The sequence below is a fragment of the Bradyrhizobium sp. LB8.2 genome (assembly GCF_040548035.1).
GTDB lineage: Bacteria > Pseudomonadota > Alphaproteobacteria > Rhizobiales > Xanthobacteraceae > Bradyrhizobium.
Window position 1 is genome coordinate 1 of the sequence record NZ_JBEPQV010000036.1, and the last position, 57046, is coordinate 57046.

At 63.8% G+C, this 57046-nt stretch carries 53 protein-coding genes and 2 pseudogenes (1 of these 55 cut by a window edge); 25 read left to right on the forward strand and 30 right to left on the reverse strand.

All coding sequences use genetic code 11. The annotated features are described in order from the left end of the window. Window positions 1-170: 170 nt before the first annotated feature. Window positions 171-1589, forward strand: a complete 1419-nt coding sequence (locus ABIB06_RS32455) for an amidase (protein ID WP_247349748.1) — start codon at window positions 171-173, stop codon at window positions 1587-1589. 63 nt (window positions 1590-1652) lie between these two features. Here the strand turns inward: ABIB06_RS32455 and ABIB06_RS32460 are convergent, their stop codons facing one another. Beyond that, window positions 1653-2759 carry an amino acid ABC transporter permease gene (locus ABIB06_RS32460; RefSeq protein ID WP_354051787.1) on the reverse strand — a complete coding sequence of 369 codons (1107 nt, stop codon included), beginning with the start codon at window positions 2757-2759 and terminating at the stop codon, window positions 1653-1655. 2 nt (window positions 2760-2761) lie between these two features. Then, on the reverse strand, window positions 2762-3949 hold the full coding sequence (locus tag ABIB06_RS32465) for an amino acid ABC transporter permease (RefSeq protein ID WP_354051789.1): 1188 nt from the start codon (window positions 3947-3949) through the stop codon (window positions 2762-2764). Window positions 3950-4036: 87 nt separating this feature from the next. Between ABIB06_RS32465 and ABIB06_RS32470 the strand changes: the two genes are divergently transcribed. From ABIB06_RS32470 to ABIB06_RS32485, 4 genes are all read left to right on the forward strand, one after another. After that, the gene (locus ABIB06_RS32470) at window positions 4037-4909 is read left to right on the forward strand and encodes a MurR/RpiR family transcriptional regulator (protein ID WP_354051791.1); all 873 of its coding nucleotides are present in this window, start codon (window positions 4037-4039) and stop codon (window positions 4907-4909) included. A 3-nt stretch (window positions 4910-4912) separates the two neighbouring features. Then, window positions 4913-6262, forward strand: a complete 1350-nt coding sequence (locus tag ABIB06_RS32475) for an aspartate aminotransferase family protein (protein ID WP_354051793.1) — start codon at window positions 4913-4915, stop codon at window positions 6260-6262. 12 nt (window positions 6263-6274) lie between these two features. Beyond that, entirely contained in the window at window positions 6275-7288 is a 1014-nt protein-coding gene (locus ABIB06_RS32480; protein ID WP_247349742.1) for an amino acid ABC transporter substrate-binding protein, read from the forward strand. Between the two features lie 138 nt (window positions 7289-7426). Beyond that, on the forward strand, window positions 7427-8077 hold the full coding sequence (locus ABIB06_RS32485; protein ID WP_354051795.1) for an aspartate/glutamate racemase family protein: 651 nt from the start codon (window positions 7427-7429) through the stop codon (window positions 8075-8077). Here ABIB06_RS32485 and ABIB06_RS32490 read toward each other — a convergent pair. Then, entirely contained in the window at window positions 8074-8721 is a 648-nt protein-coding gene (locus ABIB06_RS32490; protein WP_354051797.1) for a TetR/AcrR family transcriptional regulator, read from the reverse strand. The genes ABIB06_RS32485 and ABIB06_RS32490 overlap by 4 nt on opposite strands. Window positions 8722-8874: 153 nt before the next feature. Here ABIB06_RS32490 and ABIB06_RS32495 point away from each other — a divergent pair, with 153 nt between their 5' ends. The 5 genes and pseudogenes from ABIB06_RS32495 (at window position 8875) to ABIB06_RS32515 (ending at window position 13639) form a co-directional block, all read left to right on the forward strand. Further along, complete coding sequence (locus tag ABIB06_RS32495) at window positions 8875-9084, forward strand: ferredoxin (protein WP_247349739.1); 210 nt, start codon at window positions 8875-8877, stop codon at window positions 9082-9084. Window positions 9085-9143: 59 nt separating this feature from the next. Next, window positions 9144-10358, forward strand: a pseudogene (locus ABIB06_RS32500) (cytochrome P450); the annotation flags it as partial. A 43-nt stretch (window positions 10359-10401) separates the two neighbouring features. Beyond that, window positions 10402-11724, forward strand: coding sequence for an MFS transporter (locus ABIB06_RS32505; RefSeq protein WP_354051799.1), 1323 nt, complete (start codon window positions 10402-10404; stop codon window positions 11722-11724). Window positions 11725-11727: 3 nt separating this feature from the next. Next, window positions 11728-12390 (forward strand): sulfite oxidase-like oxidoreductase, encoded by a 663-nt coding sequence (locus tag ABIB06_RS32510; RefSeq protein WP_354051800.1) that lies wholly within the window; start codon window positions 11728-11730, stop codon window positions 12388-12390. Window positions 12391-12415: 25 nt separating this feature from the next. Next, entirely contained in the window at window positions 12416-13639 is a 1224-nt protein-coding gene (locus tag ABIB06_RS32515) for a bifunctional alpha/beta hydrolase/OsmC family protein (protein ID WP_354051801.1), read from the forward strand. 4 nt (window positions 13640-13643) lie between these two features. On the opposite strand, the gene pdxR is transcribed toward ABIB06_RS32515, so the two are convergent. Beyond that, window positions 13644-15071, reverse strand: coding sequence for a MocR-like pyridoxine biosynthesis transcription factor PdxR (gene pdxR, locus ABIB06_RS32520; protein ID WP_354051894.1), 1428 nt, complete (start codon window positions 15069-15071; stop codon window positions 13644-13646). Window positions 15072-15170: 99 nt separating this feature from the next. On the opposite strand from pdxR, the gene ABIB06_RS32525 reads away from it, so the two are divergent. Then, on the forward strand, window positions 15171-16085 hold the full coding sequence (locus ABIB06_RS32525; RefSeq protein WP_354051803.1) for a DMT family transporter: 915 nt from the start codon (window positions 15171-15173) through the stop codon (window positions 16083-16085). On the opposite strand, the gene ABIB06_RS32530 is transcribed toward ABIB06_RS32525, so the two are convergent. From ABIB06_RS32530 to ABIB06_RS32605, 16 genes are all read right to left on the reverse strand, one after another. Next, complete coding sequence (locus ABIB06_RS32530) at window positions 16064-17122, reverse strand: YeeE/YedE family protein (protein WP_354051805.1); 1059 nt, start codon at window positions 17120-17122, stop codon at window positions 16064-16066. The two genes, ABIB06_RS32525 and ABIB06_RS32530, sit on opposite strands and share 22 nt — an antisense overlap. Before the next feature lie 2 nt (window positions 17123-17124). Next, window positions 17125-18129 carry a quinone oxidoreductase family protein gene (locus ABIB06_RS32535; protein ID WP_354051807.1) on the reverse strand — a complete coding sequence of 335 codons (1005 nt, stop codon included), beginning with the start codon at window positions 18127-18129 and terminating at the stop codon, window positions 17125-17127. Between the two features lie 53 nt (window positions 18130-18182). Then, window positions 18183-19514: a phenylacetate--CoA ligase PaaK gene (gene paaK, locus ABIB06_RS32540; protein ID WP_354051809.1), complete on the reverse strand. Its 1332-nt coding sequence runs from the start codon at window positions 19512-19514 to the stop codon at window positions 18183-18185. Between the two features lie 36 nt (window positions 19515-19550). Then, window positions 19551-20000 (reverse strand): hydroxyphenylacetyl-CoA thioesterase PaaI, encoded by a 450-nt coding sequence (gene paaI / locus ABIB06_RS32545; RefSeq protein ID WP_354051811.1) that lies wholly within the window; start codon window positions 19998-20000, stop codon window positions 19551-19553. A 55-nt stretch (window positions 20001-20055) separates the two neighbouring features. Continuing rightward, entirely contained in the window at window positions 20056-21138 is a 1083-nt protein-coding gene (gene paaE, locus ABIB06_RS32550; RefSeq protein ID WP_354051813.1) for a 1,2-phenylacetyl-CoA epoxidase subunit PaaE, read from the reverse strand. A 2-nt stretch (window positions 21139-21140) separates the two neighbouring features. Next, window positions 21141-21644, reverse strand: a complete 504-nt coding sequence (paaD, locus tag ABIB06_RS32555) for a 1,2-phenylacetyl-CoA epoxidase subunit PaaD (RefSeq protein WP_354051815.1) — start codon at window positions 21642-21644, stop codon at window positions 21141-21143. Beyond that, window positions 21638-22414, reverse strand: a complete 777-nt coding sequence (gene paaC, locus ABIB06_RS32560; RefSeq protein ID WP_354051817.1) for a 1,2-phenylacetyl-CoA epoxidase subunit PaaC — start codon at window positions 22412-22414, stop codon at window positions 21638-21640. The genes paaD and paaC overlap by 7 nt, the downstream gene beginning before the upstream one ends. Further along, a complete protein-coding gene (paaB, locus tag ABIB06_RS32565; RefSeq protein WP_247349725.1) occupies window positions 22414-22701 on the reverse strand; it encodes a 1,2-phenylacetyl-CoA epoxidase subunit PaaB in 288 nt (95 codons plus the stop codon). The genes paaC and paaB overlap by 1 nt, the downstream gene beginning before the upstream one ends. A gap of 10 nt (window positions 22702-22711) precedes the next feature. Further along, window positions 22712-23704, reverse strand: a complete 993-nt coding sequence (paaA, locus tag ABIB06_RS32570) for a 1,2-phenylacetyl-CoA epoxidase subunit PaaA (protein ID WP_354051820.1) — start codon at window positions 23702-23704, stop codon at window positions 22712-22714. A 75-nt stretch (window positions 23705-23779) separates the two neighbouring features. Continuing rightward, on the reverse strand, window positions 23780-24646 hold the full coding sequence (gene paaX / locus ABIB06_RS32575; protein ID WP_354069854.1) for a phenylacetic acid degradation operon negative regulatory protein PaaX: 867 nt from the start codon (window positions 24644-24646) through the stop codon (window positions 23780-23782). Between the two features lie 189 nt (window positions 24647-24835). Then, on the reverse strand, window positions 24836-25606 hold the full coding sequence (locus tag ABIB06_RS32580; protein WP_354051824.1) for an esterase/lipase family protein: 771 nt from the start codon (window positions 25604-25606) through the stop codon (window positions 24836-24838). Between the two features lie 201 nt (window positions 25607-25807). Continuing rightward, on the reverse strand, window positions 25808-27094 hold the full coding sequence (locus tag ABIB06_RS32585; protein WP_247349719.1) for a DUF445 domain-containing protein: 1287 nt from the start codon (window positions 27092-27094) through the stop codon (window positions 25808-25810). Between the two features lie 167 nt (window positions 27095-27261). Further along, window positions 27262-27717 carry a phasin gene (locus ABIB06_RS32590; protein WP_247349717.1) on the reverse strand — a complete coding sequence of 152 codons (456 nt, stop codon included), beginning with the start codon at window positions 27715-27717 and terminating at the stop codon, window positions 27262-27264. Window positions 27718-27921: 204 nt separating this feature from the next. Beyond that, window positions 27922-28515 carry a GNAT family N-acetyltransferase gene (locus ABIB06_RS32595; protein ID WP_354051827.1) on the reverse strand — a complete coding sequence of 198 codons (594 nt, stop codon included), beginning with the start codon at window positions 28513-28515 and terminating at the stop codon, window positions 27922-27924. Next, window positions 28512-29594: a PHA/PHB synthase family protein gene (locus ABIB06_RS32600; RefSeq protein WP_354051829.1), complete on the reverse strand. Its 1083-nt coding sequence runs from the start codon at window positions 29592-29594 to the stop codon at window positions 28512-28514. Before ABIB06_RS32600 ends, ABIB06_RS32595 begins: the two co-directional genes overlap by 4 nt. Then, window positions 29591-29974, reverse strand: a complete 384-nt coding sequence (locus ABIB06_RS32605) for a metal-sensitive transcriptional regulator (RefSeq protein WP_354051831.1) — start codon at window positions 29972-29974, stop codon at window positions 29591-29593. Before ABIB06_RS32605 ends, ABIB06_RS32600 begins: the two co-directional genes overlap by 4 nt. A gap of 171 nt (window positions 29975-30145) precedes the next feature. Between ABIB06_RS32605 and ABIB06_RS32610 the strand changes: the two genes are divergently transcribed. Both ABIB06_RS32610 and ABIB06_RS32615 read left to right on the forward strand, forming a co-directional pair. Next, the gene (locus tag ABIB06_RS32610) at window positions 30146-31060 is read left to right on the forward strand and encodes an alpha/beta fold hydrolase (RefSeq protein ID WP_247349713.1); all 915 of its coding nucleotides are present in this window, start codon (window positions 30146-30148) and stop codon (window positions 31058-31060) included. A 31-nt stretch (window positions 31061-31091) separates the two neighbouring features. Beyond that, window positions 31092-31328: pseudogene (locus ABIB06_RS32615) on the forward strand (nuclear transport factor 2 family protein); the annotation flags it as partial. 29 nt (window positions 31329-31357) lie between these two features. On the opposite strand, the gene ABIB06_RS32620 reads toward ABIB06_RS32615, so the two are convergent. From ABIB06_RS32620 to ABIB06_RS32645, 6 genes are read right to left on the reverse strand one after another with little or no spacing between them, the layout of a single operon-like run. Continuing rightward, on the reverse strand, window positions 31358-32032 hold the full coding sequence (locus ABIB06_RS32620) for a spermidine synthase (RefSeq protein WP_354051833.1): 675 nt from the start codon (window positions 32030-32032) through the stop codon (window positions 31358-31360). A gap of 30 nt (window positions 32033-32062) precedes the next feature. Beyond that, a complete protein-coding gene (locus tag ABIB06_RS32625; RefSeq protein WP_354051835.1) occupies window positions 32063-35299 on the reverse strand; it encodes a bifunctional cytochrome P450/NADPH--P450 reductase in 3237 nt (1078 codons plus the stop codon). Between the two features lie 45 nt (window positions 35300-35344). Beyond that, window positions 35345-36340, reverse strand: coding sequence for an alpha/beta fold hydrolase (locus tag ABIB06_RS32630; RefSeq protein ID WP_247441406.1), 996 nt, complete (start codon window positions 36338-36340; stop codon window positions 35345-35347). Window positions 36341-36350: 10 nt separating this feature from the next. Further along, window positions 36351-37901, reverse strand: a complete 1551-nt coding sequence (locus ABIB06_RS32635) for a WS/DGAT/MGAT family O-acyltransferase (RefSeq protein WP_247441404.1) — start codon at window positions 37899-37901, stop codon at window positions 36351-36353. A gap of 45 nt (window positions 37902-37946) precedes the next feature. Further along, window positions 37947-38747, reverse strand: coding sequence for an esterase/lipase family protein (locus ABIB06_RS32640; RefSeq protein ID WP_354069852.1), 801 nt, complete (start codon window positions 38745-38747; stop codon window positions 37947-37949). Next, window positions 38747-39004, reverse strand: coding sequence for a DUF6489 family protein (locus ABIB06_RS32645; RefSeq protein WP_247441401.1), 258 nt, complete (start codon window positions 39002-39004; stop codon window positions 38747-38749). The genes ABIB06_RS32640 and ABIB06_RS32645 overlap by 1 nt, the downstream gene beginning before the upstream one ends. A gap of 295 nt (window positions 39005-39299) precedes the next feature. Here ABIB06_RS32645 and ABIB06_RS32650 point away from each other — a divergent pair, with 295 nt between their 5' ends. The 12 genes from ABIB06_RS32650 (at window position 39300) to ABIB06_RS32705 (ending at window position 53101) form a co-directional block, all read left to right on the forward strand. Beyond that, the gene (locus ABIB06_RS32650) at window positions 39300-40895 is read left to right on the forward strand and encodes an ABC transporter substrate-binding protein (protein WP_354051840.1); all 1596 of its coding nucleotides are present in this window, start codon (window positions 39300-39302) and stop codon (window positions 40893-40895) included. 104 nt (window positions 40896-40999) lie between these two features. Then, on the forward strand, window positions 41000-41980 hold the full coding sequence (locus ABIB06_RS32655) for an ABC transporter permease (RefSeq protein WP_007607877.1): 981 nt from the start codon (window positions 41000-41002) through the stop codon (window positions 41978-41980). Window positions 41981-41990: 10 nt separating this feature from the next. Then, complete coding sequence (locus ABIB06_RS32660) at window positions 41991-42962, forward strand: ABC transporter permease (RefSeq protein ID WP_354051842.1); 972 nt, start codon at window positions 41991-41993, stop codon at window positions 42960-42962. 73 nt (window positions 42963-43035) lie between these two features. Continuing rightward, complete coding sequence (locus ABIB06_RS32665) at window positions 43036-44022, forward strand: ABC transporter ATP-binding protein (protein WP_354069850.1); 987 nt, start codon at window positions 43036-43038, stop codon at window positions 44020-44022. After that, window positions 44019-45008, forward strand: coding sequence for an ABC transporter ATP-binding protein (locus ABIB06_RS32670; protein ID WP_354069848.1), 990 nt, complete (start codon window positions 44019-44021; stop codon window positions 45006-45008). The genes ABIB06_RS32665 and ABIB06_RS32670 overlap by 4 nt, the downstream gene beginning before the upstream one ends. Before the next feature lie 81 nt (window positions 45009-45089). After that, window positions 45090-46895 (forward strand): gamma-glutamyltransferase family protein, encoded by a 1806-nt coding sequence (locus tag ABIB06_RS32675; protein WP_354051847.1) that lies wholly within the window; start codon window positions 45090-45092, stop codon window positions 46893-46895. Window positions 46896-46905: 10 nt separating this feature from the next. Continuing rightward, window positions 46906-47616 carry a DUF1028 domain-containing protein gene (locus ABIB06_RS32680; RefSeq protein WP_354051849.1) on the forward strand — a complete coding sequence of 237 codons (711 nt, stop codon included), beginning with the start codon at window positions 46906-46908 and terminating at the stop codon, window positions 47614-47616. Next, the gene (locus ABIB06_RS32685; protein WP_354051851.1) at window positions 47613-48602 is read left to right on the forward strand and encodes an ABC transporter ATP-binding protein; all 990 of its coding nucleotides are present in this window, start codon (window positions 47613-47615) and stop codon (window positions 48600-48602) included. Before ABIB06_RS32680 ends, ABIB06_RS32685 begins: the two co-directional genes overlap by 4 nt. Continuing rightward, complete coding sequence (locus ABIB06_RS32690; RefSeq protein ID WP_354051853.1) at window positions 48602-49702, forward strand: ABC transporter ATP-binding protein; 1101 nt, start codon at window positions 48602-48604, stop codon at window positions 49700-49702. The genes ABIB06_RS32685 and ABIB06_RS32690 overlap by 1 nt, the downstream gene beginning before the upstream one ends. Window positions 49703-49725: 23 nt before the next feature. Continuing rightward, on the forward strand, window positions 49726-51237 hold the full coding sequence (locus ABIB06_RS32695) for an ABC transporter substrate-binding protein (protein WP_354051854.1): 1512 nt from the start codon (window positions 49726-49728) through the stop codon (window positions 51235-51237). Between the two features lie 31 nt (window positions 51238-51268). Next, window positions 51269-52210: an ABC transporter permease gene (locus ABIB06_RS32700; protein WP_354051856.1), complete on the forward strand. Its 942-nt coding sequence runs from the start codon at window positions 51269-51271 to the stop codon at window positions 52208-52210. Window positions 52211-52213: 3 nt separating this feature from the next. Continuing rightward, the gene (locus ABIB06_RS32705) at window positions 52214-53101 is read left to right on the forward strand and encodes an ABC transporter permease (RefSeq protein WP_354051858.1); all 888 of its coding nucleotides are present in this window, start codon (window positions 52214-52216) and stop codon (window positions 53099-53101) included. Here ABIB06_RS32705 and cnbZ read toward each other — a convergent pair. The 4 genes in view from cnbZ to ABIB06_RS32725 are tightly spaced (at most 9 nt apart) and all read right to left on the reverse strand, a layout consistent with a single transcriptional unit that may run on beyond the window. Beyond that, entirely contained in the window at window positions 53098-53844 is a 747-nt protein-coding gene (gene cnbZ, locus ABIB06_RS32710; RefSeq protein ID WP_247441380.1) for a 2-amino-5-chloromuconate deaminase CnbZ, read from the reverse strand. The two genes, ABIB06_RS32705 and cnbZ, sit on opposite strands and share 4 nt — an antisense overlap. A 9-nt stretch (window positions 53845-53853) precedes the next feature. Then, window positions 53854-55104, reverse strand: coding sequence for an adenylate/guanylate cyclase domain-containing protein (locus tag ABIB06_RS32715; RefSeq protein ID WP_354051859.1), 1251 nt, complete (start codon window positions 55102-55104; stop codon window positions 53854-53856). Beyond that, window positions 55101-55490 (reverse strand): response regulator, encoded by a 390-nt coding sequence (locus ABIB06_RS32720; protein ID WP_354051860.1) that lies wholly within the window; start codon window positions 55488-55490, stop codon window positions 55101-55103. Before ABIB06_RS32720 ends, ABIB06_RS32715 begins: the two co-directional genes overlap by 4 nt. Further along, a protein-coding gene (locus ABIB06_RS32725; RefSeq protein WP_354051861.1) for an ATP-binding protein crosses the window boundary here: on the reverse strand, window positions 55487-57046 show its 3' portion. Its footprint extends 1038 nt past the window's final position; only the last 1560 of its 2598 coding nucleotides appear in the window; its start codon lies off the right edge, out of view — the gene reads right to left on this strand; the stop codon is at window positions 55487-55489. The genes ABIB06_RS32720 and ABIB06_RS32725 overlap by 4 nt, the downstream gene beginning before the upstream one ends.

The following is a 57046-nucleotide window of genomic DNA, read 5'->3' on the forward strand; positions in this document are numbered from 1 at the left end:
AAGACCCAGCGGTCGGGACGAAAAGCTGGCAGCAATCAAACAAAAAGCTGAACATCCGCCTTGACACACCAAATCCCCATGTGAGCAATCCAGAAATCTTTCCGCAGTGACAGACTGGATGGCTTCGCTGCGCTCGCAATGACGGTTCAATAAGCACAGGAGTAAAATAATTGTCTCAGGATCTGATCCGCGAAACCGCCTGCGTCGTCGTCGACAAGCTGCGGTCCGGCGAGGTCTCGCCGCTGGAGCTGCTGGATGCGCTGGAGAAGCGCATCGGTGAAGTCGACGGCAAGGTCAATGCGCTGCCGACGCTGTGCTTCGATCGCGCGCGGGATAGCGCCAAGGCGCTGATGCAGAAGCCGGCCGGCGCGCGCGGATTGCTCGCAGGCCTGCCGGTGCCGATCAAGGACCTGACCGATGTTGCAGGCGTGCTGAACACCCAGGGCTCGCCGATCTACAAAAACAATATCCCAGCGAAGTCCGACCTCATGGTCGAGAACCTCGAAGCCAATGGTGCGGTCGTCTACGCCAAGTCCAACACGCCGGAATTCGGCGCCGGCGCCAACACCTTCAACGAGGTATTCGGCGCGACCCTCAACCCCTGGGACATTTCGAAATCCGCCGCCGGCTCCTCCGGCGGCGCGGCGGTGGCGCTCGCGACCGGCATGGCCTGGCTCGCACAGGGCTCGGACATGGGCGGCAGCTTGCGCAGCCCCGCGAGCTTCTGCGGGATCGTCGGCATGCGACCGAGCATCGGCCGCGTCGCGCACACGCCGAAAGCGGGCATCGACCGCAATCTCGGCGTGCAGGGCCCGATGGCACGCAATGTCGAAGACCTCGCGCTGCTCCTGGATGCCATGAGCGGCGATTATGCCGCCGACCCGCTGTCGCTGCCGGCGCCCGCGACCTCGTTCCTGACGGCCGCGCGGTCGGGCAAAAAGCCGAAGCGCATCGCCTACTCCGCTGATCTCGGCATCACCCCGGTCGACCCCGAAGTCAAGGCGCTCACGCGCAAGGCGGCGGAACGCTTTGCCGAAGCCGGTGCCATCGTCGAGGAGGCGCATCCGGATTGGCGCGAGGCGCATGAGTGCTTCCACGTGCTCCGCGCGTTCGACTTCGCGATCAGCAAGGCGCAGCTGCTCCGCACCAAGCGCGACCTGCTCAAGCCCGAGGTGATCTGGAACATCGAGGAAGGTCTCAAGCTCACCGTCGAGCAGCTCGAGCGCGCCGAAGCGCAGCGCGTCGGCATGACCGCGCGTGCAGTCGAGTTCTTCCAGACCTACGATCTGCTGCTGGTACCGACGACGATCGTGCCGCCGTTCCCGATCGAGAACCGCTATGTCGCCGAATGCGCGGGCAAGAGGTTCGACAATTACGTCGAATGGCTCGGCATCGTCTACGCCATCACGCTCGCCTGCTGCCCGGCGTTGTCGCTGCCGTGCGGCTTCACGGCGTCGGGACTTCCGGTTGGTGTGCAGGTGGTCGGCGCGCCCCGGAGCGACGCTGACGTGCTCGCGGGCGCGAAGGTGCTGGAGGATATTCTGGGTCTGCGGGGCACGACGCCGATTGATCCAAAAGTGAAGAAGTAACTTCTCGAGCCCCGGACGAGCGGCAGCGCTGACGCGTTGCACCTCGTCCGGGGCACGAGATATCTAGCCCGCGCGCGTCGCCTCCAAACTCCGGCTATACCGCGACATCGCGAAGCAGAAGACGAAATAGATGGCGGCGACGAAGATGTAGACTTCGACGGAGAATTGCTGCCACGCGGGATCGATGATCGCGGTCTTCGCCGTCGTCAGCAGGTCGAAGATACCGATGATCAGGACGAGGCTGGTGTCCTTGAAGAAGGCGATGAAGGTGTTGACCAGCGGCGGGATGACGTGGCGGATCGCCTGCGGCAGGACGATCAGCCGGTTCTTGCGCCAATAGGACAACCCCAGCGCATCAGCGGCCTCATACTGTCCGCTCGGCACGGCCTGAAGGCCGCCGCGGACGACTTCGGCAAGATAGGCACCTGCGAACAGGATGATCGCGATCTGCGCGCGCAAGAGCTTGTCGATGTTGAATCCGGCAGGCATGAACAGCGGAAACATCACGCTCGCCATGAACAACAAACTGACCAGCGGCACGCCGCGGATCAGCTCGACATAGAGCACGCTGAGCGAGCGGATTGCCGGCAGCTTCGAACGACGGCCGAGGGCAACGAGGATGCCGAGCGGGAAGCCGAACGCGAGACCGAACGTCGCCAGGATCAGCGTCACCGGCAAGCCGCCCCAACGGTCCTGCGAGACGAACGACAAACCGAACACGCCGCCCCACATCAGCACGCTGATCAGCGCCAGCGCTCCAATCCAGAGATAGGCCAGTTCGCGCCGCCATAAGGCGCGGCGGGTGGAGAGATAGAACAGGGCGATGAAGAGCAGCACCGCCAGCGCCGGCCGCCACTGCTGGTCGAACGGATAGGTGCCAAACAGGATGAAGCGGTACTTTTCGGGTATGATCGCCCAGCACGCACCGACGCCGCGCACTGCGCGGCAGGCACTGGAATCGTTCGCCGGCGTCAACCAGACTGCGTTCGCGATTCCCCACAGCACTAAGCTGAAGACACCCTTGGCGAGCACCGCCAGCAGCACGACCGAGAGGATGCCGTTCGGAATCGACGAGAACAAATTGGTGCGCAGCCAGCGCAGCACCGGGTTGCCGATTTGCGGGCGACGGGCGGCGCGCGGTGCTTCCGGAATGTCGGCGATCGCCGTCATGATCAGCGCTCCACCAGCGCGATGCGCGAATTGTACCAGTTCATGAAAAAGCTGATGCCGAGGCTGATGGTGAGGAACACCGCCATGATCAAAGCAATCGCCTCGATCGCCTGGCCGGTCTGGTTCAGCGTGGTGTTGGCGATCGAGACCACGTCCTGATAACCGATCGCCACCGCGAGCGAAGAGTTCTTGGTCAGGTTGAGGTACTGGCTGGTCATCGGCGGCACGATCACCCGCAACGCCTGCGGCAGGATGATCTGCCGCAGCATGAAGCTGCGGCGGAGGCCAAGCGCATTGGCGGCATCCCACTGGCCGCGCGGCACCGACTGGATGCCGCTGCGCACGATCTCGGCGATGAAAGCCGAGGTATAGGTGACGAGCGCGATCACGAGCGCAAAATATTCCGGCGCGAGCGTCAGTCCACCGACGAAGTTGAAGCCGCGCAACTCGGGCCATTCGATGATCCAGGATACGCCGAGCAGTGCGGACACGAGCGCCGGCAGCACGACAATGAGGCCAAGCGCGAAAGGCCAGGCCGGCCGTGGCTTGCCATCGCGCATCTGCAGTGAGATCAGCCGTCGCTGGATGACATAGAACACGACAAGCCCGAGCACTGCTGTGCCGAGCACCCAAAGCTGCGACCTCCCGGTTGGAATCGCCGGCAGGATCAAGCCCCGATTGGAGAGGAACACGCCATCGATCGGCCGAAACGCCGCGCGTGCGGCCGGCAGTGCCTGCATCAGCACATACCAGAACAAAAGCTGGAGCAGCAGCGGGATATCGCGGAGCGTTTCCACATAGACAGCGGCAAGCCGCGACACCAACCAGTTCGCGGACAAGCGCGAGATACCGATCAGCGTACCCAAAATGGTTGCGAGCACGATGCCAATTACGGCAACACGCAAGGTGTTGGCGATGCCGACGACGAAGGCCCAGAGATATGAGTCTCTTGGATTGTAGGCGAGCAGGCTGTCGGCGATGGGCATGCCAGCCTCACGGCCGAGGAACGCAAATCCGGTCGTGATGCGGCGCGCGGAGAGATTGGTGACCGTGTTGGACCAGAGGAAGACGATGACCGCGACCGCGATCCCGACCACTAGGACCTGCCAGAACAGGCCTTTCAGCTCGCGTCGCCCGAAAGCGCCGAACAAGCGGCGGCGCGGCGGCGGTCTCGGAGCGTCTGACGTCACAGCACAAAAATCCTTCTCAAGACGGGCGATTTCCGGCGGCGCACGTCAACTGTTGCACCAAACTCTACTTCGTGCAACAAATGTTTCATGGCCGAGCCCGCGAAATCCTCGCCGTTGAGCGAACTGCGCATTGCATTGCCGTCGCTCCCGATGCGGTTGCAGGAGGTCGGGCGTTTCGTCGCCGCCAATGATTACGACGCCACCACGCGTTCGATGCGCGATCTCGCAGCGGTTGCCGGCGCCGATCCGGCCGCGTTCACGCGGCTTGCGAAAGCGATCGGCTATTCGGGCTGGGACGAATTGCGCGCGGCGCTGACCGAGGCGCGGCGGCCCTCGCAGATCGCGCCCTTCTCCGGCCGCGCCAAGAGCCGCCGTCACGGCCCGAACGCCGATGTCGCGCTCGTCACCGACAAGCTCGAGGCCGAGGCCGCTGGCCTTCCGCGCATTCGGGCCCAGCCGATCGCGGAAGCGGCCCGCGCACTTCACGACGCCAAGCGGATCTGGATCACAGGCTACCGGAGCTGCCGCAGCGTCGCGGAGCTGCTGAACTACGAGCTCCGGCTGTTTCGTCCCGAACAGGTGCAACTCGTCGGTGCGTCGGGCCCCGACGATCTCGACCTCGGCGCGTTCCGGCCCGGCGAAGCCGCCATCGTCATCGGCTTCATGCCCTACACACATGCGAGCGTCCGGGTCGCGCAGGCCGCCTATCGTGCCGGCGCGACCCTGATCGCGATCGCGGATAGCCCATCGGCGCCGATGGCCGAAGGCGCCGACCACGTGCTGCTGTTCGAGGCGGCCTCCTCTCCCGGCTTTTTCCCGAGCCTCACCGGTGCCATTGCGATCGCGCAATCGCTCGCTGCCGTGACATTTTCGCTCGGCGGCATGGCCGCAAAGAAGCGGCTGGAAAATACCGAGGCGCGACTGGCCGCGGCCTCCACTTACGTTCCAGAGAAAGGTTGACCCATGGCCGCTCGCACCAGCCGCGTGCTGCACCGTTCGTTGCGCGAAACGCCGCCCAAGGCGATCGGCGGCGAAGGCGTCTATCTCCTGGCCGAGGACGGACGCCGCGTGATCGACGCATCCGGCGGTGCGGCGGTGTCCTGCCTGGGCCATCAGCATCCGCGCGTGATCGCAGCGATAGCGAAGCAGGCCTCGACGCTGGCCTATGCGCACACCGCTTTCTTCTCCTCCGAGCCGGCCGAGGCGCTGGCCGAACTGCTGGTCGGCCACGAGCCCGGCGGGCTCGCCTATGCTTATTTCGTCAGTGGCGGATCGGAGGCGATCGAAGCCAGCATCAAGCTCGCGCGGCAATATTTCATCGAGCGTGGCGAGCCGCAGCGGCAGCATTTCATCGCGCGGCGCCAGAGCTATCACGGCAACACCCTGGGCGCGCTGGCCGCCGGCGGCAATGCGTGGCGGCGTGCGCCCTATGCGCCGCTGCTCTCCGACGCTTTCAGCCATGTGACCCCGGCCTTCGCCTATCACGAGAAACACGATGGTGAATCAGATGCGCAGTTTGTGGCGCGCCTCGCCGCCGAACTTGAAGCCGAGTTTCAGCGGCTCGGCCCTGAGACCGTCGCGGCGTTCCTCGCCGAGCCCGTCGTCGGCGCGACCGCCGGTGCGGTGACGGCGCCGGACGGATACTTCAAAGCGGTCCGCGAGATCTGCAATCGACATGGCGCGCTGCTCATCCTTGATGAGGTCATGTCCGGCATGGGCCGCACCGGCACCACGCATGCATGGGAACAGGAAGGCGTCGCGCCCGACATCCAGGCGATCGCGAAGGGCCTCGGCGGCGGCTACCAGCCGATCGGCGCGATGCTTGCCAGCGGAAAGATCATCGACACGATCCGTGCGGGCTCCGGTGCGTTTCAGCACGGCCATACTTATCTCGCGCATCCCCTCGCCTGCGCCGCCGCACTCGAGGTGCAAAACGTGATCCGCGAGGACGGCCTGCTCGAACGCGTCAAGGAGCGCGGCAAGCAGCTCGAGCAGCGGCTGACCGAGCGCTTCGGCAACCACCGCCATGTCGGCGACATCAGGGGTCGCGGGCTGTTCTGGGCGATCGAGCTCGTCGCCGATCGCGCCGGCCGCAGCTCGTTCGATCCGGCATTGAAGCTGAACCAGAAGATCAAGGCGGAGGCCTTTGCCAACATGCTCGGCTGCTATCCCGGCGGCGGCACCGTGGACGGGGTCCGCGGCGACCACGTGCTGCTGGCACCGCCCTATATAACTTCGGCTGACGAGATCGACCTGATCGTCGACAAGCTCGGCACCGCCGTCGACCACGTGTTGCGTAGTGTCAATCATTGAGGGGAGAGTAACATGATGAGGAAAGTGGTTATCGCAGCGAGCGTGCTCGCGGCATCGACGGTGGTCGCATCGGCCGCGACGCTCGACACGGTGAAGAGTCGCGGCACGCTGATATGCGGTGTCAGCGCCGGCTTTGCCGGCTTCTCCGCGCCGGACTCGCAAGGCAATTACAAGGGTCTCGACGTCGATTATTGCCGCGCGCTCGCCGCCGGCGTGCTCGGCGACGCCAGCAAGGTGCGTTACGTCTCGCTGACCGCGCAGAACCGCTTCACCGCGCTCCAGTCCGGCGAGATCGACGTGCTCTACCGCAATTCCACGCAGACCTATCTGCGCGGCGTGACGCTGGGCCTGCGGCAGGGCCCAATCAACTTCTACGACGGCCAGGGCTTTGTCGTGAAGAAGGACCTCGGCGTGAAGGAGATCAAGGATCTCAAGGGCGCCACCGTCTGCGTCGCCCAGGGCACCACGCATGAGGTCACGCTCGGCGATTACGGCCGCGCCAACGGCATCGACTGGAAACCGCTGGTGTTCGACCGCGTCGACACGATGTACCAGACCTTCTTCGGCGGCCGTTGCGATGCCATGACCCAGGACGCTTCCGCGCTCGCAGGTGCCGTGACGACCGCGGCGCCGAATCCGGCCGACTACGTCGTGCTACCGCAGACCATCAGCAAGGAGCCGCTCGGCCCCTTCACCCGCAACGGCGATGAGGTCTGGAGCGACATCATCACCTGGCTGCATTACGGGCTGATCGAGGCCGAAGAGCTTGGCGTCACGCAAGCCAATGTCGACGAGATGGCGAAGTCGCAGACACCGGCGATCCAGCGCCTTCTGGGCGCCTCCGGCGATCTCGGCTCGCGGCTCGGGCTCGACAATAAATGGCTGGTCACGGCAATCAAGGCCACCGGCAATTACGGCGAGATCTACGAGCGCAATGTCGGCAAGGCGAGCCCGCTCAAGCTCGAGCGCGGCCTCAACGGCCTCTGGAGCAAGGGCGGCTTGATGTACGCGGTGCCGTTCAAGTAAAGGCCTCGCGTGTCCCGGACGCGCCGCAGCGTGCAACGCTGCTGCGCTGAGCCGGGACCTCGCCGCGACAATGGGCCCCGGCTCTGCAGCGCCATGCGCTGCGTCCGGGGCACGAAACCTTCCATCGGGTAACGTTCAATGACGACGTCTCCTCGCATCGCCCTGATCCACGCCCTCAAGCATTCTATCGCCCCGATCGAGGCGGCATTCGCGAAGGCGTGGCCAGAGGCGAGGCTGATGAACCTGCTCGACGACAGCCTGTCGGCTGATCTCGCGCGTGACGGCAAGCTCAACAATGCCATGACCGAGCGCTTCCTTGCGCTCGGCGACTACGCCGCGGCGACCAGCGCGGATGCGATCCTGTTCACCTGCTCGGCCTTCGGTCCCTGCATCGAGGCGGTTGCGCGCGCGCATGCGCCGATGCCGGTGCTCAAGCCGAACGAAGCCATGATCGAACGGGCGGTGACGATGGGCCAGCGGATCGGCCTGCTCTCGACCTTCCCGCCCACGCTGGCCTCGATGCCGCCGGAATTTCCGGCCTCCGTCAAGATCGTGCCGAAACTTGCCGAAGGCGCGCTGGACGCGCTCGACCGCGGCGACCGCGCGACACATGACCGGCTGATCGTGGAAGCCTCACGTGACTTACGCGATTGCGACGTCGTCGCGCTCGCGCAGTTCAGTATCGCGGCGACGGCGCCTCTCGTGGCGGAGGCTACCGGCCGCCCTGTCGTGACCACGCCTGACAGCGCCGTCGAGAAGCTGATGAAGCTGTTGGTGGTGAAGGCTTAAGTGCCAGCCTTTTTCCGGCGCCGCGCGGCCTTGATCGCCGCCGCAAGCGCTGCCTTCGTTTCGCTGACAAAATCCTCCACCAGCTCCTCGCGCGTGGCATGCGCCGCCTCACCGGTGAACAGGCCCTGCTCTGCCAGCATCACCACGCCGTGCAGCGCCGCCCAGATCTTGAGCGCGTGCCGCTCTCGCAAATAGCCGACCGCGGGCGCTTCAAGAGCTTCCACCACGAGCGCAAATGTCTCGTGCGTGGCCTCGCGCAACTCGCTGCCCTTGGGCGCGCAGGACACAGTGCGCGAAGCGAACATCAACCGGTAGATGCCACTGCGGTGCAGACCGAAATCGAGCGTCGCCTGCGCCAGCCGCGATAATTTCGATTGCTTCGACGGCTTTGCCATCGCGACCCGCAAAATCGCGCTGAGCTGCCGGAACGCCTGCGCCGTCACCGCCTCAAGCAGCGCCTCGCGATCGGCAAAATGCCGGTAGGGCGCCGGCTGGGAGACGCCGAGCTGTTTTGCAAGCGCCTTGATGCTGATCGCCTCCGTTCCGCCCTGCTCCGCCTCGCGCAGCGCAGCCTTGATCAGGGCGTCCCGGAGATCGCCATGGTGGTAGGTGTTCTCGGGTTTTCGGGCAAGTTGTGAACGCATGTTGCGCAGAGCCTATAAGTTTGTGCTTGACAGGGGAAGCCTGCCACGAATGTAATAGGCTATAACTTAGAAGAAGCGGCAATGCCGCGACAAAATTGACAAGAGGAACGCGCACCCTTCGGGTTCACGCGCGCACGACCGAGGAAAGCCGCCATGACAGAGCGACTGAGGATTCACGTCGATCCCGACAAATGCCAGGGGCACGCGCGCTGCAAGGCGCTGGCGCCGGAGCTGTTCGAGCTCGACGAATACGGCAACGCCCACGAGGCCGGCGACGGCACGGTCCCCCCCGGCCTCGAAGACAAGGCCTGGCTTGCCAAATCCAATTGTCCGGAAATCGCAATCGACGTGATCGAGGAGTAGCGCACCGCCTGCCGCCCCGCGTGCCTTTCTTGAACACGAGCCCCTAGGGATTCACTGATATGTCCGACGTCAGCCAACCCGCCGCCCATCCGCCCGTGACCGATTGGGTCCATGATTTCGACCACACCGATCCGCAATGGACGGAAGATCCCTTCCCGATCTGGGACGAGCTGCGCGCCGCAGGCCCGGTCGTGCACACCGAACGTTTTCTCGGCTGTTACATGCCGACGACCTATGAGGCCGTACGCGAGATCGCCAACGACAGCGAGCATTTCTCCTCGCGCCGGATCATCGTCCGCGACGTGCGGCCGGAAATCACCAGCAGGAACTCCGCCCCGCCGATCACCTCCGATCCGCCGGTGCACAAGCCCGCCAAGCAATTGCTTCTGCCGCCGTTCACGCCGGACGCGATGAAGAAGCTGGAGCCGCGGATGCGCGCGATCTGCAACGAGTTGATCGACGGATTCATCGCCGAACGTCGGCTAGACGCGGCGGAGCGCTACACCAAGCACATTCCGGTGCGGGCAATCGCGCACATGCTCGGCATTCCTGAGTCCGACAGCGATCTCTTCATCAAATGGATCCACATGATCCTGGAGCTCGGCATCAAGGACGAGACCATGCTGCTTGAGGCCGTGCACGAGATGAGCGCTTACTTCGGCGCCCACATCGAGGCCCGCAAGAACAAGCCGACCGACGATCTGATCTCCTACCTGATGAACGCCAGGGACAAGGAAGGCAATCCGCTCGAGGATTCGCACGTGCTGGGCTCGCTGCGACTGCTCCTGATCGCCGGCATCGACACCACCTGGAGCGCGATCGGCTCCTCGCTCTGGCACCTCGCCCGGACGCCCGCCGATCGCGAGCGACTGATTGCCGAGCCCGGGCTGATCCCGAACGCGGTGGAGGAGCTGCTGCGCGCCTATTCGCCGGTGACGATGGCGCGCGAAGTGGTCAAGGAGACCACGATCTCGGGCTGCCCGGTCAAGCCAGGCAACATGGTGCTGCTGTCCTTCCCGGCCGCGAACCGCGACCCAAAGATTTTTCCGGATGCTGACAAGGTCGTGATTGACCGCCGCGAGAACCGCCATGCCGCCTTCGGCCTCGGCATCCACCGCTGCGTCGGCTCGAACCTTGCGCGCATGGAGATGCAGGTTGCGCTGGAGGAATGGCTGAAGCGAATTCCGGACTTCGCCCTCGATCCGGCAGGCACGGTGACCTGGTCACAGGGAACCGTCAGAGGCCCCCGCCAGTTGCCATTTTTGCTTGGAAAAGGCGATGTAGACCTTTCCAAACAGCGATACGGAGAGGCCGGACGTGACCGAGCAAGCAATCAAACCGGCCTCCGACCACATTGACATCTCCGACGCCAAGCGCCGGATCAAGGCGATCTTCATCGGTTCGATCGGCAATCTCGTCGAGTGGTACGACTTCTACGCCTATACCGCGTTCGCGCTCTATTTCGCTCCCGCCTTCTTTCCCGGCAGCGATCCCGTCGTGCAGCAATTGAATGTCGCCGTGGTATTCGCGGCGACGTTCCTGATGCGCCCGCTGGGCGGCTGGTTGTTCGGCTATATCGCCGATCATTACGGGCGACGCATCTCGCTGACGCTGTCGGTCGTCTTCATGTGCTTCGGCTCGCTGATCATCGCGTTGACGCCGACCTATGCCTCGATCGGCTTTGCCGCACCGGTGATCCTGGCGCTGGCCCGCATCATCGAGGGCCTGAGCCTCGGCGGCGAGTACGGTGCCAGCGCGACCTATCTCAGCGAGGTCGCTGATCCCAAACATCGCGGGTTCTATTCGAGCTTTCAGTACGTCACACTGATCGGCGGCCAGCTCACGGCGATCATCGTGCTGCTGCTCCTGCAAAAAATCTTCCTCACGCCGGAGGAGCTGAGGACCTGGGGCTGGCGCATCCCGTTCGCGATCGGCGCCATGCTGGCGATCTTCGCCGCCGTGATGCGGCGCGGCCTGCATGAGACCGAAGCGTTCGAGGAAGCCAGGAAGGTTGTGAAGCCGACCGGCTCACTTACCAACCTGCTGCGCTATCCCCGCGAACTGCTGCTGGTGGTCGGCCTGACCGCAGGCGGCACCGCGGCGTTCTACACCTTCACCACCTACATGCAGACGTTCGTGAAGCTTTCGGTCGGGCTGACCGAGGACCAGACCACCTTCGTGATCTTCGGCACGCTGATTTTCGCGACCATCCTGCAGCCGATCTATGGCGCGATCTCCGACAAGATCGGCCGCAAGCCGTTGCTGATCTTCTTCGGTGTCGCCGGCACGCTCGCGACCGTGCCGCTGCTGATGACGCTGAAGGAGACCAAGTCGCCGTTCATCGCGTTCATCCTGATCTCCGCGGCCTGGCTGTTCGTCGCCGGTTACACCTCGATCAACGCGGTGGTAAAGGCCGAGTTGTTCCCGACCAATGTCCGCGCCCTCGGCGTCGGCCTGCCCTATGCGATCACGGTCTCGATCTTCGGCGGCACGGCGCCGGCGGTCGCACTCTATTTCAAGAGCATCGGGCATGAGGAGTGGTTCTACTACTATCTCGCCAGCGTCATCTGCCTGTCGCTGATCATCTATTCCACCATGCGCGACACCAAGCACGCCTCCGCGATGCATCGCCACGAGTAGCTCATGGCCGAGGACAACGAGCCGCCCGACAGCAAGCTGACGCGCACCAAGGAAAAATGGGCGCGCGAAGGCCGCTTTTTGACCGGCAAGATCACGCGCCCCGAAGAGCAGCGCCTGCCGCCCGGCCAGCATCTGACAAAGGACTGGCCGGTGCTCGATCTCGGGGTCGTGCCGCCGGTTTCGCGCGAGCGTTGGCGGCTCGACGTCTACGGCGCAATCGAGAACCCGGTGTTCTGGACCTTCGCCGATTTCGTCGCCCAGAAGCAGGCGCAGTTCACTTCCGACATCCACTGCGTGACGACATGGTCGCGCTACGACAATGAATGGGAAGGGCTCGCGACCCGCGAGCTGCTCGCTGCCTGCCAGCCGCGCGACGACGCGCGCTTCGTGGTGCTGCATTCTTCTGACGGCTACACCACCAATCTTGCGCTGGACGACTTCGCCGCCGAGGATGCGCTCCTCGCTCATAGCTGGTCCGGCCAGCCATTGTCGGACGAGCATGGCGGCCCGGTGCGGCTGGTCGTGCCGCATCTGTATTTCTGGAAGAGCGCCAAATGGCTCCAGGCCATCGAATTCCTGACCGAGGATGCGCCGGGCTTTTGGGAAGTCCGCGGCTATCATAACCGCGGCGATCCCTGGGCCGAACAGCGCTATTCAGGCGATTAGGTTCAAGCAAGAACGAGGAAAGCCCATGCCGACAGAGCGCTTTCAATTCACCGGCGAAGGCGGCCATCAACTTTCGGCCGCGCTGGAGCTACCCGACGGCGAGCCCGCGGCCTTCGCACTGTTCGCGCATTGCTTCACCTGCGGCAAGGACACGCTAGCCGCCAAGCGTATCTCGGTCGCGCTCGCCGCCAAAGGCATCGCCGTGCTGCGCTTCGACTTCACCGGGCTCGGCTCCAGTGAGGGGGATTTCGCCAATTCGACGTTCTCCTCCAACGTCGCCGATCTCGTGCGCGCGGCCGATCATCTGCGTAGCGTCCGCAAGGCACCATCCATCCTGATCGGTCACAGCCTCGGCGGCGCCGCGATCCTCGCGGCAGCCGGACACATCCCGGAAGCCAAGGCGGTTGCGACCATCGCGGCACCATCCGATCCCGCCCACGTCACCGGTCTGTTCAAAGAGCATATCGACACCATCCGTGCGCAGGGTGAGGTCGAAGTCTCGCTGGCGGGACGCCCGTTCCGGATCAAGCGCGAATTCCTCGACGACATCGCCGAGCACGAGCTGATGAAGGACGTCACCGGCCTGCACAAGGCCCTGCTGATCATGCATTCTCCGGTCGACGATACCGTCGGCATCGACAATGCGACGAGGCTCTTTGTCTCGGCTAGGCATCCCAAGAGCTTCGTCTCGCTCGACCATGCCGATCATCTCCTGACCAAGCCATCCGACGCCCTCTACGCGGCCGACCTGATCGCGGCTTGGGCGAGCCGGTACATCGACACAGCCAAACCCGCGAAGGCGATGGACCTCCCTGAGGCACCGCGCCAGGTCGTGGTGCAGGAGACCCGCAAGAGCAAATTCAACCAGACCATCTCCGTCGGTCCGCATCGCCTGATCGCGGACGAGCCGGTCGCCGCCGGCGGCGAGGATGCCGGTCCTGGTCCCTATGATTTCCTGCTTGCCGGTCTCGGCGCCTGCACCTCCATGACCATGCGCCTTTATGCCGACCGCAAGTCGCTGCCGCTCGATCGTGTCACCGTCACGTTGAAACATTCCAAGATCTACGCAAAAGACTGTGCGGAGTGCGAGACACGCGATGGCATGCTCGACCAGATCGAGCGCGACATCGCGATGGACGGCACACTCGATCCCGAGCAGCGCAAGAAGTTGATGGAAATCGCCGACAAGTGCCCGGTGCACCGGACCCTGACCTCGGAAATCCGCATCGTGACGAAGGCTGTGGACTAGCGCGCTAGAAGCACGACGCCATCGTCCGCAACGCCGCGGTGATCTCGCTTTCGCGCCAGGCCGCGAAGCCCAGCAGCAGGCCGTGATCGCAGGGACGGCCGAGCGCAAGGCTGGACAAAGCCCGCGTTTCAACCCCTGCCGCGACGAGCCGCTTTACCGCCGCCTGATCGGCCCGACCGCGCTTGAGGCGCGCGACGAGCTGGATGCCGCCCGGGGGCACTTCGACCGAGAGAACCTCGCCGAGATGACGCTCCAGTCCCTCGACGAGGTGATCGCGGCGGACGTGATAGAGCCGGCGCATCCGGCGCAGATGCGCCAGGAAATGCCCGTCGGCAACGAATTCGGCCAGCGCTTCCTGGATGTGGCTCGCGGCGATCAGCCCGATGTGCCGCTGTGCGATTTCCAGGGTGTTGACCAATGCCGGGGGAACGACGAGATAGCCGAGCCGGATATCCGAGGTCATCGCCTTCGAGAACGTGCCGACATAGAACACGCGGCCATGGGCATCGAGCCCCTGCAAGGCCGGCACCGGCCGGCTGTCATAGTGGAATTCGCCGTCGTAATCGTCCTCCACAATCCAGGTCTTGCCGGGCCTGCTCAGGCCAAGAAATTCGGTGCGGCGCGAGAGCGACATCAGGCGGCCGGTCGGGTGCTGGTGCGACGGCGTCATGAAGATCAATTTCGGCGCCGCCAGTCCCGGAATCCGCTGCATGCCCTGTTCGTCCAACCTCATCCCGATGACGCGCGCGCCGGATGCGCGGAAGGCCGACGTGGCGCCGGGATAGCCGGGGTCCTCCACCCAGACGTCGTCGCCGGGCGTGATGACGGCAGCCGCAATCAAGGTGAGCGCAGCCTGCGCGCTCGGCAGAATCAGGATTTGATCCGCCTTGGCGCGAACGCCCCTGCTGGTCGCGAGATAATGCGCCAGCGCCTCGCGCAGGCGCGTCCGGTTGACCGGCCCGAGCTCGCGCTTGGCCGCGCGCACGGCGCTGCGGCGCAGGCAGCGCGCCCAGACCTCGTTCGGAAACTCCCTGAAATCGCCGTGTCCGGGACGCAAGGGTCTTAGTTGCGCCTGATACGACATCGGCCAGTCGGTCTGCGTGAGGCTCGAAGCCCAAGGTGAAAGCCGCGGCTTGCCGGCGCGCACGCGAGATGCAACGGCGTCCGTTTTCTCGATGCGCTCGCCGTCGACCGTGACCATCGGACGGCGCCCATGCGAGGCCTCGAGATATCCCTCGGCGGCAAGCTGCTCGAAGGCATAGGTGACGGTGTTGCGGGAGACGCCGAGATCGTTCGCAAGCCGGCGGCTCGACGGCAGCGTGCGGCCTTTGCCGAGACGGCCGGTCGCGATCAAGCTTCGGAGCTGGCTCGTCAGTTGAGCCACCAGCCCCTCCCCGTCAGCCCGCTTCAGATCGAGCAGGGCGGAGATCATGCCTTCCGAAACTGGCACCTTATTCCTCTACAATCTGGTACTTTTTCAGGCTCCAATTGATGCTATCCGCTGAACCGGACTGCTTCAAGGACCTCCACAATGAACTCCCTGTCACCCCGCGCGGCCGTTGGCCTGTTCCTCATCGTCGTGCTGGCCTGGGGCATAAACTGGTCGGTGACCAAGCAACTGGTGCAGTTCGTCCCGCCGCTGTGGAGCGCGGCGATCCGGAGCTGGATCGCTCTGATCGGTCTCGCCGCGATCCTCGGGCTGAGCAACAACCTGGTGATCCCGGACCGGCGTGACATTCCGGTCGTGCTCAGCGTTGCACTGCTGCACATGACGTTGTTTTCGGTTCTGGTTGCGTCGGGTCTGCGCTTCCTGCCCGCAAGCAAGGGCGTCGTGCTCGGCTACACCACGCCGCTCTGGGTCGCGCTCGCTGCACCCCTGCTCGGAAAGGACACTCTGACGGCGCCAAAGCTCGCCGGCGCGCTGCTCGGGCTGATCGGCCTTGTCGTCATCCTGAACCCGGCCTCGATCGACTGGACCAATGCCAACGTCGTGCTCGGCGCCGGCATGGTGATCCTGGCCGCGATCTCCTGGGCCGCGAACATCATCTATATCCGCGCGCATCGCTGGATTGCGTCCCCGCTCCAGCTCCTGATCTGGCAGGTGCTCGTGGCGACAATTGTGCTGTCAGTGAGCGCGACAATCGCGGATGGCCTGCCGCATGTGGAGTGGTCGTGGAGGCTCGTGTTGCTGTTCCTGTATTCGGGGCTGATCGGAACGGTGCTGGCCTATTGGGCGATGTCGATGGTGAACAAGAGCATCTCGGCTTTGACGACTTCGCTCGGTACCACCGCAACGCCGCTCGTCGGCATCGCCAGCGCCGCGATCCTGCTGGGTGAGCCGATCGACATGAGTCTTGTGATCGCGGCCGCGCTGATCGTCACCGGCATCGCTCTCGCGACGCTTGGCGATCGCCTGCTGCGCGGTCAGGCCACCGCGAGAGGCTGAACGCGCAGGACTCCGCGCAGGCCCGCCGTGGTGCCGAGCAGGATGCCGGCGACGGCGACGAACGAGCCCAGCGCGAGCGTCGACACGCCAGTGAGCCCTTGCCCGATCGAACAGCCGAAGGCCATCACGCCGCCGATGCCCATTAGGGCGGCGCCGCCCGCCGATCGCAGCATGTGGCGTGGCGAGGAATAGCCTTCGAGATGGAATCGGCCTGTGACAAGCGCGGTGACGAGACTGCCAGCGAGGACGCCGGCAATTGTCGCAATGCCGAAATTGAGCGTCAGGCCGGTCGAGAGCATGGCGTATTGCAGCGCATCCGCGATCGGCGCGATGAAGGTGAGCGAGGTCACCGGCACCGGGTTGAAGTCATCCGCGCCGAGATAGCCGGTGACGAACCAGCCGCCGGCGACGAGGAGACCGACGATGGCACCGGCTGCGATCTGTCCGTGCGAACGCCGGAAAGGTGGGTGTGCGAAAGCAAACAGGATAAGCACAACGACGATGACAGCAGCAGCAATCGCGCGCGAAACCGCTTCTGCCGGACCGAACGTCGCCAACAGTGACGGCAGCGAATTCAGGTGGACCGTGGTTTGCGAGGCCTGCACCAGCGCGATGCGCGCCGGCGCGATCAGACCCTTGAGCGTCATCTGCGCGGCAATGGCCAGCACGACCACCACGACGAAGGAGCGGAGATTGCCGCGGCCGAGCAGCACCAGCGCCCGCGAGCCGCAACCGTTCGACAGCACCATGCCGTAGCCGAACAGCAGACCGCCGAGCAACAGCACCGGCACCGAAAAGGATTGTTGCAGATAGATCGATTTGCCGAGATCGACCATGCCGTTGCCGGCGAAGAATTGGCTCGCGGCGGTCGCAACCGCGATCGCCAGCGCATAGGTCCGCACCAGCCGCCCGTCCCCTTCCGCCAGCCAGCCGCGCATGCTGCTCATCAGGCAGAAGCCGCTGAGCAGTCCAACGGCGCCGTAAACGAGGCCAATGACGAGGCCGGCGAAGATGACAAGTTGGGTGGATGACTCCATGATCAAGGCTTCAGGATCACGCGATCACGCGACGAGCCGGCAACGGCGACATAGGCCTCCTTTGCGCGTTCGAGCGGATAGACGGCGTTTGCCTTGATCGGGAACGGCTTCAGGTGCCCGCTCGCAAAGCCCGGGCCGAGGTCACGCAGCACAGCGCCTGTCGCGGCCGACGGCAGGCCGAGCGTGTCGATGCCGACATAGGTGTGCTGCCCGCGGTAGAATTCGAGGATGTTGAACTGCACGATGCGGTCGATCGCTGCGATCAGGATCTGGCGGCCGCGAAGCGCGAGCGACTTGTGCGCCGCCTGGAAATAGGGATCGCCGACCGTGTTGAAGACGATGTCGGCGCCTTTACCATCGGTCAACTCGCGCACGCGCGTGGCGACATCGGTGGCGGAAGCGTCGATCACCTCGATCGCCGCGTTGGTATGGCCTTCATAAGCTTCCGCCTTGCGCACCACGCCGATGACGCGCGCGCCCTGCCAGGTCGCGATTTGCACCGCCGCTTGACCGACCTTGCCGTTGACGCCGAACACCAGCACCGTTTCGGCGGGCTTTGGAATGCCGGCGCGGCGGAAGCCCTCCATGGCCGTGACGAAGGGCACGCCGATGCCGGCCGTCTCCTCCCAGGACAAGGTCTTCGGCTTGGCTACCACCGCGTCAGATTCAACGACGAGATGGCTGGCGTGGGTGCCGTCGCGGCGGATGCCGAGATCGCCGGAGGAGCCGAACACCTCGCGGCCGATCGTACCGGACGGCCCGTCGATCACCACGCCGGCGTAGTCGCGGCCGGGCGTGCGCGGGAACACAGCATAAGGCATCAGCCCGGTCGCGGCCTTGACGTCGGACGGATTGACGGCGGCGGCCTTGACCTCAATCAGGAGATCATTCGGACCGCGCGTGAGCGTATGACGTTCGACGCCAGGGGCAAGCGTGGCGGCGTTCTCGGCCTTGGCATTGAGGCGCACGCAGCGCGCTTCGACGGCTTTGGCATCGGCTATGGACATCGAAAGACCCACGGGACTTCTCGCGGGCCTTGTCGCCTTTGGGGGCGGTCAAGTCAATCCTTCGGCCTCTTGTCGTAGAGGCGCTTGGCCTTGCCGAGCGAGCGCTCCAGCGTGGCCGGCGCAACCACGCTCACCCTGGAGCTGATGCCGATCGTGTTCTTGATGTGGGTCGAGATCCGGCTCGCATGGTCGAGAAGACCCCGGCCGTCCCAACTCTCCGGCCGCGCCTCGGCAATGATGGTCAACTCGTCCATGCGGCCTTCGCGGGTCAGCTCCAGAATGAAATGCCCGCCGCACCACTCGGTGGCGAGCAGAACCTCCTCGATCTGGGTCGGGAACAGATTGACGCCCCGCAGGATGATCATGTCGTCGGAACGGCCCGTGACCTTCTCCATCCGCCGCATGCCCGGCCGAGCCGTGCCCGGCAGCAGCCGCGTCAGATCGCGGGTTCGATAGCGGATCACCGGAAATGCTTCCTTGGTGAGCGAGGTGAAGACCAGTTCGCCCTTCTCCCCGTCGGGCAGCACCGCACCTGTTTCCGGATCGATCACTTCAGGATAGAAATGATCCTCCCAGATGTGCAGGCCGTCCTTGGTCTCGATGCATTCCTGCGCAACGCCGGGGCCGATCACTTCGGAGAGACCGTAGATGTCGGTGGCGTCCATGTCGAAGGCGTCCTCGATCTCGCCGCGCATCGCGTTGGTCCAGGGCTCGGCGCCAAAGATGCCGACCTTGAGCGAGCATTGACGCGGATCGAGCTTCTGACGCTTGAACTCGTCGAGGATCGCCAGCATGTAGCTCGGCGTCACCGTGATGATGTCGGGCCGGAAGTCATTAATCAGCTGCACCTGCCGCTCGGTCATGCCACCGGAGATCGGCACCACGGTGCAGCCGAGCTTCTCCGCGCCATAGTGCACGCCTAGCCCGCCGGTGAAGAGACCGTAGCCATAGGCATTGTGGATGATCATGCCGGTGCGGCCGCCGGCAGCGCGGATCGAGCGCGCCATTACTTCCGACCAGGTGTCGATGTCGGCCTGCGTATAGCCAACGACGATCGGCTTTCCTGTCGTGCCGGAGGAGGCATGCACACGCACCAGTTTTTCACGGGGCACGGCAAACATGTTGAAGGGATAGTTGTCGCGCAGGTCCGTCTTCACCGTGAATGGAAATTTCGCGAGATCCGAGAGCTCGCGAAACTCCGACGGGTGCACGCCGGCCGTGTCGAAGGCCTTGCGATAATGCGCGACGTTGTCGTAGGCGTGCTTCAGCGACCAGGCCAGCCGCTGCGTCTGGAGCGCCATGATCTCGTCACGCGACGCGCGCTCATGCGCGTCCATTTCGGCGCGATAGGTGTTGCCACCTTCCTTGAGCCTCGTCAGAGCCATCCTCGTTTCCCCATATCATTGGTTTGTTCTTTTTCGTTATTGATCTTGCGCCGGCAGCCACGTACCGGGAATGACCCGCGAATGCCCGCGGAATTCCGCGATGACGGTATCGCCGGCGGTGATGCGCACGTCGTAAATGCCGGAGCGGCCGCCGCGGCTGACTTCGCACGCTTTTGCGACGAGGCGGTCGCCGAGCTTGCCGGGCTTGATGAAGGTGATCTGGCCCTGCGCGGCCACCACGCGTTCATTGTGCGAATTGCAGGCAAAGGCGAACGCGGAATCGGCGAGCGTGAAGATGAAGCCGCCATGGGCGATGCGCTGACCGTTGACCATGTCCGGCCGCACATTCATCGCCAGCGTCGCAAAACCCGGGCCGATCTCGACGATTTCCATGCCGAGGCCCTTTGAGGCATCGTCCTCCGCCCACATCGCATCGGCGCAGGCGCGGGCAACATCCTCAGGCGACAGGGCGGCTTTGACGTTCACGCGCATCTCCCGGCCAATTGCTTACCCGCAATGCTCTGCTGCTTGGCCATAACTGTCAAACGTGGTCGTAGTCGACCACCACCCGCTCTGACGATGGCTTGGCCTGGCAGGTCAGGACGAAGCCGGCCTTTAGCTCCCAGGGTTCTAGCGAATAGTTGACGTCCATCGGCGCCTGGCCCTCGACCAATTTTGCACGGCAGGTCGAGCACATGCCGCCCCTACAGGCGAAGGGCAGATCGATGCCGGCGCGCAGTGCGGCATCCAGGATCGCCTCGTCCTCGGCAACCGGCACGTCGCGACGCTTGCCGTCGATGATCAGCGAAGCCATCGCCTTCGGCGGCGCGTCGGGCGCAACGATCTTCTTCGGCCGCGGCTTGCCGCCGAACTCGGAGACGAAGCGCTCGACGTGGATACGCTCTTCCGCGATGCCAAGGCCGCGGCAGGTCGCCTCGATCTCTTCGCTCATGCCAAGAGGTCCGCAGATGAAGATGTGATCGATGCTCGCGGCAGGAACCAGCGAGCGCAGCAGCAGTCTCACCTTATTACCGTCGAGCCGGCCATGCAGGACCGGAATGTCCTGTTCCTCGCCGGAGATAACGTGGAAGATCGAGAGGCGGTCGATGAAGCGATCCTTGAGCTCTTCAAGCGCCTCGAGGAACATGATGTTGTCGGTCGCGCGATTGCCGTAGAACAGGAAGAAATGGCTGTCCGGCTCACGCGCAAGCGTGCCCTTGACGATCGACAGGATCGGCGTGATGCCGGAGCCGGCGGCAAAACCGACATGGATGCCGCCGGCGCCGGCCGGCGGGACCACGCCGAAGCGTCCTGTGGGCGTCATCACGTCCAACTCGTCGCCGCACTTCAAATCGTCCGCCGCCCAGCTCGAGAATGCGCCGCCGTCGACCTTCTTCACGGCGATGCGGATCTCCCCATCGTCAGGACCCGAGCAGATCGAATAGGAGCGGCGCACCTCCTCGCCATCCAGCATGGTGCGGAGCGTGAGGTATTGGCCGGGTGTGAAAGCGTAGTCGGTCGCAAGCTCCGTTGGGATGGCAAATGTCAGCGATACTGCGTCGGACGCCTCGCGGCGAAGGTCGTTGACGGCCAGGCGATGGAAGCGCGGTGCGGCTGCTGACATGGTCAATGACACTTGAAATAATCGAAGGGTTCGCGGCAGGCCTTGCAGCGCCACAGCGCCTTGCAGGAGGTCGAGCCGAATTCGGACAGCAGCTCGGTATTCGTCGAGCCGCATTGCGGGCACGCAACGGCCTGCTCGCCGAACAGCGCGCGTCGTGAACTGGAGGCTTGCGGCGGCGCGATGCCGTAGGCGTGAAGCTTCCGGCGGCCCTCCTCGCTCATCCAGTCGGTGGTCCAGGCCGGCGACAGCACGGTGCGGACCTTTGGACCGCGGAAACCAGCGCGCTCCAGCGCGATCTCGATTTCCAGTGCGATCATGTTCATGGCCGGGCAACCCGAATAGGTCGGCGTGATCGCGACCTCGACGTGATCGCCGTCGAGAACGACATCGCGGAGCACACCGAGATCGGCGATCGTCAGCACCGGAATTTCGGGATCGACCACGCTGGCCACGGCGTCCCAGGCGCGTTTGCGCAGTTCGCTGTCGCGCTCCAGCACCGTCACCATGTCTGCCCCGGGAAAGTGCGCTGCATCGACTGCAGCTCGGACAGAAGATGGCCAAGATGCTCGCTGTGCCGCCCGGAACGGCCGCCTTGCTGCATCCAGTCGGTCCGCGGCAGCTCAAGCATGGCTTCACTGACGACACCCGACAGCGTCGTCAGCCAGCGACCGCGCAAGCTTCCCGGATCGATGGCGATATCGGCATGGATCAGGGCGCGTTCGCCTTCATCGACCGCAAACATCTCGCCGGTAAACGCCCAGAGATGATCGATCGCGCCCTGCGCGCGGGCCTGGCTTTCGTCCGTGCCGTCGCCGAGCCGGATGATCCACTCCGAGGCATGGCGAAGGTGATAGGCGCTCTCCTTTTCGGACTTGGCGGCAATCGCTGCAAGCGTCGTGTCGCGCGAGGTCATCATCGCCCGCCAGTAGAGATCGGCGAAGGCGGAATAGAAGAACTGCCGCACCAGGGTGTGGGCAAAACCGCCATTGGGCTGCTCGACCAGCAGCAGATTGCGGTATTGCCTGACATCGCGCAGGTAGGCGAGTTTGTCCTCGTCGTTGTCCTTGCCTTCGGCCTTGGCGGCGTAGGTATAGAGCTCGCGCGCCTGGCCGAGGAGATCGAGCGCGATATTGGAGAGCGCCATGTCCTCTTCCAGCATCGGCGCATGTCCGCACCATTCCGAGAGGCGATGCCCAAGGATCAGCGCATCGTCGGCGCGGCGCAAGGCATAGAGCACCAGCGGTGTCTCCGAGACCTGGATGTTCGCAACGGGCATCACATGTGTCCCACTTCGTCGGGCACCTCGTAGAACGTCGGGTGGCGGTAGATCTTCGATTCCGCAGGCTCGAACATCATGCCCTTCTCGGCGGGATCGCTCGCGGTGATCGCGGTCGACGGCACGACCCAAATCGAAAGACCCTCGCCGCGACGGGTGTAGATATCGCGCGCGGCCTGCAAGGCCATGGTCGTGTCGCTCGCGTGCAGCGAGCCGACATGCTTGTGTGCGAGCCCGTTGCGGCTGCGAATGAAGACTTCCCACAGCGGCGTGTTCGGCGTGGCCATCGCGATCTCCCTATTCCGCGGCTTGTGCAGTCTGACGGCGCGCGCGCTTTGCGGCGTAGGCGGCTGCCGCCTCGCGCACCCAGGCGCCCTCGTCATGCGCCTTGCGGCGTGCGGCGAGCCGATCGCGGTTGCAGGGGCCGTTGCCGGCGAGCACCTGCTTGAACTCGGTCCAGTCGATCTCGCTGTAGCGCCAGTGCCCGTCCGCATCCTGAATCATGCCGGGATCGGGAATGGCGAGGCCGAGATATTGCGCCTGCGGCACGGTGGCATCGACGAATTTCTGGCGCAGCTCGTCATTGGAGAAGCGCTTGATCTTCCATTTCGTCGAGGTGTCGCTGTGCTGGCTCGTGGCATCGGGCGGGCCGAACATCATCAGCACCGGCCACCACCAGCGGTTCAGCGCTTCCTGCGCCATCGCCTTCTGCTCGTCCGAGCCGCGGCACAGCGTCAGCACGATCTCATAACCCTGGCGCTGGTGGAACGACTCCTCCTTGCAGACGCGGATCATCGCGCGCGCGTAGGGGCCGTAGGAGCAACGACACAGCGGGATCTGATTCATGATCGCGGCGCCGTCGACCAGCCAGCCGATGATGCCGATGTCGGCCCAGGTCAGCGTCGGATAGTTGAAGATCGAGGAATATTTTGCCTTGCCCGCGAGCATGGCGTCGACCAGCTCTTCACGCGAAGTGCCGAGCGTCTCGGCGGCGGCATAGAGATAGAGCCCGTGGCCGCACTCGTCCTGCACCTTGGCAAGCAGCGCGGCCTTGCGGCGCAAGGACGGCGCGCGCGTGATCCAGTTGCCCTCGGGCAGCATGCCGACGATTTCGGAATGGGCGTGCTGGGAGATCTGGCGGGTGAGCGTCTTGCGATAGGCCACCGGCATCCAGTCGTTCGGCTCGATGCGCTCCTCGGCATCGATGCGCGCCTGGAACTGCGCAGCCTTGGCCGCGTCCTCAAGACCGCGATCATCGGTCTCGGTCGTGTTCAGCGCCTGGGTATACATGCGCATCCTCCCGTTTATTGGGAGGCAATATATAACAAGAATTATCTCATGCAAGGTATTTCTGTAACATAAAGATCAAGCCTCGAACCTCCTTTCCAGGAGTTTTCGCGCCGGCGGCAATGGCCCCTTTTCATTGGTTCCATGACCATCAAGCCATTGTTCTGATGCAGCAAGCAGCGCGCGATAGATCTCGCCGCACAGCGCGCGGGCAGCCTTGCCCGGCCAGTCTGCCGGAAGCAGACTTTCGGGCAGCAGCGGATCGCGCAGCACGACGCGGCGGTAATAGTGGATCAGGAGGATGCGCGCGGTAAACGCGTCGGCCTCGGACAGCTCCGTGCCGCGCGCAATCGCGGCGCGCAGCGGCTCGAACGTCTTCATGAACTTGAGATAGGCGTCCGCGGTGCGGTCCAGCGGCCAGCTCGCACTGAGCAGGCGCCGACCACTGTCATCCTCGGCGGAGACTTCAAGGCGGATCGCGCCGGCGGCTTCGTCCGGCACCGGCACGCCCGACGGCGCGACCCACACGCCCGGCAGCGGACTACCGAAGCCGGCATTGCGGAGCGCCTCGCGCGAGGCGTTGCGATCCCAGCCATTGCCGATCAGGAGCAGTTCGAAACGTCCGGTCCAGTCGGACGGGGGCGGATCGTAGATGTGGCGCGTGGCGGCTTCGAAGATCTGGCGGCCTTTGTCGGCCAAGCGATAAAAACTGTTGCGGCCGACCTTTTCGCGCGTCAGCCAACCGTCGGCGGCAAGCCGCGACATCGCGGTTCGCACCACGCCGCTGTCGATATCCAGACTTTCGAGGAATTCCAGCAGCGTGCCGAGCCATACCGAGCCGCCACGCGGCACGATGGCGTCACCGAACACGGTGATGACGATGGAGCCGGTGCGCGACGGCTCGCGCTTGAGCTGGTCGATGATGCGGGACAAAGGATACGCCATGCGCGAGGCATAGCGCGTTTGGTGCGGGCGCGACAATGGACGGGTGCGACAATGGAAGCGAGAGCCGGGCTCGATCCTTCGAGACGGCGCTGCGCGCCGCCTCAGGATGAGGTCTAATCGCTTCGCTTGCTTTAAATCCTCGTGATGAGGAGCGCGACGAAGCCGCGCGTCTCGAACCATGCAGGCCGCTTACCGATGCGGATCGGGATAGACCAGGCTGCGCCAGCCGCTGCGGTCGAAGGGCCGCCAGTTGCCTTCCTTCTGCGCGAGGCGGTCGGCGACGGCATAGACCGCAGCCGGGTGATGGCCCATGCCGCAATGGCTGCTCTCGATCTCGATGCTTTCGGTCTGGGCGCCCATCTTCTCCATGCAGCCCTGCCAGGCGCAGACACCATCGGTGCGGCTGAAGATCGCGGTGGTCGGCACCGGCGGCGCAACGGCGAGATCGCCGCCGAACTGCGGATCGACCTCGTCGGACTTCCGACCGCTCGCCCATTCATAGACGCGCCAGGCATTGGTCGAACGGGGATCGCCGGCAAAGGGGCTGCCGAGCGTGATCACCTGGCGCACGCGGTCGGGCATCATCTTGGCGAGCTGGCGCGCATAGAGACCGCCGAGGCTCCAGCCGACCAGGCTGATCTTGCGGCCATGCGTGTCACTGAGCTCCCGGACCAGATCCACCATCGCGTGCTGCACGCCCTCGCGCAGGCCGTAATTGCGGCCTTGGCGCCAGCCGCTCACCGCATAGTCCTTGCCCGACAGAAACGTGCGGAGCGCGCGCGTGGACGCGTCGGTGGCCACGAGGCCGGGCAGCACCAGCACCGGATGCCCATCGCCGCGCGGGGCGAGGCTGAGCAGCGGAAGCGCGCCGAGAAATGCGCCGAACTCGTGGATCGCGCGCCCTTCCAGGAACATCAGGGTGCGAGACGGCGGACTCAGCGTCTGGGCAGTAGCGGTCATCAATGGTCCCCTGGGAAGAATTGCTGAAAAGGCTACCGGTGGCGTGCCGGCAAATGGGTATGGGATTCCAACACGCCGGCTTCTCGATCGTTCCGCAGCGCAACATGAATCAGCTAGGCAGCCGGTTCCCGACATTCAATCGGGAGAGACGCGGGGTCACAATAGGCCCGCGCGTTAATGCTAACGTTCGTGACGCAAAAGTCACAACAATCGAAGCAGGGATTCCACGGAGTAAAGTGCAAGTCCCGCGAGCCCGCCGATCAGCGAGCCGTTGAAGCGGATGTATTGCAGGTCGCGGCCGATGTTGATTTCGATCAGCGAAATCAGCTGCGCCATGTCCCACGACTTGACCTGGTCGGAAATGAAGGTCGAAACCCCGCTCTTCTGGTCTGCGACGAAACTGCGCAGCACCGCCACCAGACCCTTGTTGATCTCGCCGCGCAGCTCGGCATCGCCGGCGAGCGCTTCGCCCGCCGCGACACACATGCCGGCAAGATGATGCTGCAACACCTGTGTCTCGCCGCTCGCGCTGCGTTCGATGAAAGAGCGCGTGTTGGCCCACACAGTGCGGGCCAGATCAGCAAGCTCGGGCCGCGCGAGCAGATCGCGCTTCAGGCCGGCGATGCGATCGACATAGGCTTGGTCAGTGCCGAGCCGGTCGACGAAGGTCAGTACCATGCGGTCGAACTCGCCGCGGAACGGGTGCTTGGGATCGGCGCGCACCTCATCGAAGAAGGCGGTAGCGGAAGCCACGATCTTGTTCACCAGAAATTTGTCGGCGCGATAAAGCCTGAGCAAGGTCGGCAATTCCGCGCGCACCTTCTCGCGGATCATCGCCATCGTCTCCGTCTGGTTCAGCGTCTCGTGCATCACGCGCAGGAGATCGTCGAACAGGATCTGATGGCGTCCCTCCGCAACAAAGCCGCGCAACGTGCCGGCCGCGAGCGGCGCCAGGTCGATTGCCTGGAGCTGCGAGGACATGCGGCGGATGATGAAGGTCATCAGACCGGAGCTCTCGGTCGCGGAGACGGCCTCCGGCAACAGGCGGAGCGCGAAGCGCGCGAGATCGTCGCTTCGCTTGCGGTCGCGGAGCCAGTCGGCGACAAAGGAGCCGAAATCGATCTCCTTCAGCTTGGCCTCGACGGGACCAACCTCGAGGAAATGCACCTCGATGAATTCGCCCAGCTTGTCGGCGATGCGGGCCTGGTTGCTCTGGATGATCGCGGTGTGCGGGATCGGCAGGCCGAGCGGCCGCCTGAACAGCGCCACCACTGCATACCAGTCCGCGAGCCCGCCGATGGTCGCGGCTTCCGCGAATGCAGCGATGAATCCGAACACGGGATGCACGGGGAGAAGCCATTTCGCGACGACGAACAGAGCGAGCGTCGACGCCAGCACCAGCGTCGCCAGTGCCTTGATGCGACGCAGCTCCGCCGCGCGTTCTGCGTCGCCGGGAGTATCAAAAGAAAAGGTAGCGAGTGAGGACATAACTGCATCACAGTACTCGTCATTGCGAGCGAAGCGAAGCAATCCAGAATCTTTCCACGGAAAGACTCTGGATTGCTTCGTCGCTTCGCTCCTCGCAATGACGGCAGCGCAAAAAAACAAAGGCCCGCCGAAGCGGGCCTCAAATTCAGTTTCTCGTCTCAGGCAGATCAGGCGGTCTTGTTGTAGACCTTGGCAAAATTGTCCTGAGCGGACTTCGCACCGTTGGCCGCAAGCTTGCCGAGATAGTCGGTGGTCGCCTTGGCGCGCGAGACGAACACTTCGCCGCGCGAGCGGAGCAGTCCCGACTGGATCTCGACGGCTTCGCTGAACGACTTGGCGGAGGCGAGCTTGTCGATACCGGCGAAGAACGCCTGGGCGTCGTCATAGATCGCCTGCTGGATATTGCGGCTGATCTTGCCGGCCTCGGTGACGGATTCAGTCACCGCGTTCTCGACGGCGGCGGTCACGCGCTCGGAGCCAGCGAACACCTCGGCAGCACGGTCCTTGGCGGTGTTGGCAGACTTCTTGACGAACTCGCGGGCGGCCTCGGGAACTTCCAGGTTCTGGATGTTCTTGAAAGCGTCCTTGAAGCCCTCGAAAGCAGTGTTGGTTTCAGTGGTCATTGGGGTCTCTCCATCCTCATTTGTTTTGAGCTATGGGCTCACCCCGTCCGCATTGGCCCGGGGCATGGCTTATGTGCCATAGCTAATGGTGCAATGCAACATTAATGCTGCACCGCGATATCACGAAACCGTGAATGGCTTTGATAGGAGGCATTATGCGGCCTCCGTAACCATCCGGTTCCCGGACAGCCGCCCCAAGGGCGCTCAATGCTGGACGGCGCCAGGCAGCCCATAGGCCTCCATCTGGGCCTGGACCTGCGCGATGTTATGACCGAGCACGACAATGTCGTGGGTCTTACCGTCGACGTCCCGGACATGGTCGCGCAACAGCGCCTCGGCCTTGAAGCCGAGGCTCTCGAACAGCGCGATGGCCGCCTGCTGGTCGACGGTCATCTGGACAGACAGCTTTTCGAGGCTGGCGCCGAGCGCGAGCGCAAAAGTCTCCTGCGACAGCGCCTTCCCCACCCCCTTTCCGCGGACGTCGGGCGAGACCACCATGCGGATTTCACCGACATGGGGCGACCAGGAATGTGGGTCGCGCACCAACGTACCGCAGCCGACGACCGTGCCGCCCCTGACCGCCAGCAAGCTCGTGATCGCACCGCGCTCGATCTCCTTGACCCAGGCCGACAGCACCTTTGGCTCACTGATGTTACGCGGCAGGAAAAGGAGATCGTGAGACGGCAGGCCCTTGCCGAAGGCGAGCACCGCAGCCTCATCCGTCGGCGACATCAGGCGGATCTCGATATCGCCGGCATCCGTGTTGACGCGACGCGGATAAGAACGTTGCTCACTCATGTCGATCTCTTCCCCAGCCAGGAATCCAGTTTCGGCCACAGCCGCTTCACCGCATTGGCGCCGGCGACGAGGGAGACATGACCGCCTTTCAGCATCACCTCTTCCTTGTCCTCGGATCCAATCTTGGCGATCAGGTGTTTTGCGGCCTCATACGGCACGATGTGGTCATGCTCGGCGACCGCATGCAGGAACGGCACCTTGATGTCCTCGAGCTTCGCAGCACGGCCGCCGACCGACATGGTGTCGTTGAACAGCTTGTTGTCCCACATCAGGTCCTTGGTGATGGTGCGGAAATATTCCCCCGCCAGCGGTAGCGTGTCGGTCGCCCAACGGTCGAACATCCGGTAGGACTTGACGAACTCGTCGTTCCAGATGTTCTCCCAGAGCTGGATCTGGCTCACCGTGCGCGAGGCCGGGCGCAGCATCTCGAACGACGACAGGATCATCTCCGGCGGCACGTTGCCGACGCTGTCGACCAGGCGGTCGACGTCGAAATAGCGCCGGTCGGAGAAGTTCGCGAACAGCTTCATCTCGCGGAAGTCGATGGGCGTGGTGAAGCAGATCAAATTCTTCATCGGCCCGCCCCTGTAGATCGAGCCGTAGAGCAACGACAGCACCCCGCCGAAGCAATAGCCAATCACGGAGACGTCCTGTTCGCCGGAATCCTGCTGCACGCGGCGGATGCAGTCCGGGATGAAGTCGAGGACATAGTCCTCCATTCGCAGGCCCTTCTCCTCCGGCCGCGGCGCGCTCCAGTCGAGCATGTAGACGTCGTAGCCGCGCTTCAAGAGAAACTCGATGAAACTCTGGCCGGGCACGAGGTCGAGAATGTAACCGCGATTAGTGGTCGCCATCACGATCAAGATCGGAATTCGATAGATCTCGTCGGACATCGGCCGATAATGGTAGAGGCTCATCGTGCCGCGCGAATGCAGCACGTCCTTCGGAGTCGAGCCGAGCGTCGGACCGGAGGTCGAGAAATATTCCACACCCTTGATGCTGCGCTGGATCGCGCGCTGCACCTCGGACTGGATGCGCTCCGGGATCGATGCGAAATCAAGTCCGGTGGGTGCATTCATGTGTGCTCTCCGCCCTCGGACGGCGGGCGCTTGGTGCGCGGCGGCCGCAATGCTGGATCGAAGCCATGAGACGCGCCGGAACTTGCCGCCATCTGGCTCAGCATCGACTTGATCTCACCGATCTGTCCTTCGATGGACTGCAGCCGTTCCGCAAGACTCGTGACCTGCTCCCGGCTCGGCAGATTCATGGAGACCAGGTATTTCTCCATGAGCTCACCGAGCTGCTTCTGAGCACCTGCAGCAACGCCGCCGGCCCGGTTCATGGCTTGCGAAAACTCGGGCGACGACATGGCCTGATTGGCGAAGGAGTTGATCCCCTTCTCCATCTCGCCCACCATCTTCTGCCACATGGCAACGGGGTTGTTGGTCTTGTCGGTCATCGGCGTCCTCCTGAAATCGAGAGCTTCGACGCCCTTCCTTTTTTCGCCATACCACACCGTTGCGAGGTGCCGGTCAACCGGCAAGCAGCGGGTGCGGTGTCGCGCACGCGTCTTCATCCCGACGGGAAACCGTGCGATACAGCATTGATCAAAAGCCAGGGGAATGCACCCGTGAACGCCCAACAGCCGTCGCAAACCGTCCGCGCCAACGGCATCGACATTTGTTACGAGATTTTCGGCAACGATAATGCCGAGCCGCTGCTGCTGATCATGGGGTTAGGCGCCCAGATGATCCATTGGGACGATGCGTTCTGCGAGCAGCTCGCTGGGCATGGCTTTCGCGTGATCCGCTTCGACAATCGCGACATCGGCAAGTCGAGCCATCTCACTGGCGGCAAGCGCCTGACGCCGCTCGAGCTGTTGAAGCTCCGCTTCCTCAGGATTCCCGTTGCCGCCACCTACAGGCTGATCGACATGGCCAAGGACACGATCGGGCTAATGGATGCGCTCGGCATCAAGTCGGCGCATCTGGTCGGCGCCTCAATGGGCGGCATGATCGCGCAGGAGGTGACGCTGTCGTTTTCCGAGCGCGTGCGATCGCTGACGTCGATCATGTCGACGACAGGTAATCCGCGCGTCCCACCACCGACGCGCGAGGCCGCCGCGATGCTGATGGCGCCGCCGCCGCGCAGCAAGGAGGAGTTCATCGTGCGCTACGGCCAGACCTGGAACGTGTTGCGGGCCGGGTCCTTTCCGGAGGAAGAGGCGCTCGATCCCGGTCGTGCCGAACGCGTGTTCGCGCGCGGGCTCAATCCGGCCGGCGTCGGCCGGCAGCTCCGCGCGGTGCTTGCCTCCGGCAGCCGCAAGGAGCGACTGCATGGCGTCAAGACGCCGACACTCGTCATCCATGGCACCGTCGATCCGCTGGTCCGCCCCGAGGGCGGCAAGGATACGGCAGAGTCAATTCCTGGCGCAAAGCTGTTGATGATCGACGGCATGGGCCACGCGCTGCCGATGCGCTTCTGGCCGGAGATCATCGGCGCCATCGACAAGCATGCACATGGCGCGGCAACGCGGGCGGCATAGACCCGACGCATACGGTCTCCTCGCGGTGAGCTTCCGAAAATTCATCGGCCTCCTGCGCGAGAAATTCCCCAACTCCCACAGCGACATCAAGCGCAGCTTCGTGGATGGCGACTACGTCATCCTGCACGTTCACGCGGTTCGCGAGCCCGGCACCAGGGGCAACGCGATCGTCGACATCTTCAAGCTGGAGAACGGCAAGATCGTCGAACACTGGGACGTCGTTCAGGCTATTCCCGAGACTCCCGCGAACAGCAACACGATGTTCTGACGGATCGAACTGGTAGCTGCGCAGGCGGCCTAATTCTTCTTCGCGATCCAGATCACGTGGCGCGCGCCGCCGCCTCTGCCGGTGGCGCGGATGTTGACCTCGTTGACGTCGAAGCCAGCGCTGCCAAGCCGCTTGGTGAAGGCCGGGTTGGGTCCGGACGACCAGACGGCGAGCACACCTCCCGGCCGCAGCGCGGTTCTGGTCGCCTTCAACCCACCCGCATTGTAGAGCGCATTATTGCCCTTCCGGGTCAGCCCTTCCGGGCCGTTATCGACGTCGAGGAGAATGGCGTCGAAGGCCGACCGCTGTGCCCGGATGATTTCGCCGACGTCGGTTTCCCGGACGCTCACCCTGGGATCATCGAGACTGTCGCCGAACACCTCAGCCATCGGACCGCGTGCCCAGGTGACCACCGCCGGCACGAGCTCGGAGACCACGATCTTCGCCTTAGCTCCGAGCACGGTGAGCGCCGCACGCAGCGTAAAACCCATTCCCAGTCCGCCGATGAGCATGACAGGCTTTGCCACCGTCTCGATCTGCTTCGCCGCAAGCGTCGCGAGCGCGGCTTCCGAGCCCGACAGGCGGTTGTTCATCAACTCGTTGATGCCGAGCTTGATGGAAAATTCCTTGCCTCGCCGCATCAGGCGAAGCTCTTCCTCGGAGCCGGGGATTTTGGCGGTGTCGATCTTTTCCCAGGGAATCATGCGAGAGCTTTAGCACGATCGGACGAACAATCACCCACCCGCCCAGACGTCGAGCACATAGCGGTTCTTCGCGCCCAAGTCGTCGATCCAGCGCGCAGCCATGGCGGCATCGCTGCCGCTCTTCTCGCGATGGATCGCGACCAGCGCCGCCTTCACGTCGGGCTCCATCTTGCTGCCGTCGCCGCAGACATAGACGATCGCGCCCTGCTCGATCAGCGGCCAGACCTTGTCCTTCTGCGCGGCGAGGACGTGCTGGACATAGGTCTTTGGTCCATCCGCGCGCGAGAATGCCGTGAACAGCTCGGTGATGCCGCTTGCGGCCAGCGCCCTCAGCTCGTCCGCATAGAGAAAATCCTGATCGGGATGGCGGCAGCCGAAGAACAGCAGGGACGGGCCGAGGGCGCTGCCCTTCGCCTTGCGCGCGGCGCGCTCCTGGAGGAAGCCGCGGAACGGCGCAAGTCCCGTCCCTGGTCCAATCATGATGATCGGCACGGATGGATCATCCGGGAGCCGGAAGCCGGCCTTGGTCTCACGCACCGTTGCATAGATCGCATCGCCCGCGCGTCGGTTGGTGAGATAGTTCGAGCAGATGCCCTTGTAGGTTCCGCGCCCCGACGCCGCCGGCCCTTCGACCACGCCGATCGTGACGCTGCAACGCGCCGGATCGACCGACGGCGAAGACGAGATCGAGTAATAGCGCGGCGCCAGCAGCGAGAGCATTTCCAGATAGACATGGAACGGCAATTCGCAAGCCGGATGTTCGAGCAAAAGGTCGAACACCGATTTTCGCCTTGCCAGAATCTCGCTGCGATAACGCTCGAGCGGCTCGGCCTCCTCGCCAACGAAGGCCAGCAGTCTTGGTTTCGTGACGGGGCAACGCGTGTGCTCCGCCATGATCTGGATCTGCTTCCGTGTCGCCACTTGCTGGAGCTCGACGAACTCGCTGAGCAGGCGACCGACCGACACGGCATCGCCGACCGGCAATTGCGCGCGACGGCCTTCGGCGACTTGAAGCCTGATCTGGTCCGCCGGCAGGAAGCCGAAGCGACGGGCGACCGAATCCACCAGCGTCGGATCGTTGCGCGGGACCACACTCAGATGATCGCCGACGCGGTACGAAACGTTGGACGGCAGTTCCACCTCGATATGGCGCGTCGAGCGCTCCGAGGGATTGGTCCCGGTCTTGTTCTGAAGCTCGTCGTTGACCAGCACCTTCATCGCCACCGCGCCGCCCTGGGCGACGATGGTGTTGAGGGCGGTCACCGCGACCGGCTCGATCGCGTAGAGCGGATCGTCCTCGGCGGTCCGCGCGAAATTCCAGTCGACACCGAATTCCTTGGTCGCCACCTGGGCGGCCGCCGGGAACCATTTCTGAAACTGGCCGTCGAGATCGCTGCGCGCATCGCCTTCGCCGCGCGGGTAGACCGCGCGCGCGCCATGCGCCGACAATCGCTCGTCGATGAAGCGCGGCACCGATTGATAGGTCGCAGCCCAGTCGCTGTTGCCGCAGCCGAACACGGCGTAGCGCACATTGGCAAACGCATCCTTCGGCAGCTCATCACCGAGCCATTTGACGAATTGCGTCGCATTGTCAGGCGGCGCGCCGTTATAGGAGGCGCAGATGATCAGCACGCCGCCCTCCTGCGGCAGCTTGCCGACATAGTCGTCGAGAGGCCCGAGATGCACGGCAAAGCCGTTGATCTCGGCAAGGTCGGCCATGCGCGTCGCGAGCTCCTCCGCAGTGCCGAGATTGGAGCCGTAGAGCACCAGCATCGGCGTGTTGTGACCGAGCCGCGCGGTCGGCTGACGCGGTGCCTTCGGTGCCGAAGCGGCCGCGGCGACAGCCCCACCATAAGCGCCGCGCTCGCGATCGGCGCGCGGACGGACCTTGATCTTGAAGCCTTCCGGCTTCATCGTCAGCGTTTCCTTCAGGTGCATCCGGTAGCGCTGGTGGTCGATCAGCTTGAAGCGCTGGAGGATCATGCCGAGCGCGAGCGCGGCCTCGTGCATGGCGAAGCCGCGGCCGATGCACGCCCGCTGGCCGTTGCCGAACGGCTTCCAGGCGTTGATCGGTCGCTTGGCTTCCGCGTCACGGCTGAAATTCTCTGGATCGAAGGCATCCGGGTTCGGACCCCAGACCGAGGGATCGCGATGCAGCGCGGTCACCAGGATGGTGGTGAACGTACCCTTCCGAAGCTTGTACTTTCCGCCGCCGATGGTCTCGTCGTTCAGCGGCGAGATGCCATAGGCCGGCGCCGGCGGCCACAACCGCAGCGACTCCTTCAAAATCTGGGTGATGTAGGTAAGCTGCGTGACCTGTTGATAGGTCGGACGCACGTCGACATTGGGACCGAGGACGCGATCGACCTCGTCATAGGCCTTCTTTAGAAAATCGGGGTGTTTTAGCAGCGCATAGATCGTGCACGACAACAGGCCGCTGGTAGTCTCGTGGCCTGCGATCAGGAACGTGTTGATCTGGTAACGGATGTTGACGTCGTCGAGCTGCTCGCCGGTCGAGCGGTCGACGCCGGTCATCATCGCAGCCAACATGTCCTTCTTGTCGTCGATCGCATCCGCGTTCTTGCGCCGCTCGGCGATGATCTCGTCGACCATTTTGTTCATGAAGGCGACGTCTTCGCCCATAGTCTTGCGCCGCTTCTGCATCCATATCTGCTCGAGCGGCAAGCCGCGCGTCATCATGATGGTTTCGAGCGAGCGCATCAGCGACTCGACGAAGGGATGATAGTCGCGCCGGTAGAACGAATTGAAGCGGTACTCGAAGCCGCACAGGCCGATCGTGTCCAATGTCAACGCCGTCATGTCGTGGACGACGTCGATCTCGTCGTCGGCGTTGAGCCGCTCCCATTTGCTGACGAGTTGCTCGGCGATGTCGACCATGCTCGGATGGTAGGACTGCATGGCGCGGTTGCCGAACGGCTGGATCAGGATGTTGTGCGCCTTGCTCCAGTTGGGCTCCCTGGTGTCGGCTGTGAAAAGGCCGTCACCACCGACCGCGCGCACGCGTCGCAACGCGCCGCGTACCGCCTTGTCGAAGCGCTTCTCGTCGGACAGCTCGTCAACCAGATCGTGGCCGGAGACGACGACGATCGGCGAGCCCATCATGTCGAGCCAGAAGATCGGGCCTAATTCCTTGGCAAGCCGCGTCAGGTGCTGCACCGGAGCCGCCGAATCCAGCGACAGCATGTTGCCGACCACCGGCTTGGTCGGCGGCTGCGGGATCGGGTCCAGACGGTTCTTCGATGACATTAAAGGTGCTTCCCCTGCCTCGGTATTCAACGCCGTCGTTGCGAGCTAGCCGAACCGCCTTCTACGCCATTCGATCAATTTGGCGCTGACCTCTTCCGGCTTCTCCTGCTGCGTCCAATGGCCGCTGTCCCTCACCAGATATTTCTCGAGATCACCGATCAGCTTCTCCATGCCGTCCGCTGCCGACGGCGGCAGCACGGCATCGTTCTCCGCCATGATCATCAATGACGGCACATGCACGTGATGATCGAGCTCCTTCGACCGCTCCCAGTTGCGCGTAAAATTGCGATACCAATTGATGCCGCCGGTGAAGCCGGTTTTCGTGAAGGTATCGACGAAGATTTTCTTCTCGTCGGCCGACAGGATCGGCGTACGCGGATCGTGCTTTGCGTCATAGGCCGCGATCATCTGCGGGAACGCCAGATTGGTCTTTGACGAGGCGCCAACGCCCGCGATCGGCGTCTCAGCCGGTTTCGCTTCCGGCCGCGCCAAAGGCTTGCGCATGAAGGCGTCAAAGGTCTGCTCGACACGGCTGCCAAAGATCTTGTCCGGTTCGCGCGCAGGATCCTGGAACTGGACGATGTACATCTGGTCGCCGAAGCGCTGGCGGAACAGCGTGATCGGATCGATCGGCGCGCGGTCCCAATGCGGCGTGTTGACGCCGACCACACCGGCCACGCGCGATGGATGCCGCAGCGGCATCTGCCAGACGACGAAGCCGCCCCAGTCGTGGCCGACGAAGATCGCCTTATCGATGTTCAGATGATCGAGCAGCCCGACGAGATCGCCGGTCAAATGCTCCATGTCGTAGTCTTCGACAGGCTCGGGCCGGTCGCTCGCACCATAGCCGCGCTGGTCCGGCGCGATCACCCGGATGCCGGCCTCGCTCAGCGCCTTGATCTGGTGGCGCCAGGAGAAAGCAAGCTCGGGCCAGCCGTGGCACAGCACGATCGGCGGCTTGTCATCGGCCGGACCCGCCTCGTAATAGCCCATGCGGATTCCGTTCGTCTGCGCGAACTTGAGCGGGGGCATTTCAATCATCGACACATTCCTACTCCGCGGCGCCCTTGATGTCGGCCACCGGGGATGCATAGGCCGCTTCGAGTGCGGCAAACTCCTCCGGCAGCATGTCGCACATCACCTGCACATGCGGAATGATGTTGGCACCGACGATGAAGCCGAAATCGAGCTGGTCGCGATAGCTCTGCACAGTGATGTTGAGAGCCTGTCCATGGGTCGAGATTGACACCGGGAAGATGTGCAACAACTCGGCGCCCGCGGCGTAGAGCGTTTGCCGCGGCCCCGGTACGTTGGACACCGTGATGTTGGCGGCCGGCGGCAACACATCCGAGAGGTTCGAGCGGCTGTAGACCAGTGCCAGAATCTGCATCATCATCGGCGCGCCCAGCATCGAGATGTTGGATATCTGCGGCATCAGCGCCCGCAGCGGATGCGACATCTCCTTGGACTTGGTCGATTGCGCGATAATGGCTTCCAGCCGCGCCTTGGGATCCTCGATGTTGGTCGCGATCGAGCAGATCATGCCGAACACCTGGTTGTTGGCCTCGGTGTTGCCCTCTTCGCGCAAGGAGATCGGTACCGCCGCGGTCAGCGATTTCGCCGGCAGGGTGCCGTGCTCCTTCAGGTAGCGCCGGACCACACCGGACGCGAGCGCCAGCACCACGTCGTTGAGCTTGCCGCCGGCCTGCTTGGCCAGCGCCTTGGATCGCGACAGCGAGATCGAGACGCCGGCGAAGCTGCGCTCGGAGGAGATCGATTTGTTGAGCATGGTCGGCGGCGACACCATGCTGGCGAGACTCTCGCGCGACTTCGGATCGGAAATCTTGCCGAGCACCTCGGAGACGCTCTTGACCATGGTCGGGATGTTGCCGGCGAAGCGCACCGCGCTCTCGATCTGGTACATCGCATTGTCGAACAGGATCGAGCCGATGTCGCTCTTGCCGGTGCGCGGCAGTTGCAAATTCTTCGCGGCCGCCGATGCATCGAGCGGCTGGGTGATGAACTGCTGATAGGAATCGAGCAGGTTCGCGGCGATGTCGCGCGGCTCCGGTCCGGGCTTGGCTCCTGCAGTCGGCGGATCGACCTTCCGGGGGGTCGGCGAGATGTCGTAGATCATGTTGGTGAGCGCCGCACCGGCGCCGCCGTCAATGGCGGCATGGTGCATCTTGGAATAAAGCCCGACCTCGTTGTCCTTCATGCCCTCGAACACGTAGAACTCCCAGAGCGGGCGGGCGCGGTTCAAGAGCTTGGCGTGCATCCAGCCGACGATGCGCTCGAGCGTGGCGCGATCGCGCGGCTGCGGCAGGCTGGCCCGGAAGATGTGACGGTCGATGTCGAACTGATCGTCCTCGACCCAAGAAGGATGATCGATGTCGAGCGGCGCCTTCTCCAGCCGCGCCTTGAGGATCGGCGCGATGTGCAGGCGCGAGACGATCATTGCCTTGAAGTCTTCGAAGAAGTCGCCTTTGTAGTCGTCCGGCAGGCGAAAGATGGCCATGCTGCCGACATGCATCGGCATTTCCGGCGTTTCCAGATAAAGAAATGATGCGTCCAGCGACGACAGCTTCTTACCGTCAGCCATAATTCCCTCCCGAGTATTTAACGGGCGCCTTAGCGGCACTTCTCGTCAGGCCGATACTGCCTGTTCCGGCGGGGCATATGCAATGGCAAACGGCCCTGCCCGGTCAAATGGCGAGAACTCCCCCTCCGGTTGCGCAAGACGGTCCGCCACGACCCAAAGCGCTGCGGGATTCACCCCGAGCCCGATATGGCTCGCCAGGTGCACCTCGATGTTCTCGGCGCGGTCGGAGGGACGTAGCAGGCAGGTCCGCCAGTTCACGATGCCGTCGGCACGCGAATAGACCGAGGTTGCCGGCACCGGCAGATCGCCGGCGATCGCCTCGCGCAGCTCGGCGAAATCCTCCACCCGTTCGCCGGACATCATCTCGTAGAGCCGCGTCGCATTGGTCGCTCGTATGTCATTGGCAAAAGGGCTGCCGAGCGTGATGACATTGCGGACCATGTCGGGCGCCTGGAGCGCGAGATCGCGCGCATAGACGCCGCCGAGACTCCATCCAACCAGACTGACCTTGCGTCCGCTCGCAGCATGGATTGCAGCGAGACGGGCGCGCAGCAAATCCCGCATCCGTCCCAGCCCGCCGAGGTTGCGACCCATCCACCAGGCATGTGCCTCATAGCCGAGCGCACCGAGATAGCGCCGCATCGGAGCCATCGAGAGGTCGCTGACGAGAAAGCCCGGCAGCGCCAGTACTGGATGGCCATCGCCTTTCGGCGCACGCATCAGAACCGGCGACAACAGCAGGCTGGCATTGAATTCGAATAACCCACGGGCTTCGGCGAGCAGCAGACCAAGGCCCGGCGGATGAAGCCGGCCTGAGGACTGCGGCCCGTCCGGGACGGGCGGCATTATTTCTTCTTGTCGCTGCTGCGCGTGCCGCCGAGACCGGCCATGGTGACGAACATGTCCTGAAACCGCTCCGCGATCTTGGGATCGAAGGTGAACCAGCTCTGGATCAGCGATTCCGGCGAAACCTTATCGATGTTGGACATCATCTGCTGCTGCAACTTGTCCATCACCGCGGCCTGCATCGGCATCACGTCGGGTAGTCCGAAGAATTGACGGGCTTCCAGGGGGGTGCAGTCGATTTCGATATTAACTTTCATATCCCCTCCAGATGAGATTCGAGCGGCGTCACATAGTATCGCCGCGACACGGTATGCAACGCAAGCGACCTGAGGCGGACAGCAAGGCGCCGGCTTCCGCGTTCGACGGATATGGTCAATCAAAATCCGTCCCTCGTCCCCCCGATTGTCGGTCAGCATTGCTGCACAGCGGTGCAACTTGGCGCGTTCCTTGCTGGAAAGGCGCTTGCACGGGTCGAGAACTCTGGGCAACATGGATTGGGACGCCCGCCGAACAATTAAAAATCACGGCGCGGCAGCGTGGAGAGGGTCAAGAATGTCAATCGGTCGTAGTCTGTTTGCAGCAACGTTTGCCGGGATGCTTGCGTTGACGGTTTCGCCGGCGTCTAGCCAGACGCTGCGCTATGCCAACCAGGGCGACCTGAAGTCGCTTGATCCCTACTCGCTGAACGAGTCCACCACCCACGCCCATCTCGGTCACGTCTATCAGGGCCTCACCGCGCGCGACAAGGACCTCAAGATCATTCCGGCGCTGGCGGAGAGCTGGGAAACTCCGGAGCCGACCCGGTGGCGCTTCCATTTGCGAAAGGGCGTAAAATTCCACAACGGCGACCCCTTCACCGCCGACGACGTGCTGTTCTCCGCCGATCGTGTCCGAAACAAAAACTCGAACATGCAGACCCGCCTGGCGCCCGACGTCAAGGTCGTCAAGGTCGACGACTACACGGTCGATTTCGTCCTGCCCTCGCCCAATCCCATCCTGCATTCGGCATGGGACGTCTGGTACATCATGGACAAGAAGTGGGCTGAGGAGAACAAGGCCGTCGAGCCGACCCCGGTGTCCGCGACCTCGCCGAGCTACGCCTCGCTGCACGAGAACGGTACCGGTCCCTTCATCATCGAGAGCCATCAGCCCGGCGTGAAGACAGTGTTCAAGGCCAACCCCAATTACTGGGGCAAGATGGAAGGCAACCTGAAGGAGATCATCTTCACCCCGATCGCCTCCGACGCCACCCGCGTCGCTGCGCTGCTTTCGGGCGAGGTCGACGTCATCGAGCCGGTGCCGATCCAGGACATTGCCCGCGTCGATGCGAGCCCGAATGCCCAGGTGCTGAAGGCGCCGGAGCTTCGCACCATTTTCATCGGATTCGACACGGTTCGCGACGAGTTGCTCTATTCCAACATCAAGGGCAAGAACCCGTTCAAGGACGTCAAGGTCCGGGAGGCGTTCTACAAGGCGATCGATATCGAGCTGATCAAGACGCGCGTGATGCGGGGACTGTCGACACCGTCGGCACTGATGATCGCGCCCGAACTGTTCGTACTCTCCAAGGAGTTCACGCGGCCCAAATTCGATCCTGACGGCGCCAAGAAGCTCCTGACCGAGGCCGGCTACCCTGACGGCTTCGAGGTCACCATGGACTGTCCGAACGACCGCTACGTCAACGACGCCGCGATCTGCCAGGCCGTCGTCGGCATGCTTGCCCGCATCGGCGTCAAGATCAACCTCCTGGCACAGCCCAAGGCGCAGTACTTCGCCAAGGTGCTGAAGCAGGGTGGTTACCAGACCTCGTTCTTCATGCTGGGTTGGACGCCGAGCACGATGGACTCCCACAATGTGCTGAACGACATCATGGGATGCCGCGACGATGCGAAATCCTCGCGGGGCGAAGCCAATCTTGGTGGCTATTGCAACAAGGAATTCGACGCCATCACCGACAAGGTGCTGGTCGAAACCGACACCGCCAAACGCAATCAGCTGATCAAGCAGGCGTATGAGATCAGCATCAAGGACTGGGCCTATATTCCGCTGCACCAGCAGGCGCTGGCCTGGGGCGTATCGAAAAAGGTCAACCTGCCGCAGCGCGCCGACAATCTGGTCATGTTCCACTGGGCGACCAAGAAGGAATAGCGTCAGTCGAACACGAGGTCCCGGCAGCGTCAGGCTACCGGGACCTTTCCTTTTCCGGCTGACAAAGACGTCGGCCAGACGCACACTCAAGGAAAGTGGAAGGCATGCTCGCTTTCACTCTTCGCCGGGCCGTTCAGGCGATCGGCGTCATGTTCGCCGTCGGCATCATCGCGTTCTCGATGTTCCGCTTCGCCGGCGACCCCATCAACCAGATCGTCTCGCTCGATACGCCGGCGGCCGAACGCGCAGCCGTGCGCAAATCGCTCGGCCTCGATGATCCCGTGCCGGTGCAGTTCGTGCGCTATTTCGCCGATGCCGCGCAATTCAAGTTCGGCGTCTCCTATCAGTTCCGCCAGCCGGTCTCGACGCTGTTGATGGAGCGTATGCCCGCAACGCTGGAACTTGCGATCTGCGCGACCGTATTTGCAATGGTGTCCGGCATCCTGATGGGCGTCTATTCGGCGCTCAGGCGCGACACCCTGCTCGCCAAATTATTCCAGGCGGTTTCGCTGATTGGCATCTCGCTGCCGACTTTCCTGATCGGCATCCTTCTGATCTATCTGTTCGCGGTGACGTTGGGCTGGTTGCCCTCGTTCGGCCGCGGCGAGGTCGTCAAGCTGGGCTGGTGGACCACGGGCCTGCTCACATTGTCGGGCCTGAAGGCGCTGATCATGCCCTCGATCACGCTCGGCCTGTTCCAGATGACCCTGATCATGCGGCTGGTGCGCGCGGAGATGCTCGAAGTGCTTCGGACCGATTATATTCGTTTTGCCCGCGCCCGCGGGCTGACAACCCGTGCCATTCATTTCGGCCACGCGCTGAAGAACACGCTGATTCCCGTGATCACGGTAGCCGGACTGCAGTTTGGCTCGGTTATTGCATTTTCGATCATCACCGAAACCGTGTTCCAATGGCCCGGCATGGGACTTCTGTTCGTGCAGGCCGTGCAAAACGTCGATATCCCGATTATGGCCGCCTACCTGCTGATGGTCTCGCTGATTTTCGTCACCATCAATCTGGTGGTCGACATCCTCTACACGGTCGTCGATCCGCGCCTGCGCGCGACCGTCGGCCGTGCCACATAAGGCAGTCTGCATGTCCGAAGTGGCCGCCTCCAATCCCGACAAGCCGAGCACGCTGCCGACGCATGCCGCCCGTAGCTGGTTCAGCCGCGCACTCGACAGCGACATCTTCTATTCGTTTCGCCGATCCAAGCTGACCATGGTGGCGGCAGCCATTACCGTGCTGTTCTTCCTGCTCGCGATCTTTGCCTCCGCGCTCGCGGTGCAGGACCCGTTCGATCCGGCACAGCTCCAATTGATGAATTCCCGGATTTCACCGCTCTGGACCACCGAGGGCCAGAGCCCGTTCCTGTTCGGCACCGACGAGCAGGGCCGCGACGTGTTCTCCGCCATTCTCTACGGGCTGCGGATCTCGCTCGCCGTCGGGGTGGCCGGCGTGATCTTCGCCGGCGCCCTCGGCATCGCGCTTGGCCTGGTCGCCGGGTATTTCGGGGGCGCGGTGGACGGCGTGATCATGCGGATCGCCGACGTGCAACTCACTTTCCCCGCCATCCTGATCGCGCTGCTGGTCAACGGCATCGCGAAATCGATCCTCGGCAACCGGCTGGATGCAACCAGCATGCTGGTCGTGCTGGTGATCTCGATCGGCCTGAGTTTCTGGGTTGGGTATGCCCGGACGGTGCGCGGTTCCGTGATGGTCGAGAAGAACAAGGATTACGTGGCTGCCGCGCAATTGATCGGCCTTCCCGCACCAAAGATCATGTTCCGTCATGTGCTGCCAAACACAATGGGGCCGATCCTGGTCATCGCCACGATCAACCTCGCGCTCGCCATCATTACCGAGGCGACACTGTCCTTCCTTGGCGTCGGCCTGCCCGATACAATGCCCTCGCTCGGCACGTTGATCCGCATCGGCAACAACTATCTGTTCGCGGGCGAATGGTGGATCGTCGCCTTCCCCGGTATCGCGCTCGCTGCCTTGATCCTGTCGATCAACTTGCTCGGCGACTGGTTGCGCGACGCGCTAAACCCGAAGCTGCGATGAGCAAAACTTTGATAAGCAAGACTTGGATAAGCAAGACTCGGATGAGCAAGACTCGGATGAGAGCGTCCCGCTCATGACCGAACCCATTCTCTCCGTCCGCAATCTTCAGGTGGAGTTCGCTTCCCGCCGCGGCACGTTGCGCGCCATCGACGGCGTCTCCTTCGACATCGCCAAGGGCGAGGTGCTGGGCGTAGTCGGCGAATCCGGCGCCGGCAAGTCCGTCACTGGTCTCTCGGTGATCGGGCTGATCGATCCACCCGGCCGCATCGCCGGCGGCGAGATTCGACTTGCGGGCCTGCGCATCGACAATTTGCCGCCAGAAGAGATGCGCCGCATCCGCGGCAAGCGCATCGGCATGATCTTCCAGGATCCCCTCACGTCGCTCAATCCGCTGTACAAGGTCGGCGACCAGATCGTCGAGACGATCCGGACCCACCTCAATCTGTCCGAGACCGCCGCACGCCGCCGCGCCATCGACCTACTTGCCGAAGTCGGAATCCCCGCGCCCGAAAAGCGCATTGACGGCTATCCCCACGAATTTTCCGGGGGCATGCGTCAGCGCGTGGTGATTGCGCTCGCGATCTGCGCCGAGCCGGAACTGATCATCGCGGACGAGCCGACCACCGCGCTCGACGTCTCCGTGCAGGCGCAGATCATCTCGCTGATCAAGCGGCTCGGGCGCGACCACGGCACCGCCGTGATGCTGGTGACGCACGACATGGGCGTCATCGCCGAGGCCTCCGAGCGCGTTGCCGTGATGTATGCCGGCCGCATCGCCGAGATCGGCCCAGTGCAGGACGTCGTCAGAAATCCGCTGCATCCGTATGCCAAGGGCCTGATGGGCGCGATCCCCACGCTCGCCGGCGACGACAAGCGCCTGGTGCAGATCCCCGGCTCGATGCCGCGCCTGTCGGCGATCCCGCGCGGCTGCTCGTTCAATCCGCGCTGCGCGTCCGCCTTCGATCGCTGCCGGGCGGAGCGGCCGGAGCCGCTGCCGCGTGGCACACAATCCGTCGCCTGCCATCTCTATGACAGCATGCCGGCGGAGAGCGCGGCATGAGCGTTCCCTTCGTCCAGGCCACGAATCTGCGCCGCGTCTTCGACGTGTCGAAACCCTGGCTCAACCGCGTGCTCGAAGGCCGACACCTCGAATACCTCAAAGCTGTCGATGGCGTCACCTTCGACATCAGGAAGGGCGAGACCTTTGCGCTGGTCGGCGAGTCCGGCTCGGGCAAGACCACAGCGGCGCGGATGGTCGTCGGCCTGCTGCCGCCGAGCTCCGGCAACGTCCTGATCGACGGCGTCTCGATGACCGATCCGCGGCAGGCATCGGCACGCCGAAAACTGCGCCGCCGCATCCAGATGATCTTTCAGGATCCCTATGCGAGCCTGAACCCGCGCTTCCGGGTCGACGCCATCATCTCCGAGCCGATTCGCGCCTTCGACCTGATTCAGGGCGAGCGCGACATCCAGGCGCGCGTCGGCGAGCTTCTCAGCCTTGTCGGACTGCATCCCGACGACAGGTTGAAATTTCCGCACGAATTCTCGGGCGGCCAGCGCCAGCGCATCGCGATCGCGCGGGCACTCGCCTCCGACGCGGAGTTCATCGTCTGCGACGAGCCGACCTCGGCGCTCGACGTCTCGGTGCAGGCGCAGATCCTGAACCTGATGCGCGACCTCCAGGACAAATTCGGCCTGACCTACCTGCTCATCAGCCACAACCTTGCCGTGGTCCGCCACATGGCGAGCCGTGTCGGCGTCATGTATCTCGGCCGCATCGTCGAGATCGCGGAGGGGCGCGAGTTGTTCGCCCGTCCGCGCATGCCCTACACCAAGATGCTGCTCGGCGCCGTGCCCGATCTTGCCATGAGCGGCCGCCAACGCATTCCGGTGAAGGGCGAGATCCCGAACCCGATCAATCCGCCGTCCGGGTGCGCCTTCAATCCGCGCTGCCCGTTGGCGTTCGATCTCTGCCGCAAGGAAGCCCCGGAACTGATCGATGGCGTCGCCTGCCACGCGGTCAACACCGCGCCGGTACCGGCGTGACGCGCGCGTGCCATGCAGCCTGCGCATTTGGCGGCGGCCTGGCCCTGTGATCAATTGCGCGCGCCGCAAATGAGGTAGTCCATGGCCAGCATCGTCAATCCCGATCCCTTCACGACACGCCCCGAGATCGAGGGCACATTCGGGGTCGTCGCGACCACACACTGGATCGCGACCGCCATCGGCATGGCCATCCTGGAAAAAGGCGGCAACGCCTTCGACGCCGGCGTCGCCACCGCTTTCACGCTCCAGGTGGTCGAGCCGCATCTGAACGGTCCCGGCGGCGACGTGCCGATCATCGTGCACGACGTCAAGCGCGGTCGCACCGAGGTGATCTGCGGCCAGGGTCCGGCACCGGCCCGCGCCACCATCGCGCATTACAAGAGCGAAGGCCTCGACATGGTGCCCGGCACCGGCCTGCTCGCGGCCTGCGTCCCCGGCACCTTCGAATCCTGGATGATGCTGCTGCGTGACTATGGGACGATGCGCGTGCGCGACGTGCTGGAGCCTGCGATCTCTTATGCGCGCGACGGCTATCCTCTGGTCGAGCGCGCCTGCGCCACGATCCAGATTGTCGAGCAATTGTTCCGCAAGCACTGGCCGACGTCGGCCGCCGTCTATCTCCCGAACGGCGAAGTGCCAAAACCCGGCACACTCTTCACCAACAAGACACTTGCGGCGACCTACGCACGGATTCTGAGCGAAGCCGAAAGCGGCGGCGGCGACCGCGAAGCGGAGATCGAGCGCGCGCGAAAGGCGTGGTCGCATGGCTTTGTGGCGGAAGCCATCGACAAATTCTGCCGCACCCAGGAGGTGATGGACGTCAGCGGCTCGCCTCATCGCGGCGTGCTATCGGCCGACGACATGGCGCGCTGGCAGCCGACGGTCGAGGCGCCGCTGACCTACGACTACGGCCGCTACACAGTGTGCAAGGCCGGCGTCTGGAGCCAGGGCCCGGTGACGCTGCAGCAACTCGCGCTGCTAAAGGGCTTTGCGCTTGACGGGCTCGATCCGACCGGTCCGGAATTCATCCATCTCCAGATCGAATGCGCCAAGCTCGCCTTTGCCGACCGCGAGAAATTCTACGGCGACCCCAAGTTCAGCGATATCCCGATCGCGACGCTGTTGTCGGACGCCTATAACGACGAACGACGCAAGCTCGTCACCGACAAGGCTTCGCTCGACTTCCTCCCCGGCTCGATCGAGGGCTTTGGCGGCGTGGTCAAGTTGCGCCGTGCCGAGGGGCAGCGCGAGGCGGTCGGCGCGCTCGGCGCCGGCGAGCCGACGGTGGGGCGTTTTGGTGAGGTGCGCGGCGACACCGTGCATTTCGACATCATCGACAAGGCCGGCAACATGGTGTCGTCGACGCCGTCGGGCGGCTGGCTGCAATCCTCTCCGATCATTCCGGAGCTCGGCTTCTGCCTCGGCAGCCGCGCCCAGATGTTCTGGCTGGAGGAGGATCACCCCGCGGCGCTCGCGCCCGGCAAGCGACCGCGCACCACACTCTCACCCACCATGGCATTGCGTGACGGCGAGCCTTACCTGGCTTGGGGCTCGCCCGGCGGCGACCAGCAGGATCAGTGGATCACGCAATTTTTCCTGCGGCACGTCCATTGCAACCTCAATCTCCAGGAAGCCATCGATGCGCCGGCCTGGCATTCCGAGCACTTTCCGATCTCGTTCTGGCCGCGTACCGCGCGCCCCGGCGTGCTCGTGGTCGAGAACCGCGTGCCGAAGGCGTCGATCGAGAATCTTCGCGAACGCGGACATATCGTCGAGGTCGGATCGGACTGGTCGGAAGGCCGCCTCACCGCGGCCTCCCGCGTCGGTGTACGACGGCGCGCCGCCGCCAATCCGCGCGGCATGCAGGGCTACGCCGCAGGGCGCTAAAGGGCAGTATATGACCTGGTCGATCATCGCGCGAGATTCTGCCACCGGTCAGTTCGGCATCGCCGTTGCCACGCGCTTCTTCGCCGTCGGCGCGCGTGTCCCTTATATCGCTGCCGGTCTCGGCGCTATCGCGACGCAGGCCTTCGTCAATCCCTATTACGGCATCGACGGCGTCAAGCTGCTGCGCGAGGGTCTCAACACGCACGACGTGCTGGCTGCCCTGCTCGCGACCGACGATGGCCGCGAGAGCCGCCAGATCCACATCATGGATGCGAGCGGCGAGATCGCGGCGCATACCGGGCGCGACTGCGTCGATTGGTGCGGGCACATCGCGGGCAGCGGCTTTTCGATCGCCGGCAACATGCTCGCGGGCGCCGACGTGCTCGACGAGACCGCAAGAACCTACATCGCCAATGACAGCCTGCCCTTCCCGCGCCGCCTGCTCGCCGCGATGCGCGCGGGCGAAGCCGCCGGCGGGGACAAGCGCGGCAAGCAGTCCGCCGCGCTCCTGATCCACGGCGAGGAGGAATGGCCGGTACTGGACGTACGTGCCGACGATCATCCCGATCCGCTCGGCGAACTCGAACGGCTCGAACAAGTCAGCCAGGAGCTGTGGGTTCACTTTCGCGACTCGATGCCAACGCGGCAGAACCCGGCAGGCAACACCGATCGCAGCGTCATTGACGCCAGCATCGCCGCAGCGCGCGCAAAGCGGTCATGAACGCGAGCCCCCTCATCGAGATCAGGGATCTCCGCATCCGTTTTCACGGCGACGACGGCCGCATCACCCACGCGGTCGACAGCGTCGATCTCAGCGTCGCCAATGGCGCGACGCTCGGCCTCGTCGGCGAATCCGGCTGCGGCAAGAGCGTGACCTCGCTGGCGATCATGGGCCTGCTGCCAAAGCAGAGCGCGGAGATCTCAGGCGCGATCCGTTTTGACGGCTTCGATCTGTTGCAGGCACCAGACCAGATCTTGCGGGATCTCCGCGGCAACCGGCTCGCGATGATCTTTCAGGAGCCGATGACCTCGCTCAATCCGAGCTTCACCATCGGCGACCAGATCATCGAGACGATTCTGCGCCACCGCGGCGGCTCACGCCGCAGCGCGCGCGACCGGACAATCGAACTGCTGCGTCGCGTCCACATTCCCTCGCCCGAGCGGCGGATCGACGAATATCCGCACAAGCTCTCCGGCGGCATGCGCCAACGCGTCATGATCGCGATGGCGCTCGCCTGCGACCCGCGGCTGCTGATCGCGGACGAACCGACCACCGCCCTCGACGTCACCTTGCAGGCGCAGATCCTCGAGTTGATGCGGGAATTGAAGGCGGCGAGCGGCGCCGCGATCATCCTGATCACCCACGATCTCGGCGTCGTCGCCGAAGTCTGCGACGAGGTCGCCGTCATGTATGCCGGCGAGATCGTCGAGCGCGCGCCGGTCGACGAATTGTTCTCGGCGCCACAGCATCCCTACACCGTCGGCCTGCTCGGCTCGATCCCGCGGCTGGACCATCGCGCCGAACAGCTTGCCACGATCGAGGGCATGGTCCCGAACATGATGCAGCCCCCCGCGGGCTGTCGTTTCGCCGCGCGCTGCCCCTTCGTGCTGGACACCTGCACCAAGGCGCCACCGCCGCTGGTCGAAGTCAGCCCCGGCCACCTCTCGCGCTGTATCCGCGCGCCGCTCGAACGCCTGGTGTCCTGATGGCGCTGCTCGAGGTCGAAGGCTTGGTCAAGCATTTCGTCGCCGAGCGCTCGCTGTTCGGCCGGGCGCTGGCGCATGTCAAAGCGGTTGATGGCGTTTCCTTCTCGCTGCAGGCCGGCAAGACGCTGGCGCTGGTCGGCGAATCCGGCTGCGGCAAATCCACCGTCAGCCGCCTGGTGCTGCGGCTGATCGAGCCGGATGCAGGCACAATCCGTTTCGAAGGCCGCGATCTCCTCTCCCTCGACGCCGGCGCGCTGCGCGCCTTCCGCCGCGAGGCGCAGATCATTTTCCAGGATCCCTACGCCTCGCTCAACCCACGCATGACGGTCGGCCAGATCCTGACCGAGCCGCTGGCGCTGCATGATCTCGTGCCGGCGGCACAGCGGCGCGAGCGTGTCGAGGAGATCTTGCGGCTGGTCGGGCTGGAGCCGCGGTTGGCCCGGCGTTATCCGCACGAATTCTCCGGCGGCCAGCGCCAGCGCATCGCGATTGCCCGCGCGCTCGCGGTCGAGCCGAAACTAATCATCTGTGATGAGCCGGTCTCGGCGCTCGACGTCTCGATTCGCTCGCAGATCCTCAATCTGCTGCGCGAACTCCAGGACCGGCTCGGCCTCGCCTACATTTTCGTCTCGCATGACCTCGCCGTGGTCAAGCACATCGCCGACCATGTGGCCGTGATGAATCTCGGTCAGATCGTCGAGACGGCGGCGGCGGACGCGCTGTTCGCCGCACCCCGCCATCCCTATAGTCGGGCGCTATTGTCCGCGATCCCCGTGCCTAAACCGCGGGCAAAGCGCAGCCGGATCGTGCTTCAGGGAGAGATTCCCAGCGCGCTGAATCCGCCGCCGGGATGCCGCTTCCACACCCGCTGCCCCTATGTAGTCGAGCGCTGCCGCAGCGAAATGCCTCAGCTGCTGCCGGATGGCATCGGACATGCAACGGCGTGCCATCGAACGTCGGAACTGCCGTCGTCCGAGGCGATCGTACCGTCGGACGGGGGCTTCTCGCCGATTCTTGAAAAATTGGTCGCCGCCTTCAGCGGCGGCCCGGAAGCAGCACGCGCCGGCGGGGTTAGTTCATTGAGGACCGACCCGGCCTAGCCGTCAAACAGAGGGTGAGAGCGATGAGTTTCATGCGTTTGGCGATCCTGACGTCGGCATTGCTGACGTCGCTCGTGGGCGGCGCCCAGGCCCAGACCACACTTCGCATCGGCATCGCCGAGGACCCCGACATCCTCGACCCCAGCATCGGCCGCACCTATGTCGGCCGCATCGTATTCTCCGCCTTCTGCGACAAGTTGTTCGACATCGACGAGAAGCTGAACATCGTGCCGCAGCTCGCGCTGTCACACGAGACCTCGGCCGACGGCAAGGAGATGACGATCAAGCTCCGACCCAACGTCAAATTTCATGACGGCGAGCCGCTGGACGCGGAGGCCGCAAAGTTCTCGATCGAGCGTCATATGACGCTGCCGACCTCGTTCCGGAAGCCCGAGCTTGCCAGCGTCGACCATGTCGAGATCGTCGATCCCCTGACCATCAAGCTGATGCTCAAGACCCCCTACTCGCCGCTGATCGCCCAGCTCACCGACCGCTCCGGCATGATGGTGTCGCCGAAGGCCGCGAAGGAGGCCGGCGACAAGTTCGGCCTGCATCCGGTCTGCGCAGGACCTTACAAATTTGTCGAACGCGTCCAGCAGGACCGCATGGTGTTCGAAAAATTTGCCGACTACTGGAACAAGGACAATATCCATATCGACCGGGTCGTATTCCTGCCGATCGTCGATGCCACCGTCCGCCTCGCCAATCTGAAGTCTGGCGGACTCGATTTGATCGAGCGCGTGCTCGCCACCGATATCAAGGACGTGCGCGCCGATTCCCGGCTGGTGCTGTCGACGGCGCCCGAGCTCGGCTATCTCGGCCTGACCGTCAACATCGGTAACGACAAGACCAAGGGGCCGCTGAGCCAGTCGGCCAAAGTCCGCCAGGCGCTCGACCTTTCCATCGACCGCGAAGCCCTCAATCAGGTCGTCTTCAACGGCGAGTTCACGCCGGGCAATCAATGGGTCAGCCCGACACATCCCTATTACCAGAAGGCGCTCCCGGTCCACGGCCGTGACATCGCGAAGGCGAAAGCGCTGTTGAAGGAAGCCGGGGTCACGCTGCCCGTAACCGTGGATTACATGATCCCCAAGGGCGCGGAGAATGAAGCCGTCGCCCAGGTGGTCCAGTCGATGGCCGCGGAAGCGGGCTTCGACATCAAGATCCGCGCCGTCGAGTTCGCGACGACCTTCAAGCAGGCCCAGGCCGGCGAGTTCCAGGTTTTCCAGATCAACTGGAGCGGCCGCATCGATCCCGACGGCAATTCCTACATCTTCATGCGCAGCAAGGCGGCGCAGAATGACGGCGTGTACGCAAACCCGGATGCCGACAAGCTGATGGAAGATGGACGGATGACGTCCAATGTCGAGGAGCGCAAGGCGATCTACCAAAAGCTGGCGAAAATCCTGCTCGACGATCTGCCCATCATCTACATCTATCACCGCACGCTCCTGATCGCGCATACGACCAAGCTGCAGGGCTACAAGCAGATGCCCGACGGGCTGGTGCGGGTGGTCGGGTTGAAGTTCAAGTGATCGAGGCCGCCTCCAGAACGCGATCCGAACCATGCTGAACTTCCTCGCCCACCGCATCGCGCAGATCATCCCGACGCTGTTCTTCGTGTCGGTGCTGATCTTCTCGCTCCAGCAATTATTGCCGGGCGATCCCGCGCTGGTGATGGCCGGCGAGGAGCGAGATCCCGCCGTGATCGAACAGATCCGGCAGCAGTATAAGCTCGATAAGCCGATCCCGGTACAGTACGTCTATTGGCTCAAGGGCGTTCTATCAGGCGATTTCGGCGAGTCCCTGCGCAACAAGATGCCGGTGCGCGAGCTGATCGCGCAGAAGCTGCCGGTGACGCTCCAGCTCGGATCGATGGCGATCCTGATCGCGTTCTTCATCGGCATTCCCGCCGGCATCGTCTCCGCCGTTAAGAAGGGTACCGTCTGGGACTATGGCGCGAATTTGTTCGCGCTATGGGGCATCTCGACGCCGAATTTCTGGCTCGGCATCATGCTGATCTTCCTGTTTTCGATCGAACTTGGCTGGCTGCCGGCGTCGGGTTACGTGCCGCTCACCGAAAACTGGCGCGCGAGTCTGGCTGCCACCATCATGCCCGCCTTCGTACTCGGCAATGCGATTTCCGCGGTTTTGATGCGGCATACCCGCAGCGCCATGCTCCAGGTGCTGGAAAGCGATTATGTCCGCACCGCGCGCGCGAAGGGACTGTCGGAACGTTCGGTCATCCTCAAGCACGCCATGCGCAATGCGCTGACGCCTATCATCACGCTCGGCGCGCTCGAGCTCGGCACATTGCTGTCAGGCGCCGTGCTGACCGAACAGATTTTCTCCATTCCCGGCTTCGGTAAGCTGATCGTGGACGCGGTGTTCAACCGCGACTATGCGGTGGTGCAGGGTGTGGTGCTGGTCACAGCGACGGTTTACATTACCCTCAACCTCGTTGCCGACGTCGCCTATGTCCTCGTCAATCCGCGGCTAAGGGGCTAGGCGATGACCGACGCTGCGCTATCTACAAGTCCCACCACCCAGGCCTACGAGCTGGACAGCCCGGCGCGCCGCGCGCGGCGGCGGCTGTTCAAGCGCAAGGCGGCGGTATTTGGACTGGTCGTGATCACCTTGTTCATCGGCTTCGCGCTGCTTGCGCCACTCGTCGTGCCCTATGATCCCATAGCGACGAGCTGGAGCCTGGTCCGCAAGCCGCCCACCGCGGCGCACTGGTTCGGCACCGACGAGCTCGGCCGCGATATCCTGAGCCGTGTCGTCTACGGCGCGCGCGCATCGCTGCTCGCGGGCCTGATCTCGGTTACGATTGCGCTCGGCATCGGCGTGCCGCTCGGCCTGCTCGCCGGCTATCGTGGCGGTTTTGTCGATGCGCTGATCAGCCGGATCACCGACGCGATGCTGGCCTGCCCGTTCCTGATCCTGGCGATCGCACTCGCCGCGTTCCTCGGTCCGAGCCTCGGCAACGCCATGATCGCGATCGGTATCTCAGCCACCCCGATCTTCATCCGCCTGACCCGCGGGCTGGTGTTGAACGTCAAGGCCGAGGATTATGTCGAGGCGGCTCGCGCGCTCGGCAATCCGCCGTGGCGGATCGCATTTTCGCATATCCTGCCGAACATCCTGCCCCCGCTTCTGGTGCAGGCGACACTGTCGATCGCCGCCGCCATCATCGCCGAAGCAGCGCTGTCCTTCCTCGGCCTCGGCCAGCAGCCACCCGCGCCGTCCTGGGGCAGCATGCTCAATGCGGCACAGCGCTTCCTGACCCAGGCGCCCTGGATGGCGATCTGGCCGGGGCTTGCGATCTTCCTCGTGGTGCTGTCGCTGAACCTGCTCGGCGACGGCCTGCGCGACGCGCTCGATCCGCGCCAGCGCTAGATCACCATCTCCCGCATCACCCGGCGGCAATCCATCTCGTATTCGAGATCGACCACCGGCGGCCGGGCATAGTGCCAGGACAGGCCGGAGCGCAGCGCGCCGCGGCGGACCAGCTCGTCGACCAGCGCGTGGTGGAAGTCGTGCACGGAATAAGCCTGCACGCCGGTCGTGTCCTTCCAGCCGAAGCCGAAGGCCGTCATCCGGTTCTCCATCTGCGAGGTCGTCGTGAAGCGGACCTTTTCGCGAAGGCCCTCCGGGCTGAGGTCGCGGTAGCGCACGGTACGCTCGACATAGGATCCGCTACCCTCGCGCGCTTCGGCGCCGCCGGCGATCACGAAGCTCGGCGTCCTCGAGCTCGTCGGCCGCGTGAAGGAGAACGCATAGAACGACGGCTCGGCCGGCGGATCGATCTCGGGACAGACATTGCTGCGCGCCACCGGATTCGTGGTGCCGTCGAAGATGCCCCATTCGGACAGCGTCTTAACATAATGCAGGTTGAACGCGCGAAAACCGTCCTCGCTGAAGGCCGCCGGTGAGCGCAGCTCACAGGCGCAGAACGCCGTCAGTGGCCGCCCCGCCTCCTGGATGTATTTCGCCGCAAGCGCAAACCCTTCCGCGAGCGGCACCGGGCGGTCGAAGCGGACGCGCTCGATCTCATAGCCGTCATCCGCGGCCGCACCGGCTGAATACTGGAACACGGACGGGATAAAGCGGTAATTGCCGGCGGAAAATTCGCGTGTCATGTCGGACTCCTATTCCAGTTGCATGCGAATACCCTTGGCACCGTTGAGCAGGCGCTTCAGGTGAAAGCCGGCGAGGGAGTCGTCGGCATGCATTCCGACCAGCGCGGCAAAGGCCGGCATGGCGGCGCCGTCACCGGCCTCCATCTTGGCAAAAGCCTCGGAATACAGCGCCGTTTCCGGCGCAGCGAATTGGGCCTGCGCCAACGGCTCGAACGCCCGCAACGGCTCGCTGCGTCCGCGCAGCAACAGCTCGCCGACGGGACGACCTTGAAAATTCTCAGCCGCTTTGGCGACGCTGGCACTGACGCAAATCCGTGTGCCCAGATGCTTGTTTGCGGCTTCCAGCCGCGCCGCGATGTTGATGGAGTCCCCGTACGCGGTGTAGTCGAAGAACCGGTTGCCGCCGAAATTGCCGACCAGGGCCGGCCCGGCGTGAACGCCGATACGGGTGGTGCCGAAATTCACGCCTCTCGTCTTCCAGCGTGCGGAAAAATCCTCCGCCCAGGCGTCGAGACCGTGCGCGCAGGCGACTGCGCGTGTCGCATAATCGGGCTGATCGCCGGGCGCGTTGAAGAGCACCTGGATCGCATCGCCGATGATCTTGGCAACTGTCCCCTCATGGGCGAAGACGACCTCGGTCATCCCGCCGACATATTCGTTGAGAAGCGCGCCCAGCGTCTCCGGCGGCGCACTCTCGACCAGCGAGGTGAAGCCGGTAATGTCGGTGAAGATGGTCGCTACATCGCGCCACTGTACTTCGATTCCCTTACCTTCGCTCCCTGCCGCGAGACGCTTGGCGAGCTCGGGCGAGAAATGACGCGACAGCGCGGCGTGGGCGCGCTCCGCCTCCGCCTGGCGGCCTCGCACCTCACGCAGCATTTCGATGTGGCGGATGGTCTTCTGGATCGTCATCTCCAGGTCGGCGAAGTCGATCGGTTTGGTCAGGAAGTCGAACGCACCGCGGTTCATCGCAGTGCGGATATTGCTCATGTCGCCATAGGCCGACACGATGATGGTGGACTTCTTGTCTTCGGCTTCCTGGAGCTTCGCCAGCAGCGACAGCCCGTCCATCCGCGGCATGTTGATGTCGGAGACGACCATGTCGACATGCGGATTCTGCTCGAGCGACTGCAGCGCCTCGAGGCCATCGCGCGCGAACATGATGGTCACCAGCCCATCGCGAATCTGCCTGCGGAATTTTTGCAGGACCAATGCCTCGAGATCCGGCTCGTCGTCGACGAAGAGAATGGTCGCGGTCATGCGGCTTGCTCGAGCCTCGTGTCGATTTCCTGCCGCAGCAGCGCGAAATCGATCGGCTTGGTGAGAAGTCCGACCGCGCCGCGCTCGATCGCCTTCCGGCGCGTCTCTGCATCGCCATAGGCGGTGATCATGATGACGGGAACGTCAGGATGCGCGTCACGCACCTTCGGCAGCATGTCGAGCCCGCTCATGCCGGGCATGTTGATGTCTGACAGGATCAGGAGCAACGAGGGATCGCGAACCTCGGCGGCGAGCTTCAGCGCATCGGGCGCAGACGGCGCGAATTCCATCTGGAAGCGGCCGGCGCGCAGGTCGCGCCGGAACTGCTGCCGGAACAGCGTCTCGACGTCGGGTTCGTCATCGACGACCAGGATGTAAACGTTCAAGACTTGCCTCCGGAAGTGTCGCCCGCCGCCATTATGCGCGGCAGGGTGATGATGAACTCGGTGAATACTCCGGGCTCGGTGTTCACGTCGATGGTACCGCCGTGCTGATTCACGACGATGTCATGGCTCATGGAAAGGCCGAGCCCGGTGCCCTCGCCGGCCGGCTTGGTGGTGAAGAAGGGATTGAACATCTTCTCCTTCACCTCGGGCGGAATCCCGGTGCCATTGTCGCGAATACGTATCTCGAGCTTATCGCCGAGATTTTTCGTTTCCGCGCGCAAGGTGGGCTCGAAGGCGTCTGCGGCGTTCTCCTTGCGCTTGGCTGTGGCGTAGAAGCCGTTCGAGATCAGATTGAGGAAGACGCGAGTGATTTCCTGCGGATAAATATCGACCATGCCCGCCGCGGGGTCGAAGCCGCGCTCGATCGTGACGTTGAAGGCGGGTCTTTCGGCACGCGCGCCATGATAAGCGAGATTGAGGCTCTCTTCCACGATCGCGTTGATATCGCTGGGGCGATGCTCGCCGGAGCCCTCGCGCGAATGCAGAAGCATGTTCCTGACGATGGAATCGGCGCGCTTGCCGTGCTGCACCACCTTTTCGAGATTGCTCTTGAGCATGCCGGTCAGCTCTTCGACCTCTTCCTTGGTCTTGCCTTCGAGCGAGGCCGTTTGCAGGGCCTCGTTGAGCTCGTCGATCAACTCCGTCGACACCGACGAGAAATTGTTGACGAAATTGAGCGGGTTCTTGATCTCATGCGCGATCCCCGCCGTGAGCTGACCGAGCGACGCCAGCTTCTCGGTTTGGACCAGGCGGTCCTGCGCGGCGCGCAGATCTTCGAGGGATTGCGACAGCTCCGTCGTACGCTTGCGCAACTCGTTCAGCAGTCGCGTGTTCTCGATAGCGATGACGGCTTGCTTCGTGAAATTCTCAACCAACGCGATTTGCTTATCGGTAAACGGCCGGACCTCCTTGCGATAAACTGCGAGCGTTCCGATCAGCTCGTTTTCCCTGATCATGGGCACTATGACGATCGTGCGGGCGCCGGCCACGTCGGAGATTCCACGAATGGTCGGACCTCCGGCAAGATAGGCCGGAGTTTCCTGCACATCATGAACATGGACGACCCGGCGTGTCCTGACGACCACAGCAAGTGCGCTCTCCGGATGAGGACGGATCGGCAGGTCTTTTCGCGAAGCCGCGAACGCAGGCGGCACATTGTAATCCGCAACAATCGTGAAACTCTCGCCATTCCACAGATTCATTACGCCGAAACTCGCGCCACAGACGCGTGTGGCATTCTCGAGCATCTTGTGGAACACCGGTGTGAGTTCGCCCGGGGACGAACTGATGACCTGCAACACTTCCGACGTAGCGGTCTGTTGCTCGAGCGACTCGGTCAACTCAGCCGTTCTCACCTCGACCTTTTTTTCCAAATCCGCATAGGATTCCTGCAGGCGCTCGCCCATGTGGTTGAACTGGTCCGCGAGCCCCTCGAGCTCGTCGCCGGTCCTGATCGAGATCCGCTGGGAGAAATCGCCGCCGCCGATGCGCTCGGC

Bases quoted from the DNA above. Each gene is read 5' to 3' on its own strand.
- ABIB06_RS32460 (WP_354051787.1), bottom strand. From the start codon at position 2,759: ATGACGGCGATCGCCGACATTCCGGAAGCACCGCGCGCCGCCCGTCGC.
- ABIB06_RS32470 (WP_354051791.1), top strand. From the start codon at position 4,037: ATGGCCGAGCCCGCGAAATCCTCGCCGTTGAGCGAACTGCGCATTGCA.
- ABIB06_RS32475 (WP_354051793.1), top strand. From the start codon at position 4,913: ATGGCCGCTCGCACCAGCCGCGTGCTGCACCGTTCGTTGCGCGAAACG.
- ABIB06_RS32480 (WP_247349742.1), top strand. From the start codon at position 6,275: ATGATGAGGAAAGTGGTTATCGCAGCGAGCGTGCTCGCGGCATCGACG.
- ABIB06_RS32485 (WP_354051795.1), top strand. From the start codon at position 7,427: ATGACGACGTCTCCTCGCATCGCCCTGATCCACGCCCTCAAGCATTCT.
- ABIB06_RS32490 (WP_354051797.1), bottom strand. From the start codon at position 8,721: ATGCGTTCACAACTTGCCCGAAAACCCGAGAACACCTACCACCATGGC.
- ABIB06_RS32495 (WP_247349739.1), top strand. From the start codon at position 8,875: ATGACAGAGCGACTGAGGATTCACGTCGATCCCGACAAATGCCAGGGG.
- ABIB06_RS32510 (WP_354051800.1), top strand. From the start codon at position 11,728: ATGGCCGAGGACAACGAGCCGCCCGACAGCAAGCTGACGCGCACCAAG.
- ABIB06_RS32515 (WP_354051801.1), top strand. From the start codon at position 12,416: ATGCCGACAGAGCGCTTTCAATTCACCGGCGAAGGCGGCCATCAACTT.
- pdxR (WP_354051894.1), bottom strand. From the start codon at position 15,071: ATGATCTCCGCCCTGCTCGATCTGAAGCGGGCTGACGGGGAGGGGCTG.
- ABIB06_RS32525 (WP_354051803.1), top strand. From the start codon at position 15,171: ATGAACTCCCTGTCACCCCGCGCGGCCGTTGGCCTGTTCCTCATCGTC.
- ABIB06_RS32530 (WP_354051805.1), bottom strand. From the start codon at position 17,122: ATGGAGTCATCCACCCAACTTGTCATCTTCGCCGGCCTCGTCATTGGC.
- ABIB06_RS32535 (WP_354051807.1), bottom strand. From the start codon at position 18,129: ATGTCCATAGCCGATGCCAAAGCCGTCGAAGCGCGCTGCGTGCGCCTC.
- paaK (WP_354051809.1), bottom strand. From the start codon at position 19,514: ATGGCTCTGACGAGGCTCAAGGAAGGTGGCAACACCTATCGCGCCGAA.
- paaE (WP_354051813.1), bottom strand. From the start codon at position 21,138: ATGTCAGCAGCCGCACCGCGCTTCCATCGCCTGGCCGTCAACGACCTT.
- paaD (WP_354051815.1), bottom strand. From the start codon at position 21,644: ATGGTGACGGTGCTGGAGCGCGACAGCGAACTGCGCAAACGCGCCTGG.
- paaC (WP_354051817.1), bottom strand. From the start codon at position 22,414: ATGCCCGTTGCGAACATCCAGGTCTCGGAGACACCGCTGGTGCTCTAT.
- paaB (WP_247349725.1), bottom strand. From the start codon at position 22,701: ATGGCCACGCCGAACACGCCGCTGTGGGAAGTCTTCATTCGCAGCCGC.
- paaA (WP_354051820.1), bottom strand. From the start codon at position 23,704: ATGTATACCCAGGCGCTGAACACGACCGAGACCGATGATCGCGGTCTT.
- paaX (WP_354069854.1), bottom strand. From the start codon at position 24,646: ATGGCGTATCCTTTGTCCCGCATCATCGACCAGCTCAAGCGCGAGCCG.
- ABIB06_RS32580 (WP_354051824.1), bottom strand. From the start codon at position 25,606: ATGACCGCTACTGCCCAGACGCTGAGTCCGCCGTCTCGCACCCTGATG.
- ABIB06_RS32585 (WP_247349719.1), bottom strand. From the start codon at position 27,094: ATGTCCTCACTCGCTACCTTTTCTTTTGATACTCCCGGCGACGCAGAA.
- ABIB06_RS32590 (WP_247349717.1), bottom strand. From the start codon at position 27,717: ATGACCACTGAAACCAACACTGCTTTCGAGGGCTTCAAGGACGCTTTC.
- ABIB06_RS32595 (WP_354051827.1), bottom strand. From the start codon at position 28,515: ATGAGTGAGCAACGTTCTTATCCGCGTCGCGTCAACACGGATGCCGGC.
- ABIB06_RS32600 (WP_354051829.1), bottom strand. From the start codon at position 29,594: ATGAATGCACCCACCGGACTTGATTTCGCATCGATCCCGGAGCGCATC.
- ABIB06_RS32605 (WP_354051831.1), bottom strand. From the start codon at position 29,974: ATGACCGACAAGACCAACAACCCCGTTGCCATGTGGCAGAAGATGGTG.
- ABIB06_RS32620 (WP_354051833.1), bottom strand. From the start codon at position 32,032: ATGATTCCCTGGGAAAAGATCGACACCGCCAAAATCCCCGGCTCCGAG.
- ABIB06_RS32625 (WP_354051835.1), bottom strand. From the start codon at position 35,299: ATGTCATCGAAGAACCGTCTGGACCCGATCCCGCAGCCGCCGACCAAG.
- ABIB06_RS32630 (WP_247441406.1), bottom strand. From the start codon at position 36,340: ATGATTGAAATGCCCCCGCTCAAGTTCGCGCAGACGAACGGAATCCGC.
- ABIB06_RS32635 (WP_247441404.1), bottom strand. From the start codon at position 37,901: ATGGCTGACGGTAAGAAGCTGTCGTCGCTGGACGCATCATTTCTTTAT.
- ABIB06_RS32640 (WP_354069852.1), bottom strand. From the start codon at position 38,747: ATGCCGCCCGTCCCGGACGGGCCGCAGTCCTCAGGCCGGCTTCATCCG.
- ABIB06_RS32645 (WP_247441401.1), bottom strand. From the start codon at position 39,004: ATGAAAGTTAATATCGAAATCGACTGCACCCCCCTGGAAGCCCGTCAA.
- ABIB06_RS32650 (WP_354051840.1), top strand. From the start codon at position 39,300: ATGTCAATCGGTCGTAGTCTGTTTGCAGCAACGTTTGCCGGGATGCTT.
- ABIB06_RS32655 (WP_007607877.1), top strand. From the start codon at position 41,000: ATGCTCGCTTTCACTCTTCGCCGGGCCGTTCAGGCGATCGGCGTCATG.
- ABIB06_RS32660 (WP_354051842.1), top strand. From the start codon at position 41,991: ATGTCCGAAGTGGCCGCCTCCAATCCCGACAAGCCGAGCACGCTGCCG.
- ABIB06_RS32665 (WP_354069850.1), top strand. From the start codon at position 43,036: ATGACCGAACCCATTCTCTCCGTCCGCAATCTTCAGGTGGAGTTCGCT.
- ABIB06_RS32670 (WP_354069848.1), top strand. From the start codon at position 44,019: ATGAGCGTTCCCTTCGTCCAGGCCACGAATCTGCGCCGCGTCTTCGAC.
- ABIB06_RS32675 (WP_354051847.1), top strand. From the start codon at position 45,090: ATGGCCAGCATCGTCAATCCCGATCCCTTCACGACACGCCCCGAGATC.
- ABIB06_RS32680 (WP_354051849.1), top strand. From the start codon at position 46,906: ATGACCTGGTCGATCATCGCGCGAGATTCTGCCACCGGTCAGTTCGGC.
- ABIB06_RS32685 (WP_354051851.1), top strand. From the start codon at position 47,613: ATGAACGCGAGCCCCCTCATCGAGATCAGGGATCTCCGCATCCGTTTT.
- ABIB06_RS32690 (WP_354051853.1), top strand. From the start codon at position 48,602: ATGGCGCTGCTCGAGGTCGAAGGCTTGGTCAAGCATTTCGTCGCCGAG.
- ABIB06_RS32695 (WP_354051854.1), top strand. From the start codon at position 49,726: ATGAGTTTCATGCGTTTGGCGATCCTGACGTCGGCATTGCTGACGTCG.
- ABIB06_RS32700 (WP_354051856.1), top strand. From the start codon at position 51,269: ATGCTGAACTTCCTCGCCCACCGCATCGCGCAGATCATCCCGACGCTG.
- ABIB06_RS32705 (WP_354051858.1), top strand. From the start codon at position 52,214: ATGACCGACGCTGCGCTATCTACAAGTCCCACCACCCAGGCCTACGAG.
- cnbZ (WP_247441380.1), bottom strand. From the start codon at position 53,844: ATGACACGCGAATTTTCCGCCGGCAATTACCGCTTTATCCCGTCCGTG.
- ABIB06_RS32715 (WP_354051859.1), bottom strand. From the start codon at position 55,104: ATGACCGCGACCATTCTCTTCGTCGACGACGAGCCGGATCTCGAGGCA.